The 57671-nt window shown below is 64.2% G+C and carries 50 protein-coding genes and 1 tRNA gene (1 of these 51 only partly in view); 25 read left to right on the top strand and 26 right to left on the bottom strand.

The genetic code is table 11. From position 1 onward, the window contains the following. Positions 1–142: 142 nt before the first annotated feature. Positions 143–607 (top strand): hypothetical protein, encoded by a 465-nt coding sequence (locus ABIB73_RS01445; RefSeq protein ID WP_354220709.1) that lies wholly within the window; start codon positions 143–145, stop codon positions 605–607. Positions 608–609: 2 nt separating this feature from the next. Here the strand turns inward: ABIB73_RS01445 and ABIB73_RS01450 are convergent, their stop codons facing one another. Next, the gene (locus tag ABIB73_RS01450; RefSeq protein WP_354222515.1) at positions 610–1107 is read right to left on the bottom strand and encodes a DUF1993 domain-containing protein; all 498 of its coding nucleotides are present in this window, start codon (positions 1105–1107) and stop codon (positions 610–612) included. 114 nt (positions 1108–1221) lie between these two features. On the opposite strand from ABIB73_RS01450, the gene ABIB73_RS01455 reads away from it, so the two are divergent. The 3 genes from ABIB73_RS01455 (at position 1222) to ABIB73_RS01465 (ending at position 3544) form a co-directional block, all read left to right on the top strand. Then, positions 1222–2004, top strand: a complete 783-nt coding sequence (locus ABIB73_RS01455) for a transporter substrate-binding domain-containing protein (protein WP_354220711.1) — start codon at positions 1222–1224, stop codon at positions 2002–2004. 168 nt (positions 2005–2172) lie between these two features. Then, positions 2173–3009 carry a DUF2147 domain-containing protein gene (locus tag ABIB73_RS01460; protein ID WP_354220713.1) on the top strand — a complete coding sequence of 279 codons (837 nt, stop codon included), beginning with the start codon at positions 2173–2175 and terminating at the stop codon, positions 3007–3009. A 226-nt stretch (positions 3010–3235) separates the two neighbouring features. Next, positions 3236–3544 (top strand): hypothetical protein, encoded by a 309-nt coding sequence (locus ABIB73_RS01465; protein WP_502918382.1) that lies wholly within the window; start codon positions 3236–3238, stop codon positions 3542–3544. 96 nt (positions 3545–3640) lie between these two features. Here ABIB73_RS01465 and ABIB73_RS01470 read toward each other — a convergent pair whose 3' ends face one another. Further along, positions 3641–4045 carry a (R)-mandelonitrile lyase gene (locus ABIB73_RS01470; protein WP_354220717.1) on the bottom strand — a complete coding sequence of 135 codons (405 nt, stop codon included), beginning with the start codon at positions 4043–4045 and terminating at the stop codon, positions 3641–3643. Positions 4046–4069: 24 nt separating this feature from the next. Then, positions 4070–4768: a ribonuclease activity regulator RraA gene (locus tag ABIB73_RS01475; protein WP_354220719.1), complete on the bottom strand. Its 699-nt coding sequence runs from the start codon at positions 4766–4768 to the stop codon at positions 4070–4072. Positions 4769–5026: 258 nt separating this feature from the next. On the opposite strand from ABIB73_RS01475, the gene pxpB reads away from it, so the two are divergent. Genes pxpB through ABIB73_RS01490 form a run of 3 tightly spaced genes read left to right on the top strand, consistent with a single transcriptional unit; the run spans position 5027 to position 7594 of the window. Further along, complete coding sequence (gene pxpB / locus ABIB73_RS01480; RefSeq protein ID WP_354220721.1) at positions 5027–5758, top strand: 5-oxoprolinase subunit PxpB; 732 nt, start codon at positions 5027–5029, stop codon at positions 5756–5758. Next, on the top strand, positions 5755–6792 hold the full coding sequence (locus ABIB73_RS01485) for a 5-oxoprolinase subunit C family protein (RefSeq protein ID WP_354220723.1): 1038 nt from the start codon (positions 5755–5757) through the stop codon (positions 6790–6792). The genes pxpB and ABIB73_RS01485 overlap by 4 nt, the downstream gene beginning before the upstream one ends. 31 nt (positions 6793–6823) lie before the next feature. Continuing rightward, the gene (locus ABIB73_RS01490; RefSeq protein ID WP_354220725.1) at positions 6824–7594 is read left to right on the top strand and encodes a LamB/YcsF family protein; all 771 of its coding nucleotides are present in this window, start codon (positions 6824–6826) and stop codon (positions 7592–7594) included. Here the strand turns inward: ABIB73_RS01490 and ABIB73_RS01495 are convergent, their stop codons facing one another. From ABIB73_RS01495 to ABIB73_RS01515, 5 genes are all read right to left on the bottom strand, one after another. Beyond that, positions 7595–7747, bottom strand: coding sequence for a hypothetical protein (locus tag ABIB73_RS01495; protein ID WP_354220727.1), 153 nt, complete (start codon positions 7745–7747; stop codon positions 7595–7597). It abuts the gene before it with no gap. A 329-nt stretch (positions 7748–8076) separates the two neighbouring features. Beyond that, positions 8077–9669, bottom strand: coding sequence for a sulfite reductase subunit alpha (locus ABIB73_RS01500; protein ID WP_354220729.1), 1593 nt, complete (start codon positions 9667–9669; stop codon positions 8077–8079). Next, positions 9666–11447, bottom strand: coding sequence for a NirA family protein (locus tag ABIB73_RS01505; protein ID WP_354220731.1), 1782 nt, complete (start codon positions 11445–11447; stop codon positions 9666–9668). Before ABIB73_RS01505 ends, ABIB73_RS01500 begins: the two co-directional genes overlap by 4 nt. 333 nt (positions 11448–11780) lie before the next feature. Next, positions 11781–12944 (bottom strand): CmpA/NrtA family ABC transporter substrate-binding protein, encoded by a 1164-nt coding sequence (locus ABIB73_RS01510; protein WP_354220733.1) that lies wholly within the window; start codon positions 12942–12944, stop codon positions 11781–11783. Then, a complete protein-coding gene (locus tag ABIB73_RS01515; RefSeq protein WP_354220735.1) occupies positions 12941–13531 on the bottom strand; it encodes an ANTAR domain-containing response regulator in 591 nt (196 codons plus the stop codon). The genes ABIB73_RS01510 and ABIB73_RS01515 overlap by 4 nt, the downstream gene beginning before the upstream one ends. Positions 13532–13644: 113 nt before the next feature. Here ABIB73_RS01515 and rimO point away from each other — a divergent pair, with 113 nt between their 5' ends. Then, complete coding sequence (rimO, locus tag ABIB73_RS01520; RefSeq protein WP_354220737.1) at positions 13645–14970, top strand: 30S ribosomal protein S12 methylthiotransferase RimO; 1326 nt, start codon at positions 13645–13647, stop codon at positions 14968–14970. A gap of 13 nt (positions 14971–14983) precedes the next feature. On the opposite strand, the gene ABIB73_RS01525 is transcribed toward rimO, so the two are convergent. Continuing rightward, complete coding sequence (locus ABIB73_RS01525; RefSeq protein ID WP_354220739.1) at positions 14984–15925, bottom strand: hypothetical protein; 942 nt, start codon at positions 15923–15925, stop codon at positions 14984–14986. Positions 15926–16412: 487 nt separating this feature from the next. On the opposite strand from ABIB73_RS01525, the gene ABIB73_RS01530 reads away from it, so the two are divergent. Then, a complete protein-coding gene (locus ABIB73_RS01530; protein WP_354220741.1) occupies positions 16413–17609 on the top strand; it encodes an acetylornithine transaminase in 1197 nt (398 codons plus the stop codon). Between the two features lie 165 nt (positions 17610–17774). Here ABIB73_RS01530 and ABIB73_RS01535 read toward each other — a convergent pair whose 3' ends face one another. From ABIB73_RS01535 to pcsA, 3 genes are all read right to left on the bottom strand, one after another. After that, positions 17775–18749 carry a quinone oxidoreductase family protein gene (locus tag ABIB73_RS01535; RefSeq protein ID WP_354220743.1) on the bottom strand — a complete coding sequence of 325 codons (975 nt, stop codon included), beginning with the start codon at positions 18747–18749 and terminating at the stop codon, positions 17775–17777. A gap of 76 nt (positions 18750–18825) precedes the next feature. After that, entirely contained in the window at positions 18826–19560 is a 735-nt protein-coding gene (locus ABIB73_RS01540; RefSeq protein ID WP_354220745.1) for a TerC family protein, read from the bottom strand. Further along, positions 19557–20282 carry a phosphatidylcholine synthase gene (pcsA, locus tag ABIB73_RS01545; RefSeq protein WP_354220747.1) on the bottom strand — a complete coding sequence of 242 codons (726 nt, stop codon included), beginning with the start codon at positions 20280–20282 and terminating at the stop codon, positions 19557–19559. The genes ABIB73_RS01540 and pcsA overlap by 4 nt, the downstream gene beginning before the upstream one ends. 128 nt (positions 20283–20410) lie before the next feature. Between pcsA and ABIB73_RS01550 the strand changes: the two genes are divergently transcribed. Further along, positions 20411–21595, top strand: a complete 1185-nt coding sequence (locus ABIB73_RS01550; RefSeq protein WP_354220749.1) for a UbiH/UbiF family hydroxylase — start codon at positions 20411–20413, stop codon at positions 21593–21595. Between the two features lie 4 nt (positions 21596–21599). Here ABIB73_RS01550 and ABIB73_RS01555 read toward each other — a convergent pair whose 3' ends face one another. Then, on the bottom strand, positions 21600–22553 hold the full coding sequence (locus ABIB73_RS01555) for an AEC family transporter (RefSeq protein ID WP_354220751.1): 954 nt from the start codon (positions 22551–22553) through the stop codon (positions 21600–21602). A 106-nt stretch (positions 22554–22659) separates the two neighbouring features. Between ABIB73_RS01555 and hspQ the strand changes: the two genes are divergently transcribed. After that, the gene (gene hspQ / locus ABIB73_RS01560; protein ID WP_354220753.1) at positions 22660–22992 is read left to right on the top strand and encodes a heat shock protein HspQ; all 333 of its coding nucleotides are present in this window, start codon (positions 22660–22662) and stop codon (positions 22990–22992) included. A gap of 81 nt (positions 22993–23073) precedes the next feature. Here hspQ and ABIB73_RS01565 read toward each other — a convergent pair whose 3' ends face one another. Continuing rightward, positions 23074–23892 (bottom strand): invasion associated locus B family protein, encoded by an 819-nt coding sequence (locus ABIB73_RS01565; protein ID WP_354220755.1) that lies wholly within the window; start codon positions 23890–23892, stop codon positions 23074–23076. A gap of 258 nt (positions 23893–24150) precedes the next feature. Here ABIB73_RS01565 and ABIB73_RS01570 point away from each other — a divergent pair, with 258 nt between their 5' ends. The 3 genes from ABIB73_RS01570 (at position 24151) to ABIB73_RS01580 (ending at position 28802) form a co-directional block, all read left to right on the top strand. Beyond that, a complete protein-coding gene (locus tag ABIB73_RS01570) occupies positions 24151–25986 on the top strand; it encodes an extracellular solute-binding protein (protein WP_354220757.1) in 1836 nt (611 codons plus the stop codon). Between the two features lie 4 nt (positions 25987–25990). Next, the gene (locus ABIB73_RS01575; RefSeq protein WP_354220759.1) at positions 25991–27493 is read left to right on the top strand and encodes an AMP-binding protein; all 1503 of its coding nucleotides are present in this window, start codon (positions 25991–25993) and stop codon (positions 27491–27493) included. A gap of 85 nt (positions 27494–27578) precedes the next feature. Further along, on the top strand, positions 27579–28802 hold the full coding sequence (locus ABIB73_RS01580; protein ID WP_354220761.1) for a GGDEF domain-containing protein: 1224 nt from the start codon (positions 27579–27581) through the stop codon (positions 28800–28802). Positions 28803–29089: 287 nt separating this feature from the next. Here ABIB73_RS01580 and ABIB73_RS01585 read toward each other — a convergent pair whose 3' ends face one another. The 4 genes from ABIB73_RS01585 to ABIB73_RS01600 form a co-directional block, all read right to left on the bottom strand. After that, positions 29090–30214: an acyl-CoA desaturase gene (locus ABIB73_RS01585; RefSeq protein WP_354222517.1), complete on the bottom strand. Its 1125-nt coding sequence runs from the start codon at positions 30212–30214 to the stop codon at positions 29090–29092. 201 nt (positions 30215–30415) lie between these two features. Next, positions 30416–30625, bottom strand: coding sequence for a cold-shock protein (locus ABIB73_RS01590; RefSeq protein ID WP_354220763.1), 210 nt, complete (start codon positions 30623–30625; stop codon positions 30416–30418). Positions 30626–30908: 283 nt separating this feature from the next. After that, complete coding sequence (gene mfd / locus ABIB73_RS01595) at positions 30909–34427, bottom strand: transcription-repair coupling factor (RefSeq protein WP_354220765.1); 3519 nt, start codon at positions 34425–34427, stop codon at positions 30909–30911. Further along, entirely contained in the window at positions 34424–34714 is a 291-nt protein-coding gene (locus ABIB73_RS01600; protein WP_354220767.1) for an FAD assembly factor SdhE, read from the bottom strand. Before ABIB73_RS01600 ends, mfd begins: the two co-directional genes overlap by 4 nt. A gap of 192 nt (positions 34715–34906) precedes the next feature. On the opposite strand from ABIB73_RS01600, the gene recG reads away from it, so the two are divergent. After that, positions 34907–37015: an ATP-dependent DNA helicase RecG gene (recG, locus tag ABIB73_RS01605; RefSeq protein WP_354220769.1), complete on the top strand. Its 2109-nt coding sequence runs from the start codon at positions 34907–34909 to the stop codon at positions 37013–37015. Here recG and panE read toward each other — a convergent pair. From panE to glmS, 4 genes are all read right to left on the bottom strand, one after another. After that, complete coding sequence (gene panE, locus ABIB73_RS01610) at positions 37012–37941, bottom strand: 2-dehydropantoate 2-reductase (RefSeq protein WP_354222519.1); 930 nt, start codon at positions 37939–37941, stop codon at positions 37012–37014. The genes recG and panE overlap by 4 nt on opposite strands. 247 nt (positions 37942–38188) lie before the next feature. Then, positions 38189–39058, bottom strand: a complete 870-nt coding sequence (locus ABIB73_RS01615; RefSeq protein WP_354220771.1) for an NAD(P)-dependent oxidoreductase — start codon at positions 39056–39058, stop codon at positions 38189–38191. Positions 39059–39164: 106 nt separating this feature from the next. Then, on the bottom strand, positions 39165–39938 hold the full coding sequence (locus ABIB73_RS01620) for a DUF502 domain-containing protein (protein WP_354220773.1): 774 nt from the start codon (positions 39936–39938) through the stop codon (positions 39165–39167). A gap of 79 nt (positions 39939–40017) precedes the next feature. Then, positions 40018–41844 (bottom strand): glutamine--fructose-6-phosphate transaminase (isomerizing), encoded by a 1827-nt coding sequence (glmS, locus tag ABIB73_RS01625; RefSeq protein ID WP_354220775.1) that lies wholly within the window; start codon positions 41842–41844, stop codon positions 40018–40020. A 221-nt stretch (positions 41845–42065) separates the two neighbouring features. On the opposite strand from glmS, the gene ABIB73_RS01630 reads away from it, so the two are divergent. After that, positions 42066–42284 (top strand): hypothetical protein, encoded by a 219-nt coding sequence (locus ABIB73_RS01630; RefSeq protein ID WP_354220777.1) that lies wholly within the window; start codon positions 42066–42068, stop codon positions 42282–42284. Between the two features lie 6 nt (positions 42285–42290). On the opposite strand, the gene glmU is transcribed toward ABIB73_RS01630, so the two are convergent. Beyond that, positions 42291–43646 (bottom strand): bifunctional UDP-N-acetylglucosamine diphosphorylase/glucosamine-1-phosphate N-acetyltransferase GlmU, encoded by a 1356-nt coding sequence (gene glmU, locus ABIB73_RS01635; RefSeq protein ID WP_354220779.1) that lies wholly within the window; start codon positions 43644–43646, stop codon positions 42291–42293. Between the two features lie 182 nt (positions 43647–43828). Between glmU and ABIB73_RS01640 the strand changes: the two genes are divergently transcribed. Further along, entirely contained in the window at positions 43829–45193 is a 1365-nt protein-coding gene (locus ABIB73_RS01640) for a hypothetical protein (protein ID WP_354220781.1), read from the top strand. 515 nt (positions 45194–45708) lie between these two features. Then, on the top strand, positions 45709–46089 hold the full coding sequence (locus tag ABIB73_RS01645; RefSeq protein WP_354220783.1) for a hypothetical protein: 381 nt from the start codon (positions 45709–45711) through the stop codon (positions 46087–46089). On the opposite strand, the gene ABIB73_RS01650 is transcribed toward ABIB73_RS01645, so the two are convergent. Continuing rightward, positions 46049–47608, bottom strand: coding sequence for a glycoside hydrolase family 17 protein (locus tag ABIB73_RS01650; protein ID WP_354220785.1), 1560 nt, complete (start codon positions 47606–47608; stop codon positions 46049–46051). The genes ABIB73_RS01645 and ABIB73_RS01650 overlap by 41 nt on opposite strands. Before the next feature lie 330 nt (positions 47609–47938). Here ABIB73_RS01650 and ABIB73_RS01655 point away from each other — a divergent pair, with 330 nt between their 5' ends. From ABIB73_RS01655 to ABIB73_RS01675, 5 genes are all read left to right on the top strand, one after another. Then, on the top strand, positions 47939–48529 hold the full coding sequence (locus ABIB73_RS01655; RefSeq protein ID WP_354220787.1) for a beta-1-3, beta-1-6-glucan biosynthesis protein: 591 nt from the start codon (positions 47939–47941) through the stop codon (positions 48527–48529). Positions 48530–48743: 214 nt separating this feature from the next. Continuing rightward, positions 48744–51407 carry a glycosyltransferase gene (locus tag ABIB73_RS01660; protein ID WP_354220789.1) on the top strand — a complete coding sequence of 888 codons (2664 nt, stop codon included), beginning with the start codon at positions 48744–48746 and terminating at the stop codon, positions 51405–51407. Positions 51408–51746: 339 nt separating this feature from the next. Continuing rightward, a tRNA-Lys gene (locus ABIB73_RS01665) sits at positions 51747–51822 on the top strand. 343 nt (positions 51823–52165) lie between these two features. After that, positions 52166–53731, top strand: a complete 1566-nt coding sequence (locus tag ABIB73_RS01670) for an anti-phage dCTP deaminase (protein WP_354220791.1) — start codon at positions 52166–52168, stop codon at positions 53729–53731. A 362-nt stretch (positions 53732–54093) separates the two neighbouring features. After that, on the top strand, positions 54094–54387 hold the full coding sequence (locus ABIB73_RS01675; protein ID WP_354220793.1) for a hypothetical protein: 294 nt from the start codon (positions 54094–54096) through the stop codon (positions 54385–54387). Positions 54388–55636: 1249 nt separating this feature from the next. Here ABIB73_RS01675 and ABIB73_RS01680 read toward each other — a convergent pair. Continuing rightward, positions 55637–55933, bottom strand: coding sequence for a hypothetical protein (locus ABIB73_RS01680; protein WP_354220795.1), 297 nt, complete (start codon positions 55931–55933; stop codon positions 55637–55639). A gap of 192 nt (positions 55934–56125) precedes the next feature. On the opposite strand from ABIB73_RS01680, the gene ABIB73_RS01685 reads away from it, so the two are divergent. Further along, complete coding sequence (locus ABIB73_RS01685) at positions 56126–57064, top strand: methyltransferase, TIGR04325 family (protein WP_354220797.1); 939 nt, start codon at positions 56126–56128, stop codon at positions 57062–57064. 82 nt (positions 57065–57146) lie between these two features. Beyond that, a complete protein-coding gene (locus ABIB73_RS01690) occupies positions 57147–57515 on the top strand; it encodes a VanZ family protein (protein WP_354220799.1) in 369 nt (122 codons plus the stop codon). 137 nt (positions 57516–57652) lie between these two features. Here ABIB73_RS01690 and ABIB73_RS01695 read toward each other — a convergent pair whose 3' ends face one another. Further along, positions 57653–57671, bottom strand: partial view of a hypothetical protein gene (locus ABIB73_RS01695; RefSeq protein ID WP_354220801.1) — the final stretch only. The gene runs 107 nt beyond the window's last position; only the last 19 of its 126 coding nucleotides appear in the window; the start codon falls outside the window, past its right edge; the stop codon is at positions 57653–57655.

The raw sequence follows: 57671 nt of genomic DNA on the forward strand, positions 1-57671 counted from the left end.
CCCGCCTTCGGAACGCCAGAATGCGTCCCATTTTGGTGCAGATCGAGCCCAAACTCAGCCTTAATCAAACCCGCGTAATAAGCACGGCCGCGCCCGGCAGTGGGACAAACTTGCTGGCCGCGTCGAGCTGGAGGATGGACCCTTGTCAGAAATCGATCCGACCGACCAAGCGCTGGCGACCATCGCCAGCATTTTCGAGAATCCCGAGCCCAGCTTTGTTATCCGGGACACCGAGACCACCGAGACCGAGGTGGCCGTTGCCGATGAGTATCCGGTCGTCGACGAGCACGAGCAACCCGTGGTCGAGGAACAGCCGCTGGTGCCGGAGCCGGCCGATGCCGACGGCTACAGCAAGGTCGGCCCCGGGCCGATGGTCGCGATCCGCCTCAAATGGACGGTCCATCGCGGCGACGACGGTCAGCACTACGTGCACGAGACCATCGGCGAACAATCCGCGCCCGTGATCAGCGGCCCGATGACGAGCGAAGCCGCGGTGCATTTCGTCGACGAGCACCAGGACGAAGCGCATCGACGCTTCGAGCTGCTGCGCAGCGAGATCGCCGGCCGCAGCTCGCTCGCCGATTACGAGCGCAAGGGCGAAGCCTAAGATTACTTCCGCCCGAGATAATCCTTCTTCACGAGCTCGACTCCTGCATGCCGCAAGAGGTCGTAGGCCGTCGTAACGTGAAAGAAGAATTGCGGAACGCTGAACGTCAGCAGCAGCGTCCGCCCGGTAAACGGCAGCTCGGTCCCGTTCTTCAGCTTGAAGAAGACATTCTGCTCCGCCGCAGCATCGATCGCGGCGCGCGGCAGGCTTTCGATGAATTCGATCGAGGTGGCGATGCGTGCCTGAAGCCCGGCCATGTCGTGCTCCAGCACCGGCAGCACCGCCGGCTCGCGCTGCGCCAGCAAGGCCGGGGCGACCGTGGCGTGGCGGCAGGCCTCGCCGACCTGCTGCGCCAGATCATACATGTTCGGCGATAGCCGCATCTCGAGCAGGACGGCGGGATTGAACTTGCGAACCTCGGCATAAGCGACGCCCTTGTCGAGCAGTCCGGACAGGTTGCGCAAATACGGCACGAAGAGGCCGACCGAGGCCTCGTACATCGAGATCGTCACCCCAAAATTCCTTTCAATTCCGCCTCGCCAGCGACTGGCATCTGGTCTAAATCCACAGCTCAACGGCTGCACAATGACAGCTTACGCGGGGGTGGAGAAGAGATGATCGTTCGAATCGTGGCGGCGTTGGCCGTGATGTTGCTGGCAAACCTTTCGGCCCACGCACAGCAGGCGGCGCCTTCGCGCCTCGACGAGATCATCAAGCGCGGCACATTGCGCGTCGGCATGACCGGCGACTACAAGCCCTTCACTTATCTCGACAAGGCCACGCAGCAATTCAGCGGCTTCGATGTCGACATGGCGGAGGCGCTGGGCAAGGCGCTCGGCGTCAAGGTCGAATATGTGCCGACGGCCTGGCCGAAGCTGATGAAGGACTTTGAGGCTGACCAGTTCGACATTGCTATGGGCGGCATCTCGGTCACGCTCGACCGGCAGAAGAGAGGCTTCTTCTCGATGCCGATCATGCGCGAGGGCAAGACGCCGATCGCGCGCTGCGCCGACGTCGGCAAGTACCAGACGCTTCCCGACATCGACAAGAAGGGCACCCGCGTCATCGTCAATCCCGGCGGCACCAATGAGCGTTTTGCGCGCGCCAACGTCAAGGATGCGGAGATCAACGTCTTCCCCGACAACACCGTGATCTTCGACGAGATCGCCAAGGGCAATGCCGACCTGATGATGACGGATGCGTCCGAAACCCGCTACCAGCAGAAGCAGCATGCCGGCGTGCTCTGCGCGGTGCATCCGGACAAGCCGTTCGACTTCTCGGAAAAGGCCTACTGGCTCCAGCGCGACATGGCGCTGAAGGCCTTCGTCGACCAGTGGCTGCACATCTCTATGGAGGACGGCAGCTACAGCAAGATCTACGCCGCCTGGTTCGACTGAGTCATCCAGCCTGCCCGGCACCCGGCCAAATTTTGGACTGGCTCCGTGTGTATTGAACCCGAACCGGCGGGAGGACGACTCATACCGAGAACAGTGATCTAGATCACTTTTTGCGATCGAGCCGGGGCGTAAGCGTCGGTGCTGGGATCACCCGCTCAGGAGACGGAAATGAGGAAGCTGTTGGCCACGGCCGCATTCCTATTGGCGAGCACCACTGCCCAGGCGCAGTACACCTTCGATTATGGCGGGCGCACCATCCGCATCGATCCCGATCGCGGCACGGTGTCGATCCCCGGTGTCTACGACAACACCGGCCAGGGTAAGGCCAAGAAGGCCAGGAAGAACGAGACCAAGCAGGACCAGCAGGCACCGCAACAGGCCAAGGTCGATCCGCAAACGCCGGCCGCAGCCGCGCCAGCCCCCGCTCCCGCGCCGGCTCCTGCAGCCGCGGCACCATCTCCGGCTCCACCGTCCCCGCCTCCGACGACCACCGCCAACAATGCGCCGGCCGACACGGCCGTGCTGCCGCTGCCCGCACCGCCTCCGGCCCTTGCCCCCGTCGAGCAGCAGGCGGCTCCCGTCGTGCCGCCGCCGGCCCCGACCGTGGCTGCTGCGCCCCCGGCGCCGCCTCCGCCACCCGCGCCTGCCCCCGTTCAGTCGGCAGCCATCAATCCGGCTCCCGCAGCCACGCCCGCGCGCGACCTCAATTCACCGCTCGGCGTCTGGCTCACCGAGGAGAAGGAAGGCAAGGTGCGCATCGAGCAGTGCGGAAACAATCTCTGCGGCTATTCGGTCGACACCAAATCGAACCAGAACGGCGAACAGGTTTTGATCAACATGAAGCCCGGCAAGGAGCAGAAATGGTCCGGCCGCATTCTCGATCCTAACACCGGTTCGACCTACGACTCCACGATCGCGCTGAAGGGCACGGACCGCCTGCGCGTGCAAGGCTGCGCCTTCGGCGGCATGTTCTGCGGCGGCCAGACCTGGACGCGCGTGAACTAGGACCGAGTTCGACATTCCGAGAGACAAAGGGGCCCGCGATCCGGGCCCCTTTGTTTTTGCTGCGCAAGCTCCATCGTCGCGAAGTGCGCCACCTCACAGAGCCGTCTCGGGGCGTGACCGCCCTCACATCGCTCGGCCCACGCCCATGCCACGATCCCCGCAGGTTCAACCACAGGGGCGTGTCATGACGTGTTTTCGCAAAGGGCTGTTCGTTACGGCGTTCGCCTTGGCTCTGCCGGTCGCGCAAGCGAGCGCCAGCACCTTCGACGGCGCATGGAATGTCCGCATTTCATCCTCGAGCGAGACCTGCGGCAACGGCGCCACCGTCGCGATCGGCATCAATAATGGTCAGATCGCCTCGAGCAGTGCAGCGGTGACGGCGTCCGGCCGCGTGGCCGACGCCGGCAGCATCAACGTCACCTTGAGCACCGGCATCAAGCGTGCCGTCGGCTTTGGCCGGCTCAGCGGCACCTCAGGTTCCGGAACATGGCGTGGGGCCATGTGCACGGGCACGTGGACCGCCGAGCGGATGTGAGGTCGCGTGTCCCGGACGCGGCGCGGTATGAAATGACGCGACGCTGAGCCGGGACCCAGGAGTCTTGATGCTGTCAGAAAGTCCGGGCCGCGCGCGTTAGCCGACCGCCGCGCCGTACTCCGCGTCGGTCACCGGCTCGAGCCAGGTCGAGAACACTCCGTCGAGCGCTTCCTGCATGGCGATGTGGGTCATGCCGTTGGTCGGCGTTGCTCCATGCCAGTGCAACTCGCCCGGCGGAATCCAGACGGTGTCGCCGGGACGGATCTCACGGATCGCACCGCCTTTGGCCTGGACCCGGCCGACACCCGAAATCACGTACAGCGTCTGCCCGAGCGGATGATGATGCCAGTTGGTGCGCGCGCCCGGCTCGAACGACACACGCGAGCAGTTCAGCCGTGCCGGCGCGGGCGCCATGATCACGGGGTCCTGCAACACGGTGCCGGTGAAGTTTTCCTTGGGCGCGCGGCGGGTCGGCCGCGTGCCTGCGACAGTGATCTCCATGGGGTAACCTCGCTTGTTGTCTCGTTACTTCTTGCTTGCGGCGTAGCGTGCCTTGGTCTCGGCGTTCATGGGATAGAGGCCCGGCAGCGCCGCGCCATTGTTCACCTCGTTGACGATCCAGGCTTCCATCCGTTCCTGCTCGACGCCCTCAGCGAGCACGTGGTCGAGCATCGCCTGCGGGATCAGCACGCAGCCGTCCTGGTCGGCGACCACGATGTCGTTCGGGAACACCGCGACGCCGCCGCAGCCGATCGGCTCGCCCCAGCCGACAAAGGTCAGGCCCGCCACGGAAGGCGGCGCGGAATAGCCATCGCACCACACCGGAAGATTGGTGCCGAGCACGCCCTCGACGTCACGCACGACGCCGTCGGTGACGAGCGCGGTGACGCCGCGCTTCATCATGCGCGCGCAGAGGATGTCGCCGAAGATGCCGGCATCGGTGATGCCCATGGCGTCGACCACGGCGATGCAGCCCTCCGGCATTGCCTCGATCGCGGTGCGGGTCGAGATCGGCGACGACCAGGATTCCGGCGTCGCCAGATCCTCGCGCGCCGGCACAAAGCGCAAGGTGAAGGCCGGTCCCACCAGGCGCGGCAGGCCGGGGCGCAGCGGACGCGCGCCGCGCATCCAGACGTTGCGCAGGCCCTTCTTCAGCAGGACCGTGGTGATGGTGGCAGTGGTGATGCCGGCGAGGGTCTTGCGGGCTTCGGGGGACAGCGACATGGAAACAGACGAGCTCCGGATGGGCGGGAAAGAATGCGCGCATCTTGCGAGCCGCAGGCCTTGCGTCAAGGGCCAAGACGGTGACAACAACGCAGGAGCGCAGGGCTGTTATGCGACGCGATAACAAGGCTTTATCGCGGACCCCTGCATTAATTTATTGGACTTGCGAGCGCATTTACGCGAAGCAGGGCGACGCGGAACTCAAGGATGAGCCCGCGTTTCTCCAGAAGCCCGATTTTGACAGCTCTTTGACAGCTCATGGCCGCGACGCTTGCCCCGCCCCGCCTCCTGCCCAGCGGCGACAGCGCCGTCACGGTCGAGTTCAGCCGCACCATCGACGATGCTGCCAATCAGCGCGTGCTGGCGCTCGACAAGACGCTCGCAGCAAGCCCCATCGACGGCATCATCGAGACGGTGCCAACCTATCGCTCGCTGCTGGTGCATTACGATCCCGGCAAGATCGGTTTCGACGCGCTCGGCGAAAAACTTCTGGTGCTTGCCAGCCAACCGCTGCCGCCCGCTACCAAGGCGCGCCGCTGGCGCATTCCGGTCGCCTATGGCGGTGAGCACGGCATCGACCTCGAGGATGTCGCCAAAGCGCTGAACACCACGCCCGACGACATCGTCGCCCGTCACGTCGCTGGCGACTATCGGGTTGCCATGATCGGCTTCACGCCGGGCTGGTCCTATCTCAGCGGCCTGGACAAATCCCTGCAGATGTCGCGGCGGCAGAATCCGCGGCTGCTGACGCCCGCCGGCACGATCTCGATCGGCGGCATCCAGGCTGGCATCCAATGCCTGGCTGCGCCGAGCGGCTGGCATCTGCTCGGCCGCACACCGGTGCGGACCTATCAGCTCCATCGAAATCCGACCTTTCTCACCGAACCCGGTGATCGCGTGACGTTTTTCGCCATCGACCACAAGACATTCGAAGAGCAGGACCGCGCCGCCGAGGTCGGTGAGATCATCGCCGAGCAGGTGGTCGCATGAGCCGGCTCGTGGTCGCCAGCATCGGGCCAGCAAGTTCCGTCCAGGATGGCGGGCGCCTGGGCGCGCAGCGCTATGGCCTGACGCCGAGCGGCGCGATGGACCGGCTGGCGCTGGCCGCCGCCAATTGCCTGGTCGGCAACGAGGTGTTCGCGGCCGCTATCGAGATCGGCCCGTTCGGCGCCACGTTCACCGCCCGTGATGGCGCGGTCCGCATCGCAATTGCAGGCGCGCCGCGCAATGCCGACATTGCCGGGCGACCGGTGGCCATGGACACATCCGTGACGCTGAAGGATGGCGAGACGCTGGCGCTTGGCTTCGCGCGCGGCGGCGCCTTCACCTATCTCGCGATCGAAGGTGGTATCAAAGGCGAGCCGGTGTTCGGCAGCCTCGCGGTGAATGCCCGTGCCGGCCTCGGCAGTCCCTACCCGCGCCCGCTCCAGGCCGGCGATGAATTCACTGTCGATGCCGCGAGCGGCGCACCCGAGCTGCGCATTGAATTGCCGAAGCCTGTCAGCGGCCCGATCCGCGTCGTGCTGGGACCGCAGGACGACGAGTTCGACGACGCCAACAAGGCGCTGTTCCTCGACAGCGAGTGGAAGATCTCGGCGACCTCCGACCGCATGGGCTACCGGCTCGAAGGCCCCGCCATCAAGCATCTGCACGGCCACAACATCGTCTCCGACGGAACCGTCAACGGCAGCATCCAGGTGCCCGGCAACGGCTCGCCGATTGCGCTGATGATGGATCGCGGCACCTCCGGCGGCTATCCGAAGATCGCAACGGTGATCACGGCCGATGTCGGTCGCCTCGCGCAGACCTCGGCGGGAACGGCGTTCCGCTTCAAGCAGGTCAGCATGGCCGAGGCGCAGGACGAGGCGAAGAAATTCGCGCAAGCCATCCGCACCCTGCCCGATCGCTTGCGCTCGTCGGACACCGTCGCGCTCAACATCGAGGCGCTCAGCGATGCCAACGTCGCGGGCTATGCGGTGAGCGCCATGGACGCCGGGACCTGGCAGGTCGCGGCGGAACCGTAAACGACAGGACGACCAGAGGCGGAGAGCAACCATGAAGACGATCGATCTCAATTGCGACCTCGGCGAAGGTTTTGGCGCGTGGGAGATGGGCAACGACGCCGCGATGATCGAGCTGGCGAGCTCGGTCAATATCGCCTGCGGCTTCCATGCCGGCGATCCCGACATCATGCGCCGGACGGTCGAGCTGGCGAAGGCGCGCGGCGTCTCGGTCGGCGCGCACCCTGGATATCGCGACCTGCACGGTTTTGGCCGGCATCCGATCGCGGGCCTGAAGGCGTCCGAGATCGAGAACCTGGTCGCCTACCAGATCGGCGCACTTCAGGCGATCGCCACTGCTGCGGGCCACAAGGTGACGCATGTGAAGGCGCACGGCGCGCTCTCCAACGTTGCCTGCGAGGACGACATGACGGCCAAGGCGATCGCCGCCGGCATCAAGGCGGTCGATCCCGGCCTGATCTTCGTCGTGCTCGCCAACTCGAAGCTGGTGAAGGCCGGCGAAGACGCCAATCTGCCAATGGTGCACGAGGTGTTCGCCGACCGTGCCTATGAGGACGACGGCAATCTGGTCTCGCGCAAGAAGCCCGGCGCGGTGCTGCACGACGCCAAGGCCATCGCCGATCGCGTGGTGCGCATGGTGCAGGACGGCGCGGTGGTCTCGGTCACTGGCAAGGTCATCAAGATGCGCACGGACACGGTCTGCATCCATGGCGACACGCACGGCGCCGTCGACATCGCGCGCGGTCTGCGTCAGGCGTTGAAGGATGCGGGAATCGAAGTGGCGCCGTTCAAGCGCGGGTCGTAATCAGAACGGGTGCACCGACAGTGTGCCGAACACGATGGCCGCGATGACCGCGAAGGCGCTGTAGAGCCCGATATGATGGGCACTCGCCCCGGTCCGCCGCGAGAGCGAGCGCGCGTAGAAGTGCAGCCTGGCTTCCGCCGATAGTTCGCGCATGGTCGATCTCCAACGCCCCATTTGCGGGATTATGAGGGATTAACCCGGGTCACGGGCAAGATGCTGGCGGAAATAGCGACGGCGGTTCTCTGAAGACACCATATCGCAGGCACAAATTCTCTCCACCTGAGGGTTCCGAGAATCTTATTCGTTAAAGTCCGAGACAGCCGGAACCGGTCCGGATGACGATGCGATGACAGTCGGAACGAGGCATCAGTACCCGTTCGACAAAAAAGTCGAAAACAACCCCGTGCAAAGTAGAAGACGGCAAGCGCCACGTCCCCCGGCGCTTGCGCCGCCGGGATGATTTGCGCTGACCCCATCGGGTCTTAGTAGACGTCAGCCTGGAAACGCCCCGTCTTCTTGAGGTCGGCGACGAAACTCACGGCTTCGTCGGTCGAGCGCGCCCCGAACTGGGCGACGATATCGACCAGCGCGCGCTCGACGTCCTTGGCCATGCGCTTGGCATCGCCGCAGATGTAGAGAACTGCGCCCTCGGCAAGCCACGTCCACACTTCGCGGCCGACCTCGCGCATGCGATCCTGCACGTAGAACTTCTTCTCGCCGTCGCGCGACCAGGCCAGCGACATGCGGGTCAGGAGCCCCGACGTCTTCATCGCGTTGAGCTCGTCCTGATAGAAGAAATCGCAATCGCTGCGCTGGTGGCCGAAGAACAGCCAATTCTTGCCGGGCGCGCCGGTCGCCTTGCGGTCGAGCAGGAAGGCGCGGAACGGCGCGATGCCGGTGCCGGGGCCGATCATGATCACCGGCGTCTTCGGGTCCTGCGGCAGGCCGAAGCCATGCGCCTTCTGGACATAGACCTTGAGCTTGTCGCCTTCATTGATGCGCTCGCCGAGGAAGGTCGAGGCCACGCCGATACGCTTGCGCTTGCCGATGACGTAGCGCACGGAATCGACCGTCAGCGACAGCTTTCCAGGCGTCGCATTGTGCGACGACGAGATCGAATAGAGCCGCGGTTGCAGCGGCTCCAGCGCCTCGACGAAGGCCTCGGGATGCGGCCGCGTGCCGGAAAACTTCTGGAGCGCCGCCATCACGTCCAGCGTCGCGGCATCGCCATCGGGATCCTCGCCCTGCGCCAGCGCCCGCGCCTTCTCGCGCTGCGCGCCACCGGTGATGAAGGAGATCAATTCGAACAGCGTGTCCGGCGCCGGCGACAGCGAGACGTCATCGATCAGCACCTCGCGCAAGGTCTTGCCGTTGACCTCTGTGGTGTGGGAGGCGCCGAGCAACGCGATGACCTGGTCGACGAGACCGATTTCGTTCCGGGCGAACACGCCAAAACTGTCGCCGACGACGTAGTCGAGCTTGCTCGCGGAGAGATCGAACTCGACGTGATAGGTTTCCTTCTCCGAGGCGCCTTTGTTGAGAAGACGCCGCGACAGGAAGGTCGCAGCGACCGGATTGTCTCGTGAGCGGCCGGGCTCAGCGATCGTCACCGTCACGGCTGGCGCCGCCACCGCGTCTTGCTTGCCAGGCGTTTTGTCCAGCTCTTCGTGCAGTGCCTTCAGCATCCGCGCGGTTTCCTTGCCGCCGGGGACACAAAGGTTGAGCCGTGCTTCGCTGCGGGTAGCAATCGCCTCCGAATAGTCGTGGCAATTGTAGCCGCACTGCCCGCAATCCTGCTGCGCCATCGCCGCCATCATCTTGCGGCGCACGGGGCGGCCTTCGGCGAGTTTCATCCGGTCGGCGATCGGCATGGTCTGGTCGTGCCATGGCGCTTCGCCGTCGTCGCCGTCACTGGCTTGCATGATTGCGGCGCCCTGCTCCGCCGACAGGGGCGCCGCGGCATCAGGCGACAGCAGCCCGGCAAAGAAGCCGTTCAACCAGGAGCGCTGCGCGTCGGAGAACGGCGCGCTGGCGGGAATGATATCGAGCTTGGGCGGAGGGCTGATCTGGTTCATGCGGACACCTCTGCATCGGCAAGCTGGCGCAGCGTCTCGGCATCGTGGCGGCGCGCAAAGGAGAGGAAGGTTTCGTCGGGTGACGAGCGGTTGGCGATATAGGCCTTGAGCAAGCCTTCGACCGTCTTCGGCGCGTCCTCGGCCTTGAGGTCGTGATAGACCTCCTGCCCAACATCGGCATCGGGACCGAACCCGCCGCCGGTGAAGAGGTGATAGCCCTCGACCGTGTCCTCCTCGCTGACCGGCACGCGTGCGCCGATCAGTCCGATGTCGCTGATGTAATGCTGCGCGCAGGAATGATGGCAGCCGGTGACGTGGATGTTGACCGGCTTGTCCATCGCGACGCGCGGCTCGCACCAATCGCCGATCTCGGCGGCGTGGCGCTTGGTATTCGAGGCGGCGAAACGGCAGCCGGCATTGCCGGTGCAGGCGATCAAGCCGGCACGGATGTGTGAAGCCTCCACAGCAAGCTCGATTTTTTTGATCGCTGCAATGGCGAGTTCGACATTCTCGTCGCGAACTCCCGGGATCAACAGGTTCTGCCAGACCGTCAGGCGGATTTCCCCGTCGCCGAGGTCCCGCGCGACCTTCGCCAAGCCGCGCATCTGATCGCAGGTGATCTTGCCGAGCGGCAGCGAGACGCCGATCCAGTTCAGGCCGTCCTGCTTCTGCTTGTGCACGCCGATATGCGCCATGCGGTCCGACGCGGGCCGCGGCGCAAACGCGTCTTCCGGCACGCGCGTAAACGGCGTCTTCAGCCGCTCCTCGACCAGCTTGAGGAATCCGTCATGGCCCATGGTGTCGAGCACATATTTCAGCCGCGCCTTGTTGCGGTTGGTGCGGTCGCCATGGTCGATGAACACGCGCACGATGGCGTCCGCGACGGCGGTCGCCTGTTCCGGCTTGACGATGATGCCGGAATATTTTGCAAAGTCCTTGTGTCCGGTGATGCCGCCGAGACCGAGGCGAAACCAGACTCCGGGCTCGACGCCGAATCCGTCCTTCACCTCGAACGCCGTGAAGGCGATGTCGTTGGTTTCCTCGAGCACGGCGATCCTGCCGGCGCCGTCGAAGGCGACATTGAACTTGCGCGGCAATCCGTACAGCGAACGGTCATTCAGGATGTGATAGTGCCACTCGCGCGCATAAGGCCGCGTGTCGATCAGTTCCTGCGGATCGATGCCGGCTGTCGGCGTTCCCGTCACGTTGCGAATGTTGTCGGCGCCGGAGCCGCGCGAGCACAGGCCGAGATCCTGGATGCCCTCGATCAGTTTTGTCGCGTTCTTCGGCGGGATCTCGCGAAGCTGGAGATTGGCGCGCGTCGTGACGTGGCTGAACGGTCCGCACAGGTCCTCGGCAAGATCGGCAAGGCCCGACAGCTGCCAGTGCTTCATGATGCCGTTCGGAATGCGTAGCCGGCACATGTAGGAGTCCTGCGCCGGTGCGACGTAGAAGATGCCGAAATAGCGCCAGCGGAAATTGTCAGCGGGACTCGGCGGCGCGTTGTCGAGCGCCTGCTGGCGCAGCCGCGGATAGGCATCGAAAGGATGCTCGTCGCGCTTGAACTTCTCCTGGTCGGCGAGCTTCTTGCCCGACGCGATGACCCTGTCCTGCGCCTTGATGTGCACGGCATCGGGACCGGTCGGCTCGGCATTCGCCTTGCCGGCACCACCACCGAAGCCGCGACCGACGCGGCTGATCTGGAGACCGGTCGTGAAGCCTTCGAGATAGCGTTTCTGCTCGTCGGTAAAGTCGACTGAGAGCGTGTCGATTTTCATGGTCGGTAACGAAGCTCCTGCGGCCACCTGGGTGGTATCGAGGGAAATGTGCACGACCCGCGAGGAACTCGGCTGGCTCGAGAGCCGGCTCTGCACCCAACGGTCCGGTCAGCTTCGTTGCTGCGGGACTTGGCTCAGCTGGCATCTGTGACACGCTGGCCGCACCGCAACATACAAGTTGCGTGCCAGCTTTGATCAAATGAAAATTGTTGTGATTTCAGCCGATTACGGACGATCCTGGAAAATCACAGCCCCGGAGCCCACCCGAAATTCGAGCAGTCGGCACAAAATTTGGTCGATGATCTCGCACGCCCAAAAACCATGCAGCCCGAATCAAGCCTTCCAGCGGCCTATCTCGAAAGCCTCAAGGTGCCCCCGAATGTTGTCGGGGTCGAAGGCGGGGCCGGCGAATGCACCGAACGCCGCGGGAGCTTCCTTGGGGGGCTGGCGGCCGAGAGCGGCGTCGTAGAGATCAGGTCTGAACACGGCCATCGCCGTCTTGACGCCGTCCGGCGTCAGCGCCGTCTGCCCCCAGCGCACCATCTGCGCGTAGAGCCAGGCGGCCTGGACCGGATCGGGACGTCCTGCCCCTTCGCGTCCGACCAGCAGGTAGCGGCCGCTTTCGCGGAACGTACCATCGGGCGAAATCTTCAGGCGCCCATCGAGCGTGCGCTGGATGACTTCTGCATCGACGCCGATCCGCTCCGGCTGCGCCAGAATCCGCGCTGCCTCGGTGCGGTTCGCAGGATTCTCGATGAACTCCGCGGCCTTCACGGCCGCCCGCACGAGGGCTGCGACCACATCCGGATTCTTGTCGGCCCAGACCTGGCGCACCGCCAGCACCTTCTCCGCCGCGTGCACCAGGATGTCGGAGACGAAATGCAGGATATGGCCGATGCCGAGATCGACCGCGATCGAATTCCAGGGCGCGCCGACACAGAACGCATCGACATGGCCATTGGCGAGGCTATCGACCATGTAGGGCGGCGGCAGCACGACGAGGCGCACGTCCTCGTCGGGATCAACGCCGGCTGCACCCATCCAGAACCGCAATTGGTAATTGTGGGTCGAGAACGGAAAGGTCATGCCGAAAGTCAGCGGCTCTGCGCCCGCCTTGCGACGCTTGGCGACCACCTGGGCCAACGCCTTCGCGGTGGCGAGCGGATCGAAGCGGTCGCCGTCGATCTCCTCCATCAACGCGGCATGGAGCGCCGGCGAGACGGTGATCGCGTTGCCGTTGATGCCAAGATTGAAGGGCGCCGCGATCGGCACCTTGACGTGACCGAGCCCGAGCGAGGACGCGATCGCCACCGGCGCGAGCAGATGCGCGGCGTCGAACAGACCGATATTGAGCTTGTCGCGGACGTTGGACCACGACACTTCGCGCACCAGCTCGACCTCGAGTCCCTCGGCGGCGGCAAAGCCCTTGTCCACCGCGACAATCAGGGCGGCGGCGTCGACCAGCGGGATGAACCCGATGCGGAGGGGAGCGGTCATTTCAGCATCTCCGACGCGGTGATGATCGACTGGGCGATCTCGCCGATTTTCTTCTTCTCGCGCATGGCGGTCGAGCGCAGCAGCACATAGGCCTCGTCCTCGGTGAGACCCTTGACCTTCATCAAGATACCCTTGGCCTTCTCGATGATCTTGCGGTCCTCGAGCTGCGACTTGGTGCGCTCCAATTCCTCCTGGAGTTTTGCGAAGGCATTGAAGCGGGACACGCAGAGGTCAAGGATCGGCTTGATGCGCTCCTTCTTCAGGCCGTCGACGATGTAGGCGGACACTCCGGCCTCCACGGAGGCCTGGATCGAAGCTGAATCGCTCTGGTCCACGAACATCGCGATCGGCCGCCGCACGGCACGGCTGACCTGGAACATCGCCTCGAGCACGTCACGGCTGGGGTTTTCGAGATCGATCAGGATGATGTCGGGATCGACCGCATAAATACGGGCCAGCAGGCTCTGCATTTCGCTGATGTGGACGACCTGCGTGAACCCCGCCTCCCGCAACCCCTCCTGGAGGATCGCGGCCCGGATCGGGCTTTCGTCGACAATCACGATTTTGGGCGACTGTTCGGCGCTCATTGCTCACTCACGTCCGGCGATTCATCCATAGCACGCCGGAACGCCCTGCAAAGGGTTGTAATTAGTGGCAATTAGGACTAGCTCCTGCCGATCAATCAGGCAGATTTTTGGATATGGAACAGACGGCTGCGCCCAAGGTCAGCTTCGTGTCGCTCGGGTGTCCCAAGGCATTGGTGGATTCCGAGCGCATCATCACGCGCCTGCGCGCCGAGGGCTATGAGCTCGCCCGCAAGCATGACGGGGCCGACATCGTCATCGTCAACACCTGCGGCTTCCTCGACAGCGCCAAGCAGGAATCGCTCTCGGCGATCGGCGAGGCCATGGCCGAGAACGGCAAGGTGATCGTGACCGGCTGCATGGGTGCCGAACCCGAGCAGATCGAGGAGGCCTATCCGGGCGTGCTCTCGATCACCGGCCCGCAGCAATATGAGAGCGTGCTGGACGCCGTGCATCGCGCGCTGCCGCCCGCCCACAATCCGCATCTCGATCTGGTGCCACCGCAGGGCATCAAGCTGACGCCGCGGCACTACGCATATTTGAAGATCTCCGAAGGCTGCAACAATCGCTGCACCTTCTGCATCATCCCGAAGCTGCGCGGCGATCTGGTCTCGCGTCCCGCCAATGACGTGCTGCGCGAGGCGGAGCGTCTGGTCGACGCCGGCGTCAAGGAACTGCTGGTGATCTCGCAGGACACCTCGGCCTACGGTGTCGATCTGAAATACGCCGAGAGCCCGTGGAAGGACCGCCAGGTCCGCGCCAGATTCCTCGATCTCGCGCGCGAGCTCGGCGAACTCGGGGCCTGGGTCCGGCTGCAATACGTCTACCCCTACCCGCATGTCGACGAGGTCATCGCGCTGATGAACGAGGGCAAGGTGCTGCCCTATCTCGACATCCCGTTCCAGCATGCGAGCCCCGAGGTGCTGAAGGCGATGAAGCGCCCGGCGGCGCAGGACAAGACGCTGGCGCGGATCAAGCGCTGGCGCGAGGAATGTCCCGATCTCGCTTTGCGCTCCACCTTCATCGTCGGCTTCCCCGGCGAGACCGATGCCGATTTCGCCTATCTGCTCGACTGGCTCGACGAAGCCGAGATCGATCGCCTCGGCTGCTTCAAATACGAGCCGGTCGCCGGTGCCACGTCGAATGCGATCGCAAATCCCGTCCCGGCCGAGATCAAGCAGGAACGCTACAACGCGCTGATGGCCCGCCAGCAGAAGATCTCGGCGCGGCGGCTGAAGCGCAAGGTCGGCACGCGCCAACAGATCATCATCGACGAGGTCGGCCCGACGGTGGCAAAGGGCCGCTCCAAGGCCGATGCCCCCGAGATCGACGGCGCGGTCTATCTCACCAGCCGCCGCCCATTGCGCGTCGGCGAGATCGTCACCGCGAAGATCGAGCGCGCCGACCAATACGATCTGCACGGCAGCGTCGCGGGGTTTTGAGCGGCGCCTCAATTCACGCCAGCCATTTCGGCACCCAGCGCTCCGGGCGTGGCGCGCGGGCGAGGTCAGCCTTGGCCTCGAACAGCAGCGCCGGCTCGCCATCGATGGTCGGCTGCACATCATAGTCGAAGCGCGGCATGACGCGGCCGTCGGCGTAGACGCCAAAACTCATCGCGTACCACAGACCGAGCTCGGGCTGCGCCCGTCGCATCTCCTCGCGCAATTCGCGCAGCAGGGATTCGATCGAGGCGGCTTCCTCGAATGGCTGCGGCCCGGACGTGAGGATACGCGCCTGGTATTGCTTGCCGACGATCGCGATCTCGAAGCGGGTCTTGTCCCAGACGTTCTTGCCCTTGGGCAGATGCGCCGCGAGCCGCCAGCCAAGCTCGGCCATCATCCGGTGATTGGCCCAATAGTCTTCGCGGTCCCGGCTCCATTTCTCGACGAAGCCACGGAAGTCGGGAAGGTCCGACGACGGATCCTCGGGCGCCATCTTCTCGTCGGTCGGCCGTCCGGCAAGCCATTGCGCCAACTCGACCGTCTGGCACTCGACCTCGTCATCCGGCAGCAGATCGTGCCAGGCCTTGTCAAATTGCTGCGACGTCAATTTCGCGAGCAGCCCATCGAGGGTTAGCGCGAGCAGCTCATAGTCACCCTCCGACCCGAGCCCCACGATCGGGGGATCATCGCGATCGAGACCGGCGCCATACCAGCCGCCAACGGCCGAGCCATCCGGCAAGCGCATGAACAGCGCGAAGCGGTCGCGCAACGGACTGCCGTCGAAGATCGGGGCCTGATCGGAGAACTGGCCTTGCAGCGAAAAGCAGCCAACGCTGCCCCAGGGGCGCCCGTTCAGCCAACCGGCGAAGTCGAGCAGCAGGGGTGGCGCCTCGATGCCCGGCGGAAACGCGCCGCGAATGCTGTCGAGGTCGATCGGGTAAGGCGTGTCGGACAAGGCTGAAAACTGTCTGGTTGGTCCCGCCCTTTTGGTCTCGCCGTTTGTGCGTCCGGTTCGAACCAGTTCGCGATGACTGATCACAAACGCGCTAGAGGCTTGATGGTTTCCATCGAGCATCGCGCAAACTGTTCAAAGTCCCAGCGCTTGCTCGCTTGCCGGCCGGCGCGCAGTGCTGACGCGACAAACCGCGTACTTTTTTCCTAAAGTCGTGCGCACGTGATGCACGCCAGGCGGGTGTTCGGCAAAACGCCCGCTTGACAAACCCCGCCATTCGCATGTATTGCCGCGCCCCATGATCTCTTCCCGGACCCACCTGTGCCAAGCCATGCGTCGTCGCTCCCGCGACGATGATGGGTTGCGCCATGTCCGACGACGCCGCTGAAGCACTGAATTCAGCAGAGTTTTCGAGAAGGCCGCACCCGCAAAGTGCGGCCTTCTTGCTTTTCGCGCGTCCTTTTTCACCCCGCCCCACCAGGAGTTCGACATGACCAACGCCACCCATCCGTATGATGCGCTGATGGACATCACCGCGCGGCCCAAGGCCGTGTTCGTCCGTGGCGCCGGCTCCTACCTCTGGGACGACAGCCGCAAGCGCTATCTCGATTTCGTGCAGGGCTGGGCCGTCAACTGCCTCGGCCACTCGCCGCCAGTGATCGCCGATGCGCTTGCCGCGCAGGCCAAGCGGTTGTTGACGCCGAGCCCGGCGTTCTACAACGAGCCGAGCCTCAAGCTCGCGCAGGCGCTGGTCGACAACAGCGCGTTCGACCAGGTGTTTTTTGCCAATTCCGGCGCGGAAGCCAATGAGGGCGCAATCAAGCTCGCCCGCAAATTCGGCAGCCTGCACAAAGGCGGCGCGTTCGAGATCATCACCTTCGAAGGCGGTTTTCACGGCCGAACGCTGGCAACGATGTCGGCGTCAGGCAAGAAGGCTTTCGAGCCGCTGTTCGAGCCGAAGGTCGCGGGCTTCAAGAAGGCAAAGCTCAACGACATCGCCTCGGTCGAAAAGCTGATCAACGCTAACACCGTCGCTGTGATGCTCGAGCCGATCCAGGGCGAGTCCGGTGTGTGGCCGGCGACGGATGAATTTTTGAAGGCGTTGCGCGCGCTCACCGCGGCGCATGGCCTGCTGCTTATTTTCGACGAGATCCAGACCGGCATGGGCCGGACCGGAAAGCTCTTCCACTACGAGCACGCCGGCATTGCGCCTGATATCATGACGCTCGGCAAGGGCATCGGCGGCGGCGTGCCGCTCGCGGCTTTGCTTGCGACCGAACGCGCGGCCTGTTTCGAGCACGGCGACCAGGGTGGCACGTTCAACGGCAACCCGATCATGTGTGCGGCCGGGTTTGCGGTGCTGGAACAAATCAGCCAGCCCGACTTCCTGAAGGCGGTCACCGAAACCGGCCTGCTGCTCGAAAGCGAGTTGCAGAAGGTCTCGGCCCGGCATGGTCTCGGCGAAGTCCGCGGCCGCGGCTTGCTTCTCGCGCTCGACCTCAAGCTGCCGATCGCACCCGGCATCGTCGCACAGGCGTTCGAGGCCGGCGTGCTCCTCAACGCGCCGCAGGTCGACGCGCTACGCTTCATGCCGGCGCTGAACGTCACGCGGGCGGAGATCGCCGAGATGATCGATTGTCTGGACGGGATCTTGACCAGGGCCGGCGCGGCGAGACGGGTAGCGTAAGCCTGTCTCGTGCCCCGGACGCAGCGCAGCGTCCCTTCGGCGGTGCGCTGCAGAGCCGGGGCCCATCTCTCCGCATCGTATGTCACATCTGGGTCCCGGCTCTGCGCCGCAACGCTTGCGCGTTGCGGCTTGTCCGGGACACGGGAGCGGATGATGATGGAAGAACTACGGCTTCAAGATCGACGCGCCCGTCGTGTGGCGGCTCTCGAGATCGATATGCGCCTTCGCGGCATCCTTCAGCGCGTAGGCGTGATTGATCGGCACGTGCAGCTTGCCGTTGATGACGGCGGCGAACAGCGTGTCGGCGCCCTCCAGGAGCTCCGAGCGCTTGCCGATGTAATCGTTGAGCTTCGGCCTCGTCGCAAACAGCGAGCCGTGATTGTTGAGCTCGGCGATCGAGAACGGCGGCACGGGACCTGACGCATTACCGAAAGAAACGAACATGCCGCGCGGCTTCAGGCAGGACAGCGAGCCCGGAAAGGTCGACTTGCCGACGCCGTCATAGACGACGTCGCAGCCTTCGTTGCGGCTGATCTGTTTGACGCGCGCGACGAAATCCTCCTCGTTGTAGAGGATGACGTGGTCGCAGCCATTGGCCTCGGCGAGCTCGGCCTTCTCGCGCGAGCCGACCGTGCCGATGACATGGGCGCCCATCGCCCGCGCCCATTGGCAGGCCAGCAGGCCGATGCCGCCGGCGGCGGCATGGATCAGCACACGATGATGCGGCTCGACCTTGAAGGTCTTGTGCAGGAGATACCAGACGGTCAGCCCCTTCAGCATCAGCACGGCGCCCTGCTCGTAGGTGATGTGGTCGGGCAGCTTGACCAGCTTCTCCCAGGGGATGTTGCGCTCGCCTGCGTAGGCGCCGAGATTGTGGTAATAGGCGACGCGGTCGCCGGGATGGAAATTCGTGACCCCAGGCCCGACCGCAACGACCTCGCCCGAGGCCTCGTTGCCGGCGATGAAGGGAAACCCCGGCGCCTTGTAGAGGCCGGTGCGATAATAGACGTCGATGAAATTCAGCCCGACCGCATGCTGGCGGATGCGCACCTCGCCGGGCCCCGGCGCCGGCACCTCGATGCTCTCATAGACCAGCGCTTCGGGGCCTCCGACCTTGTGCACACGGACGGCTTTGGTCATCACCTGACCTCCTCTTCTCGCCTTTCAAGCGAAAGACATCGCGCCCGCCTTGTCAACTCGGCGCTAGTTGGAGCGCCTAAACGGACGGCTTGCCAACCTTCTTGCGATTGCGCTTTGCCAGCACGTTGAAGAACTCGACCGCCGCCGAGAACGCAATTGCGAAATAGATGTAGCCGCGCGGAATGTGGAATTGGAATCCGTCCGCAACCAGCGCGACGCCGATCAGCACCAGAAACGCAAGCGCCAGCATCTTGGTGGTCGGATGCTCTGCGACGAATCGCGCCACCGGTCCCGACGAAATGTACATGATCAGGCAGGCGATCACGACGGCTGCGATCATGATCTCGATGTCCTGCGCCATGCCGATCGCGGTGATGATCGAATCCAGCGAAAACACGATGTCGATGACGACGATCTGGGCGATCACCCAGAAGAAGGCGTTGCGGCCGGAGGCGCCCTCGCCCCCCTCGTCGTCCGCGTCGACTTCGGCATGGATCTCGTGCGTCGCCTTCGCGATCAGGAACAGGCCGCCGCCGATCAGGATAAGGTCGCGCCAGGAGAAATCGTAACCCTTGAACGCAAACACCGGCGCGGTCAGGCCGATCAGCCAGACCAGCAGACTGAGCAGGATAATGCGGAAGACCAGCGCCAGCGCGAGCCCGATCTGGCGGGCGCGGTGGGCCTGCCTCTCGGGGATGCGCGAGACGATCACCGACAGGAAGATGACGTTGTCGATGCCGAGCACGATCTCGAGCGCAGTCAGCGTGAGCAGCGCGGCCCAAGCCTCGGGGCTGGTCAACAGATGCATCATGCGAAGGATCTTGCCAGCCGGATCAAGGCGTCGCTGAAGGCGATCCAGAGCGCGATCGCGCAGAGTGCAACCGTCACGCCGGTGCCGACATGAAAATCCATCTCCAGCGCATAGAGGCCGAGCAGTGCCCAGATCACGATCAGCGACATCGTCAGCCAGCGCAGCCGCACGACGCGGACCGGATGCAGCACGTGGAACGGCACGAATGTCAGCACGACCAGCGCCGCAACCAGCAGCGTCGACGACAGCGGCGGCCAGTGCAGCAGGAACAGGTAGAACGCCGCCGCATTCCACAGCGCCGGAAAGCCACGAAAGTGATTGTCGTCGGCCTTCATGCGCAAATCGGCGAAATAGAGCGCGCTGGTGACGATGATGGCGATGCCGAGCAATGGTGCCGCCACCGGCAGCAACAGGCCGCTGGCGACGATCGCATAGGCCGGCACGAAGACATAGGTGACGAAGTCGACCACCAGATCGAGCACGTCGCCGGACCAGTTCGGCTGCACATCCTTGACCTTGAGCCGGCGCGCGATCGGTCCGTCGATCGCGTCAATGATCAGGGCGACGCCCAGCCATCCAAACATCGCCGCCCAATGCTCGCGCACGGCCTCCAGCATCGCAAGCAGCGCGATCGCAGCCCCGAACGCGGTGAAGATGTGCACCGAGAAGGCCGCGGCGCGGATCGCGGGCTTAGGCTTCAGGGAATCCTCTTGGCTGTCCATGGCTTCTGCTATCAGAAGGAGACCGGTTTGCACATCCGCCGTCGCGGCGTTCCGCCGCGCAATTCGCCATAAAATCAGCGAAAATTGCAGGGGTTGAATTTGTCGCGGAGCATGTCAATTGTCGTTCCATGACAGAGGCATCGGCACTCTTTGACGCGGCCGTCATTGGCGGCGGACCGGCGGGACTGACGGCGGCCATCGCGCTGGCGCAGACGAGCGCGCGGACCGCGCTGGTGGCGCGGCGCCTGCCCTATGCCGACAATCGGACCACGGCGCTGTTAGGTGCCTCCGTCGAGCTGCTGGAGGGCCTCGACGTCTGGCCGCGCTGCAAGGACAAGGCGGCCGCGCTCGAAATCATGCGGCTCGTCGACGACACCGGCCGGCTGTTCCGCGCGCCGGAGGTCCGGTTCTCCTGTCACGAGATCGCCCTGGACGCTTTCGGCTACAACATCGACAACCGCTCGCTGATGCTGGCGCTGGAAGCGCGCGCGGCAGAGTTGCCCAATCTCGTCCGTTTCGATGACGAGGCCGAAAGCGTCGTCATCGAGGCCGAGGATGTCGCGATCCGCACGGCTTCCGGACAATTCTTGACGACGCGGCTCGTGGTCGGCGCCGATGGCCGGCACTCGCTGTGCCGGGAGGCTGCCGGCATTGCGGTGACGCGGCGCGACCTGACGCAGACGGCGCTGACCTTCAACGTCGGCCATGCCAGACCGCACCGCAATGTCTCGACCGAGTTCCACACGCCGCAGGGCCCCTGCGTGTTCGTGCCCCTGCCCGGCAACCGCTCCAGCATCGTCTGGGTCGCAGTCCCCGCGGAGGCTGAACGGCTTCGCGCCTTGAGCGACGAGGAGCTGTCCGCCGCGATCGAGAAGCGGTCGCATTCCATTCTGGGACGCATGACGGTCGAGCCCGGCCGCAGCCTGTTCCCGCTGGCGATCGAGCGGCCCAAGACCTTTGCCCGCGACCGCATTGCGCTGGTCGGCGAAGCCGCCCATGTGGTTCCTCCGATCGGCGCCCAGGGCCTCAACCTCGGCCTTCGCGATGCCGCGGACATCGCGAGGCTTGCGGGCAAAGCGATTGCGGCCGGCCACGATCCCGGCGCGGGTCAGGTGCTCAAGCGCTACGACCGGGCGCGGCGGCCGGACATTTTGAGCCGGACGTTTGCGATCGACATCGCCAACCGCTCTTTGCTCAACGATTTCCTGCCGCTCCAGCCGGTCCGTGCGGTCGGCCTGCATCTGCTCGGCGCCATCGGCCCGCTGCGGCGCTTCGCAATGCGCGAAGGCCTGACGCCGACCTGGCGAAAGTAGCGTTTTACGGAAACGCCAACCGTCCAGTCTGGAGCAACCACATCACGCTGGTCAGCGTGACCACCGACGCAAACGTCCCGAGCAGCACCGCAACGGAGGCGGATTCGATCCAGGCATCGTTCTGCCGCGCGATCACGAACACATTCAGTGCCGGTGGCAGCGAGGCCATCAGCACGGCTGTGGCGGCCCAGGGCTGCGCGAACGGGCCGAACGCCAGCATCAGGGCGAACGCCGTGAGCGGATGGATCAGCAGCTTGACCGCGATCACGCCCGGCACCTCCCAGGGCACGCGATCGAACGGCCGCAGCGCCACGGTCACCCCGAGCACGAACAGAGCGGTCGGAGCGGCTGCGTTCTGGAGGAAGGTGATGGTGCGGTCGAGCGCGACCGGCAGCTCGATATGCAGTGCTGCGACCGCCGCACCAAAACAGGCCGACATGATCAGCGGGTTGAGCACGATCTGCTTCAGCACGACGCCGAAGGCATGCACGATCGAGGGATGATCGCGGTCGGAGAGCTCGATCAGGAGCGGCACGATCGAGAACAGGAAGATGCTGTCGCAGCAGAAGATCAGCGCGGTCGGCGCCGACGCCTTCGGTCCGAGCACGGCAAGCGCCAGCCCCGGTCCCATGTAGCCGATATTGCCGTAGCCGCCGGAGAGGCCCGCAAGCGTCGCCTCGCGCAGCGTCAGCCGGCCGAGAACCTTGCCAACCACGAGCGCGATGGTGAACGCCGCGACCGTCGACAGCGTGGTCGCGACCAGGAACGGCGGGTTGTTCAGCTCCGAGAACGGCGTCTTCGACATGATCGCAAACAGCAGCGCCGGCAACGACACGTAGAGCAGGAAGAAGTTCATCCAAGCGAGGCCTGATTCCGGTAGCGATTTGGCCTTGCCGCAAGCGAAACCGACGAAGATCAAGCCGAAATAAGGTAGAGCCAGATTGAGGATATCGACCATTGATAAAGCGTTTTCTGAAGGCTTCGGGCCTATCTGCCCCTTAACGGCGGGTTAATTCCAAATCAGGCCACTAGCATCGGCCACAATCCTGGTCTATCGACGGGGAATGATTAAAGCGCGGACCGCCAAATTCCAGATCGGACAGGTCGTGCGCCACCGGATCTTCTCGTTCCGGGGCGTGATTTTCGACATCGATCCGGAATTCAACAACACCGAGGAGTGGTGGCTGTCGATCCCCGAAGAGGTGCGGCCCCACAAGGATCAGCCGTTCTATCACCTGCTCGCGGAGAACGCGGAGTCGGAATACGTCGCCTACGTCTCCGAGCAGAATCTCTTGCCCGACGAATCCGGTGAGCCGATCCGCCATTCCCAGGTCGCCGAGATCTTCGTCAAGGACAAGACCGGCGGCTATCGCCCGCGCAACCCCTCGCTGAACTGAAGTTTCGGCTCGCCAGCAAGCGGCCAGCAAAAAAGGCGCTCGAACCGAGCGCCTTTTTCGTGTCCGGGATTTGAGCCCCGATTATTTCTGACCGGTCGGAGCGGCGCCGGGTGCACCACCCTGCTGCTCGAGCTTCTTGCGCTGCTCGTCAGCCTTCTTCTGAAGCTCTTCCTGGAGCTTCTTCTGGGTTTCCTCGAACACCTTCGGATCGGTCGGCGGACCGTCATAGGCCTTCTGGAATTCGCCGGCGAGCGGCAGCGGCAGGGTCAGCGGCGCGCCGTTGGCATTGATCGCCTGAACCACGAGATTCTGGCCCTTCTTCATGTTGTTGATGAGCTCGGGCGTGGCCTCGTAGTCGGACATGCAGCCGTTCTGGAAGCAGATCACATAGGGGCTCTGCAGCGGCGCATTGTTGTCGACGATGATGCGGGTGCCGTGCACGAGCTGCATGCCGAGCGGCAGCGTCACGCGCAGGATCTTCTTCGGCTCGCCTTCCGGCTCGATGATCACGGCCGCGATGACTGGCTGGCCGGACTCGATGCGGCCGTCCTTGCCGGTGAAGCAGACCTGCTTGGCGTTGGCGTCTTGGCCCTTGAGGCAGAACTTGGTCCAGGGCGCGTAGATCAGCTGGATCTGCTGATCCGCCGGCTGGGCTGCGCCCTGCTGCACCGGAGCACCCTGCGCGGGAGCTGGCTGGGCGGGCGCCTGGGCCGCCGGCGCTGGAGCCTTGGGAGCAGCCTTCGGAGCGGCTTTCGGGGCTGCCTTGGGTGCGGGCGCGCCCGGGGCCGGCGCAGGAGCCTGGGCCTCAGCGGCAAACGGAACGGCCAACGCCGTCGCCGTCAACAGGGCGAGAAGTCGCCCGCGCGGCCGGACGGACGCGGCCAAGTAACGGAAATTCATTGCGGAAAACCCTTTCTGAACGGGAAGTGCCCGAACCGCTCCGAAGCGCCGAACCGAGCCGCCTGGCGCGGCTCTCTCCCCGTCAATTGAGGCGGATAAGTGACGGGCTCGGCGCTCTTGCGCGATTGCCCGCCTTCTTAACGTGGCCGACGAAAAGATCAATGCCGACAAGCGGGTTTGACCGCGCTGGCGCCAGCGTCCCACCAAATTCCCTGTGATAGGATTCAGGCCGGCCGGTCCTCGAATCAACGTGTCCTAATGTTCATGTTTCAGCGCCTGCTCGAGGGCTCCGGTGTCCGCCTCTCCATCGTCGCTTTTGCGCTGACCATCGGGCTCGCAACAAGCGGCGCGCGGGCTGAGGAAGCCCACGCCATTGCCATGCACGGCAAGCCGGCGCTACCGGCCGATTTCACCCACATGCCCTATGCCAATCCCGACGCGCCCAAGGGCGGTCGGCTGACCTGGGGCCTTCTCGGCACATTCGATAGCCTCAATCCCTTTATCGTCAGGGGATTGGCGGTGCAGCAGATGCGGAGCTACGTGGTCGAGAGCCTTCTGGCACGCGGCCAGGACGAGCCTTTCACGCTCTATGGGCTGCTGGCCAAAACCGTCGAGACCGACGACGAACGGAGCTATGTCACTTTCCGCCTCGACCCCCGCGCCCGCTTCTCCGACGGCAAGCCGGTGCTCGCCGAGGACGTGCTGTTTTCCTGGCAACTCCTGCGCGACCACGGCCGCCCGAACCTTCGGCAATACTATGCCAAGGTCGCCAAGGCAGACGCGCCCGATTCCCTCACCGTCCGCTTCGATCTCGCAGGCGCCAACGACCGCGAATTGCCGCTGATCCTCGGCCTGATGCCGATCCTGCCGAAGCACGCGGTCGACGTCGCGACCTTCGAGGAGACGACCCTGACCGGGCCGGTCGGCTCGGGCCCCTATCGGGTCACGGCGGTAAAGCCCGGCGCCAGCGTCACGCTGACCCGCAATCCCGACTATTGGGGCCGCGACCTGCCGGTCAATCGCGGGCTCTACAATTTCGACGAGATCAGGCTCGACTATTTTCGCGAAGCCAACGGCCAGTTTGAAGCCTTCAAGCGCGGCCTCTATGATTTCCGCGTCGAGAACGAGCCGCTGCGCTGGCACGACGGCTACGATTTCCCCGCGGCCAGAAGCGGCGACGTGATCCGCGACACCATCAAGCCCGGCGTGCCGCAACCCTCGGAATTTCTGGTGTTCAACACGAGGCGCCCGATCTTCGCCGACATCCGTGTGCGCCAGGCGCTGACGCTGCTGTTCGATTTCGAACTGGTCAACCGCAACTACTTCTTCGGGCTGTATTCGCGCGTCGCCGGCTATTTCGCCGGCTCGGACCTGTCGGCCTATGGCCAGCCTGCGGATGCGCGCGAGCGCGAGCTGCTCAAACCTTTTGCCGCACGGATCCCGCCCGACATCATGGACGGCAGCTACCGCGTGCCCGTGACCGACGGCTCGGGGCGTGACCGCACCACGCTGCGCGCCGCGCTGAAACTGTTGTCGGAGGCCGGCTACGATCTCGACGGCACCGTGCTGCGTAACCGCACGACCAAGGCGCCCCTCACCTTCGAGATCATGGTGACGACCCGCGACCAGGAGCGCATCGCGCTCGCCTTCCAGCGCGACCTCAAGCGCGCCGGCATCGAGCCGAGCGTGCGATCGGTCGATCCCGTGCAATTCGACCAGCGGCGGCTGTCCTACGAGTTCGACATGATCCAGAACCGCTGGGACCAGTCGCTCTCGCCCGGCAACGAGCAATATTTCTATTGGGGCAGCGCGGCCGCGGACAATCCGGGCACCCGCAACTACATGGGTGCCAAGGATCCCGCCGTCGATGCCATGATCGCTGCCCTTCTGGAAGCCCGTGATCATACGGACTTCGTCTCGGCGGTGCGGGCGCTCGACCGTGCCCTGATCGCAGGCTTCTACACAATCCCCCTGTTTAACGTATCCGAGCAATGGATCGCGCGCTGGAATCGGATAGAACGGCCAAAGGCTACCGCGCTATCCGGCTATCTGCCGGAGACATGGTGGTCGCAATGGCAGCCTCAAGCGAAGTGACGCCGTGAACCAGCCAGCCGTATCGCCGACGCTCGACACGCTGTTCCAGCGCACGCTGTCCCGGCAGCCGCACGCGCTCGCCTTGCTCGATCCCCTCAACAAAACGCGCATCACCGGGCACCAGCCGCGGCGGCTCACCTATACTGAGGCCGACACGGCCATCGAAGCTCTGTCGGCGCATTTCGTCGAATCGGGCCTGCCGGCCAATTCCGTCATCGCGATCCAACTGCCGAGCACGGTCGAATTCGTGTTGACGGTGCTCGCTGCCCATCGCGCCGGCCTCGTGGTCGCGGTGCTGCCGTTGCTCTGGCGGCATGCGGAACTGACGGCTGCGCTCAATCGCACCGCGGCGCGCGCCATCGTCACCATGAGCAAGATCGACGGCGTCAGCTATTGCGACCTCGCGATGCATGCCGCGGCGGAAGCCTTCTCGATTCGCCACGTCTTCGGTTTCGGCCCCGACCTGCCCGAAGGCATGGCCTCGCTCGACGAGGTGCTGGCGCGCCCGCCCGGCACCACGCGTGCCGTGATCCAGGACGGCCGCAAGGCGGCGATGATCTCGTTCGATGTCACGCCGGAGGGGTTTCGCCCGGTGCCGCGGCCGCACTTCAGCCTGATTGCCGGCGGGCTGGCGATGTCGCTGGAAGCCGATGTCAAGCAGGGCGCGACCGTGATGGCGGCGTTCATGCCGATGTCGTTCGCGGGCCTCGCCTCCTCGCTTGCGGTGTGGCTACTCTGCGGGGGCACTCTGGCGCTGCATCATCCGTTCGAAAGCGAGGTGCTGGAGCGGCAGATCAACGAGCACGAATGCGACGTGCTGATCGCCCCGGCCCAGCTCGCGCTTCGGCTCGGTGATTCCGACCTCGCAGCGCGGATGCCGACCTTGCGCAACGTGATCGGCCTGTGGCGCGCGCCGGAACAGGTGGCGGCGAGCGAAGCGTGGATCGCGCCGCATGCGCCGCTGACGGATGTTTATTTGTTCGGCGAGGCCGGGCTGTTCGGCGCGAGGCGCGGCGAGGACGGCATGCCGGTGGCGGTGATGCCGGGACCGCACGGCGCTCCGCGCGAGCAGTCGGGATCCTCGATCGCCGGCGATATCCTGCTGACCCCGAAGGGCACGCTCGGCCTGCGCGGACCGATGGTGCCGATCGCGGCCTACGCCCCGCCGCAGCCGGTCGGCGACACCCTGACGGCGCAGCTGCCGCGCGACTATGTCGACACCGGCTATGCCGCGCGGATCGACCGCGCCAGCGGCGCGATCTGCATCACCGCACCGCCCTCCGGCATCATGGCGGTCGGCGGCTACCGCTTCCTCTCCAACGATCTCCAGGAATGGGCGCGCCGGCTTGGCCAGGGCGCGCTTTTGACCGCGCTGCCCGATCGACTCAGCGGTCACCGGCTGGCGGGCCGAGCCCAGGACAATGCCCGCGCCCGCGAGGCGCTCAGCGAGCTCGGGCTTAACCCACTGATGGTCGAGGCTTTTCGCGACCGCTCCGGGCCCGTTTGAGGGCTTGTTTCGGCCCATTCGTTGACGCTGCATTAAGGCGACCAAACTAGATTGCGCAGCATCGAATGCGTGATCAGAGTTTGTGATGTCCCAGGCGGGCCCGATCCTGTTTGTGTCCAATGCCGAGCGGCCGCCCTTCATTGCGGCGCTGGACGAGGCTCGTCTGTTTCCTGTCGTCGACAGCGATTGGGCCAGCGCCGCGCGCGCTGTCGAGCAGGTGCAGCCGGCCGCCGTCCTCGCCGCGATGTACAGCGGACACGAACCGCATATGGCACTGCTTGCCCGGAAGATCGCCGACCAGCCGCTCTACCTTCCGTTTGTCGCGCTGGATGCGCAGGGCACGCTGCCTTACAACGCCCTGCCCTTCTCATCGCGCGGCGGCAATGCCGATCGCCTGATCGCGCGGCTGCGCGCCGCGCTGCGCATCCGCACGCTGCATGCCACGGTGCTGCGCAGGCTGCCGGAAGTGAAGGTCGCGCTGCCGGAGGCCGATCCCGTTCGCGATGCCACCGTGCTGCTGATCGGCCGCGGCGCGGCCTACCCCGCGCTCTCCGTCGCGCTCGGCGAACGCATGGGCGTCGTCGGCGCGCTCTCGATCGAGGCCGCCGCCAAGCACCTCAACACCCGCCACATCGACGGTGTCGTGCTCGCCGAAGGCTTTACCGCGCGCGTCACCGACGCCTTCCTTACGGTGCTCGCCGAGGACACCCGATTCCGCAACCTGCCCGTCGTCGTCACCGCGCACCAGCTGGTGCAAAGCTACGACCTGCCCAATCTCGAGCTCATCCCGGGCGAGCCGGCAAAGGTCGCCGCCAACGCGCTGCCCTTGATCCGCCAGCATGCGATGGAGGCGCAATTGAGCCGCACGCTACGCTCGATCGACGCCGGCGGCTGGCTCGATCCGCGTAGCGGCTTGCTCACAGTGGAAGCCTTCGCCCGCGATTTTTCCAAAGCGGTCGAGCAGACGCTCGCCCGCGGCGGCGGCCTGTCGGTGGCGCGCTTCGCCTTCGATCCCGGCAATCCCCGCGCGCAACTGGACGCCGCGCGGATCCTCAGCCGCCTGATGCGGCAGATGGATTTCGGCGCCGCGCAGAAGGACGGCTCGGTGATCGTCGTGTTCGCCGAGACCGACTTCCGCACCGCGCATATGATCGCCCGCCGCCTCTCCGCGGTGATGCGGCACACCGCGAACGGCAAGCACGAGATGCGCAGCGATCCCGTCGTCAGCGTGGACTCGCTGTCGTCGTCGGATACGGCCCGGTCGCTGCTGGCGCGTCTCTCCGCCGACGCGTCGCGCGCGGCGTCTTAATCGTCCGCCAGCGCTCCGCGATCCCATGCGCCTCTTTACGTGCGCCGTGGGACCTCCGCTGTTCAGGTCGGAGCTCAGCGAACCGGTGGGGTGACCCCGGACGTTCGATCGCGAGCCGTCCCGGCCGCGATCTTCCTGGCGTTCACGAGGCGCTTCGGCTCCAGGCCGGGCTGCGTGTTGCGGACAGCCTCGGTCAGCATCTGGCGGAGCTCAGCCTTGGTCTTGGGTGCTTGCCGCGTAGTCGACTTCTGCCAATGGGTCATACTCCCTATATGGGGATGCCCGCGCTAAACGCCACCGCTCGCTTTCGTGTTGGCCGATAGAGCGGGAGTAGCCAGGAGAAAGCCGACAGAGTCGTGCAGGAGTTCGTAGGCACGGTCGACAATGTCGTCCAGGGATATCGTCTTGGCGAACATGCGCTGCGCTTCAGCCACCAACTGGTCGCGCGTCGGCATGCTGGACAGATGCAGATCGGCACGCTGCTGCAACAGAATGAGCGCGTCCCGGACCGACAATTCGGTCTCATGGATCGACGTCTTGATCGCCAGCGCGATGTGTTCGGGGTTAAAACGAGCTGCGAGCTGCTCAGCCGCCTGCTTGACCGCGCGCGATCCCAACCGATGCTCATTGCGCAGAACCTGCCTGGGCGGCGTCTTCAGATCCCGGACAATCCCGAGCCAGGACAGGGCCACCAGGGCATAATAGGTCAGATCGATCTCATACCAGTAGAAGCCCTGCCGAGCGCTGGCCTGGTAGGCGTGGTGGTTGTTGTGCCATCCCTCGCCCATCGTCACCAGAGCGAGCAGCCAGTTGTTGCGGGAGTCATCACCGGTCACATACCGTTTGCGTCCGTGAACATGTGCCAGCGAGTTGATGCAGAACGTGGCGTGATACAGCAGCACGGTGCTCCAGAGGAAGCCGACCACGAGTCCTGACCAGCCGGCAATGAGGAAGCAGAGACCCGCAAGCACGACTGCCGGCAAAAGCTCCAGCCTGTGCAGCCACATCAATTCCGGATACGACGCCAGATCCGATACTTTCACCAGGTCGGTCGCATCGTGCTGCCGGTAGAAGATCCAGCCGAGATGACTGTACACGAAGCCTTTGTGCCGAGGTGAATGCACATCCTGCGCCGTATCCGAGTGAAGATGATGATGGCGATGTTTGGCAGCCCACCAAAGCACGCTTTTCTGAGCGCTGCTCTGGGCAAGGAAGGCAAGGATGAATTGAAACACCCGGCTTGTCGCGTAAGCCCGATGCGAGAAGTACCGATGATATCCGGCCGTGATCGCAAACATACGCAACCAATACAGAACGGCGCAGATTGCGACGGCCTGCCACGAGACGCCCGACCAGATCGCCGCGACGCATCCTGCGTGGATCAATACAAACGGCAGGACCTGCGGATACATGACGTCGTCGTGTTCGTCATGGTGTTCCTGGCCTGAATCGATATTGATCGACACGCTCGCGTCCTCAGCTGTTTCAATGGGCGGGCCATCCCGCATGTAGTGTAAAAAACCCGCGGCCGGTAAACCAGTCGCGGGTCAAGAGAACCAGAAGCTCTGCCAGTACATCCGTGGTCAAAGCAACATAGTACCGATTGCGGCAGCCTACTCGGCGCGCAGATTTTCCGCAGCAGACTTGCCGGTCCGGCGGTCTGCAACGACTTCGAAAGAAACCTTCTGCCCCTCGTTGAGGGTGCTCATGCCGGCGCGTTCGACTGCGCTGATATGAACGAAAACATCCTGGCTTCCCTGGTCCGGCTGAATGAAGCCGAAACCTTTTTGGCTGTTAAACCACTTCACAGTTCCCGTAGTCATAGGGGTCGTCCTTTAAGATAGATAAGGCTTTAGAACCGCACTCAAGAGCGCGGTCAGCGAATTCGAGATCTGGAGGGAGGGTCGTCAGTCAGGCACGCTATCAGCGGCGAGGCCAAGTCGTTCGGCCGAAACTCGATTCGGCATATATGGCCGTTGTTCGATCATTCCGCAAGTGGCCAATATGTCGCTGTTTTCAGGTTCTGGGGTCGTGTCGATGGCCTCGGGGGCAGCTTCTGGCCCCTTTTGCCGCGCGCGCCGAGTGCCGGAAATACAGTTCCTCCCCCTACGCCGCCTTCTTGCTCTGCGCGAGTTGCGCCAGTTGCCGCATGATCTCGGTGGTGCCGGCGAGCCGCTCTTCCGGCGTCTCCCAGTCCTGGAAGAACACCACCTTCATGTCGGGCCGCACCTTCGCCGCCTGGCCGTGGCTGCGGATGAAGGTCACCAGGCGGTCGGGGTGGGCAAAGGAATTGTCGCGGAAGGTGATGACGGCGCCCTTCGGACCGGCATCGATCTTCCCGACATTGGCCCGGCGGCAGAACGCCTTGATCGCGGCGACCTTGAACAGGTAGCGCACCTCGTCCGGCAGCACGCCAAAGCGGTCGCGCATCTCGGCGCCAAAGTTCTCGATCTCCTCCTCGCTGTCGAGGTCGGCCAGACGCCGGTAGAGCGACAGCCGCACCGAGAGGTCGCCGACATAGTCCTCCGGAATCAGCACGGGCATGCCGATCGTGATCGTCGGCGACCAGCGGTCGGCGGCCGGCTCGGACACGCCGGCCTTGAGGTTGACAATCGCCTCCTCCAGCATCGACTGGTAGAGCTCGAAGCCGACCTCCTTGATGTGGCCGGACTGCTGCTCGCCAAGGATATTGCCGGCGCCGCGGATGTCGAGGTCGTGGGAGGCGAGCTGGAAGCCCGCACCCAGCGTCTCCAGCGATTGCAGTACGGTGAGCCGGCGCTCGGCCTGCGCCGTGATCTTCTGCTGCGACGGCAGCGTGAACAGCGCGTAGGCGCGCAGCTTGGAGCGGCCGACGCGGCCGCGCAGCTGGTAGAGTTGAGCGAGGCCGAACATGTCGGCACGGTGCACGATCAGCGTGTTGGCGTTGGGGATGTCGAGGCCGGACTCCACGATGGTGGTCGACAGCAGGATGTCGAACTTGCCGTCGTAGAACGCGGTCATGATGTCCTCGATCACGGCGGGCGGCATCTGACCGTGTGCGACCGCGACCTTCATCTCCGACACGTTCTTGTCGAGGAAGTCCTTGACCTCGGCGAGGTCGTCGATGCGCGGCACCACGTAGAACGCCTGGCCGCCGCGATAGCGCTCGCGCAGCAGCGCCTCGCGGATCATCAGCGGATCGTGCGGGGCGACGAAGGTACGGACCGCGAGACGATCCACCGGAGGCGAGGCGATGATCGAGAGCTCGCGGACGCCGGTGAGCGCAAGCTGGAGCGTACGCGGGATCGGCGTCGCCGACAGCGTCAGCACATGCACCTCGGAGCGGAGTGCCTTCAGCCGCTCCTTGTGGGTGACGCCGAAATGCTGCTCCTCGTCGACGATGACGAGGCCGAGGTCACGGAACTTGATCGCCTTGCCGAGCAGCGCATGGGTGCCGACGACGATGTCGACGGAGCCGTCGGCGATGCCCTTCTTCACCAGGTTGAGCTCCTTGGCCGGCACCAGGCGCGAGGCCTGCGCCACGTTCACCGGAAAGCCCTTGAAGCGCTCAGTGAAGGTCCTGTGATGCTGGCGGGCAAGCAGCGTGGTCGGCACCACGACCGCGACCTGCTTGCCTTCGAGTGCGACGGCAAAGGCTGCGCGCAGCGCCACCTCGGTCTTGCCGAAGCCGACGTCGCCGCAGATCAGCCGGTCCATCGGACGGCCGAGCTCGAGGTCCTTCAGGGTCGATTCGATCGCGCCGAGCTGGTCCTCGGTCTCGTCATAAGGGAAGCGCGCGCAGAACTCGTCGTAGAGGCCCGGCTGCACCGGCAGCTTTGGCGCCTCGTGCAAATGACGCTCGGCGGCGATCTTGATCAATTCACCGGCGATCTCGCGGATGCGGTTCTTCAGTTTCGCCTTGCGGGTCTGCCAGCCCGAGCCGCCGAGGCGATCGAGCTCGACCGTGGTCTGGTCGGAGCCGTAGCGGGACAGCAGCTCGATATTCTCGACCGGCAGGAACAGTTTTGCCTCGGCGGCATAATGCAGCTCGAGGCAGTCATGGGGCGCGCCGGCGACGTCGAGCGTCTGGAGACCGATGAAGCGGCCGATGCCGTGATCGGCGTGGACGACGATGTCGCCGGCCGCAAGGCTCGTGATCTCCGAGATGAAATTGTCGAGCTTGCGGCTCGCCTTGCGCGGCCGCACCAGGCGGTCGCCGAGGATGTCCTGCTCGCTGATGATGGCGATCTCGTCGGTCTCGAAACCGCTTTCGAGGCCGAGGACTGCGAGCATGGTCTCATTGCGCGGGGTCGCCTGCACCGTCCGCCAGCTGTTGACGCTGGTGGTGTGGGTCAGCTTGTGGTCGCGCAGCATCGAGGTCATGCGGTCGCGCGAGCCTTCGGTCCAAAGCGTGATCACGACTTTCTTGCGCTGGGCGTGCAGGCCCATCACGTGCGCAACGACGGATTCGAATACGTTGACGGTGGTGTCGTTGCGCTCCGGCGCGAAGTCGCGGCCCTTGCGCGCGCCGGCATCGACGACCGTGGTGCCATCGGCCGGCACGGAAAACTGCGTCAACCGCGCCAGCGGAATGTCGCCGAGGCGCTTGGCCCATTCTTCCTCGGTCAGGTACAGCCGGTCCGGCGGCAGCGGCTTGTAGATGGCGCCGCCGCCCGGATGCTCCATCGCATCGCGGCGGGCCTGATAATAGTCGACGATCTGCTTGAAACGCTCGCGAACGGCGTCCTCGGCCTGCGGCTCGATCGCAACGGCTGCCCCTTGCAGATAGTCGAACAGCGTATCCATCCGGTCCTGGAACAGCGGCAGCCAGTGCTCCATGCCGGGATGGCGGCGGCCCTCGCTGACGGCCTCGTACAGCGCATCGTCGCGCTCGGGCGCGCCGAACTCGGCGACGTAGCCCATGCGAAAGCGGCGGATGGTGTCAGTGACGAGCTGGAATTCGGAAATCGGCACCAGGTCGAGCGAGCGCATGTCGAGCATGGTGCGCTGGGTCTCGGCGTCGAACGAGCGGATCGATTCCAGGCTGTCGCCGAAGAAATCGAAACGGACCGGCTGGTCGAGGCCTGCCGGGAACAGATCGAGGATGCCGCCGCGCACGGCATATTCGCCGGGCTCGCGCACGGTCGAGGAGCGATTGTAGCCGTTGTGCTCGAGCCAAGCGACGATGGTGTCCATCGGCACGACATTGCCCGGCGCGACCGATAGCGCCTGCGCCGCGACGAGGTCGCGCGAGGGTACGCGCTGCACGACCGCGTTCACCGTGGTCAGCACGATCAGCGGCTTGTCGCTGCCGGTGAGCGAGGCCAGCCGTGCCAGCGTGGTCAGGCGCTGCGCAAGGATGCCGCCATGCGGCGAGACGCGGTCATAGGGCTGGCAGTCCCAGGCCGGGAACGTCAGCAGCGGCAGGTCGGGCGCGAAGAATTGCAGCGCGCGTTCGAGCTGCTGCATCCGCGGACCGTCGCGGCAGACGACGGCAAGGCTGACGGCCGGCTTCTTCGGCCGCGCCGCGATGGCGCGCGCGAGATCCGAGATGACCAGGCCTTCGGCGCCTTCGGCGACATTGGCAAGCGTCAGCGCGCGGCCGGCTGTGAGCAGCTCGGCCGGCGATTTCATACCCTGCTTCATACGTCGCGGTCCGCGATCGGATACGCCTTGATGCGAGCAAACAGCGCGCCGGCGGCATCAGCTGGCAGCACCTTGTCGCCGATGATGGCGGCATAGAGATCGGGATCGTTGACCTCGAGCAACAGCTCAAGCTCGGTGAGCTCGGCGTCGGACAGGTTGCCGATCTCGGCGTCCGCGAAGCGGCCGAGAATCAGGTCCATCTCGCGCGTGCCGCGGTGCCAGCAGCGGAACAGAAGCCGCTTGCGGCGGTCGTCCAGGCCGCGGCTCGATCGTGTCGTTCCCGTCATGTCTCAATTCCAGTCAAACGCCAAAAGCCCGGACGTGCCGGGCCGGGGTGATATAGCCACTCGGGCGGCCGGTGTCAGCCCTTTAGTTGTTGCAATTGTTTAGGACCGTCATTGCCGGACTTGACCCGGCAATCCATCGTCATTGAAAGATGGATGCGCGGGTCAAGCCCGCGCATGACGAATGTTGCGAGAATGCGCCCCAGCCTGCTCAATCCGCTGTTTGCTCCCGTGACCAGCCTGCCCGGCGTCGGGCCGAAGCAGGACAAGCTGCTGCGCTATCTGCTCAGTCGCGATGAGACGCCGCGGCTGGTCGATCTGTTGTTGCACTTGCCGAGCCAGGTCATCGACCGCCGGGCGCGGCCGAAGATTCGCGATGCCGTGCAGGGAACCATGGTGACGCTGGAGGTCACCGTCGACCGCCACCGCCCGCCCCCGCCGCGCAACGCACGCGCGCCCTATCTGGTCTATGCCAGCGACGACACCGGCGACGTCGTGCTGACGTTCTTCCGCGCCAAGCCCGGCTATGTCGAAAAGCTGCTGCCGATGGGCGAGAAGCGTTTCGTCTCCGGCACGCTCCAGATGTATGACGGCATCCCCCAGATCGTGCATCCCGATCGCGTGCTCGACGAAGAGGCCGTTTCAAAGCTCTCCGGCATCGATCCCGTTTATCCCTTGACCGAAGGCCTGGCGCTCGGCTCGCTCCGTCGCGCGGTCGCGCAGGCGCTTCAGAAGCTGCCGGCCTTGCCGGAATGGATCAGCCCCGAGGTGCTGCGCCGCTGCAATTTCCCGCCGATCGCGGAAGCGCTCACCCGCGTGCATCAGCCGGTCGAGCTCACGGACATCCTGCCCGAAAAGCCGTTCTGGTCGCGCCTCGCCTTCGACGAGCTTCTGGCCGGCCAGCTCGCGCTCGCCTTGATCCGAGCCCAACTGCGCCGACCCGCCGGTGTGCGCAACGCCGGCGACGGGCACCTGCGCAACAAGATCATCGACGCCCTGCCCTATGCGTTGACATCTTCCCAGCGCAGCGCGACGGCCGCTATCGCCGACGATTTGCAACAACCGGTGCGCATGTTGCGCCTGCTCCAGGGCGATGTCGGCTCCGGCAAGACCGTGGTGGCGCTGTTGGCTGCCGCCGCCGTCGCAGAAGTCGGCAAGCAGGCCGCGCTGATGGCGCCGACCGAAATTCTGGCGCGACAGCACATCAAGACCATCGCGCCGCTGGCCGAGCGCGCCGGGATGCGGGTCGCGATCCTCACCGGCCGGGAAAAAGGCAAGGAGCGGCGCGAGATCATCACGCGGCTGGCCGAGGGCGAGATCGACCTGCTCGTGGGAACGCACGCCCTGATCCAGGACGACGTGGTCTTCCGAGATCTCGCGCTCGCCACCGTCGACGAGCAGCATCGTTTTGGCGTCCGCGAGCGTCTCGCGCTGACGTCGAAGGGCGAAGCTGTCGACGTGCTGGTGCTGAGCGCGACACCGATCCCGCGCACGCTGGTGCTGACCTATTTCGGCGACATGGACATCTCCGAGCTGCGCGAAAAACCCGCCGGCCGCCAACCGATTGAAACCCGCACCATATCGATGAGTCGCCTCGACGAGGTCACGGATAGCATCGGCCGCGCGCTCCAGTCCGGCAAGCTGGTCTACTGGATCTGTCCGCTGGTCGAGGAATCCGAGGCCGAGGGCATCGAACACCTGACCAATGCGACCAAGCGCTTCGAGAGCCTGCAGAAACGTTTCGGCGACCGCGTCGGCCTCGTCCACGGCCAGATGAAAGGCACCGAGAAGGATCGCGTGATGGGCCAGTTCGCTGCGCACGAGATCGGGCTATTGGTCGCGACCACCGTGGTCGAGGTCGGCGTCGACGTGCCGGCCGCGACCATCATGGTGATCGATAATGCGGAGCGCTTCGGTCTTGCGCAACTGCACCAGTTGCGCGGCCGGATCGGGCGCGGCTCGGAAGCCTCGACCTGCCTCCTGCTCTACAGCGAGCCGCTCGGCGAAATGTCGAAGGCGCGGCTCAAAGTGATCCGCGAGACCACCGACGGGTTTCGCATCGCCGAGGAAGACCTGAAGCTGCGCGGCGAAGGCGACGTGCTCGGTGTGCGCCAGAGCGGCCTTCCCGGCTACCGCATCGCCCGCTCGGAGGTGCACGGCCAGCTCATCACGCAGGCCCGCGACGAGGCGCTGCGCATCATGAAGGACGATCCGAAGCTGAAGGGCGAGCGCGGCGAGGCGCTGCGGTGTCTGCTGTATCTGTACGAGCGGGACGAAGCGATCCCGCTGATCGGGGCGGGCTAGCTCGCCGCTCTTTGACGTCCAACTTCATAAGCTGCCACATGGGCGCGGGCGAGATCCAGCGTCGGCGTATCGATGCCCAACGTACGGGCCCGATTGGCCATATCGCCGAGGATATGGTCTGCTTCGGTGATCGAACCACGTTCGATGTCCCGCAGCATCGAAGCCTTGAGCGGAGAGTTCGCGGTTGTGAAGAGCTTCCGGTCAAATTCGACAAACGGCGCTCTTGGTTCGAAGCCGGAGGCCGTCGCAACCGCGCAACATTCCGCAAACAGGCGGAAGATCGCCCGCTCACCGTTCGGCACAGTCAGGATGTCTCCGATACTTGCGCGCATCAGGCAGGTGATGCCGGCGAGCGTGCTCAACTGGACGAACTTCTCCCACATGTCGTGCATGACTGCCTCGCTGGCGCGTGCATCGATACCGGCGCCGCGGAGAAGTGACTCGAGCGCGAGCGCACGATCACTCGACGAGCCCTTGACCTCGCCGAATACGATCGCCTGATTGGGCATGAACTGAACGACACGGCCGTCTGCGTCGAGCCCGGCGCTGACGTTCGCCAACCCGCCCAGGACACGCGCCGTGCCGAACTGCGCAATCAGGACGTCGATGTGCCTCAACCCGTTCAGGATGGGCAGAATCATCGTGTTGGAGCCGACGGCCGGGGAAAATTGGGTGATCGCGTCGTCGAGTGAGTAGGCTTTCACGCCGACGAGCACGACGTCGAAGGGGTCCTTGAGATCGTTCGCGAGGACCAGCTTTGGCTGCACGGCAAAGTCGCCGTGCGGGCTCACCACCCTCAATCCATCCCGCCGCAATTGTTCCGCCCGCCTGGCCCGCACCAGAAAGGTCACGTCGCCGCCGGCTCGGACCAGGCAAGCTCCGTAATAGCCTCCGAGCGCTCCCGCGCCGACCACCAACACCCTCATTCGAACTCCCATGTCATACGCCGTCCATTCAGCCATCGCCCCCTTGGAACGGCAAGCAGATTTCGCTTCGGACCGTCATCGCGCACAGCGATGACACGCCCTGCTCGCCGCCTTTGACTCTCAACGAAACGCGCGATCTTTCATCGTGGCTGATTTCATGAAACCCTCCGGCCATACGCTGGATCATCGTGGCTGGCTCTCAGGGAAGCGGAAAGACAAGCCTTGCCCTGAAGCTCGGGCGTTGCCGCTAGGCCTTTTTCTTCGCGCTCTTCTCCGCGAACGCCTTCAGCAGCGTCGCATCTGCGGCCTCGCCCTTCGCATCTTCGGCGAGGTGCTCGAACCATTTCGCAAAACCTTCGTAGATCTGGCTGGCCGGATGATCCGGGCCGAGAAAGCCGGAAATCTCCCGCATCTCCGCGACCCAGCGATAGGCTTTCGGAATCATGTCCGGCAGCGCGACTTCGAGCCGCGCCAGGACCGCTGGCTGGCTCAGCGCGAGTTCGTCGCGCAGCGCATCCGCGGCACCAGCTTTCGTTGCCGCGACCACCATCGCCGAGCCAATCCCGGCGAGGCCCTTGACGATGCCGGCGTAGGACATCTTGAGCGCGGACGCCGCGCCGACCGGTCCCTCGACAATGCGCATGTCGAGGCCGAGGTCCTTCAGCACCGCGACATCCTTGGCGTGCTCGCCGGATATGTAGAAGGCCGGGCTTTTGCCACCGGGCTGCGGCGGGAAGCCGATGATGCCGGCGTCGACGAAGGGCGCCTGCGCCGAGCCGATGATCTCCTCGATCCGAAGCACGGTGTCGACATTGACGGCGTTGCAGTCGACCACGACCGGCTTCTTCTCGCGCCGGACGATCAGCGCGGCCAGCCGTTCAGCCAGTGCGACCGCCTCGCCCGGCGGCACGATCGAGAGGATGATGTCGGCGTCCGCGATCGCGTCATCCTCGGCGCCGACCATGCCGGCGTCCGCGGCGCGCTTCAGCGTCGCCTCGCTGCGTCCCTTCAACGAGGTCAGCACGTGCGCGCCGTTTTCGTTGAGGCGGCGGGCCACCGCGCTGCCCATGGCACCCGGAGCGAGGATCGCAATGGTCTTTGACGTCGTCTTGGACATCGTGCACTCCAGTTCGAATTCCGAGCGACGCGCTCAGTTCAACTGGAATAGTAGCAGAGGATGGAGGCGCCGGCGTGACCGACGGTCATCCCGCGCCGGAATGGCCCTACTCCGCCTTCGCAGGCTCGGGCTGGAGCGTGGACGCGTTCGCGATGCGCGCGGCATTCGCCATGCCGGCGAGCGCGGCCGCCCTCTTCGGGTCGGGCGCCGAGCCCGGCTGCACCACGCCGGCCGACATGATCAGTGTCGCGGCATCCTCGGTGCTCATGTCGACCTCGATGATCTTACTCTTGGGCACGTAGAAGAAGAATCCGGTGGTCGGATTCGGCGAGCACGGCAGGAACACCGAGACGTGATCCTCCTGCCCCGGCAGGCTGCGCGCGATGTCCTCGTTCGGTGACTGCGAGATCAGGACGATCGACCACATGCCGGGCGAGGGAAACTCGACCAGGCCTACTTTACGGAAGCTCGAACCCTTGCCCGAGAACAGCGTTTCAAACACCTGCTTCAGGCCACGGTAGATGGCGCGCACCGCCGGGATTCGGCCGACAAAAGTCTCGCCAAGATCGACCAGGGTGCGGCCGATCAGATTGGCGGTCAGGAAGCCCAGCAGCGTCAGCGCGAAAACTGCGACAATCAGTCCCCAGCCGGGAACGACGTACGGCATATAGGTTTCTGGCCGATAGGCCAGCGGCACGAACGGCCGGACCACGCCATCGACCCAGGTGACGAACCACCAGACCAGATACAGGGTGATTGCGATCGGCCCCGTCACGATGAGGCCGGTCAGGAAATAGTTGCGGAAGCGGCCAATCAGGCCGGTATGCGGCTCCGGGCCGGGATTAGGCAGAGGCGCAGGCGCGTCGTCGCGGGTGGTCATTCGGGTTCCAGGTCGGTCGCTTCGGTCAAGCTAGGGTCTTCTAGCAGGTTTTGGAAGACCGCGACCTGATCCCTTCTGCCTATTCCACCGTCACCGATTTGGCGAGGTTGCGCGGCTGATCGACGTCGGTGCCCATGACCACCGCCGTATGATAGGCGAGCAGCTGTACGGGAACGGCATACACTATCGGCGTGAAGGCTGCCGCCATGTCCGGCATGACGATGGTGACGAGGGACTCCACCGTCGCCTCCTCCGCGCCCTTGGCATCCGTCATCAGGATGATGTTGCCGCCGCGGGCGGCGACCTCCTGCATGTTCGACACCGTCTTTTCGAACACCCGGTCGTAAGGCGCGATGACGACGACCGGCATGGTCTCGTCAATCAGCGCGATCGGGCCGTGCTTGAGCTCGCCGGCGGCATAACCCTCGGCGTGGATGTAGGAGATTTCCTTCAGCTTCAGTGCGCCTTCGAGCGCGAGCGGATAGCTGGTGCCGCGGCCGAGATAGAGCACGTCGCGGGACTTGGCGATCCTGTGCGCAAGCTTTTCGATCTGGAGCTCGGTGGTCAGCGCATCCGCCATCAAGCGCGGGATCTCGACGAGGCCGTGAACCAGCTTGGTCTCGTCCTCATCGGACAATTCGCCGCGGGCCTTGCCGGCCGCAATGGCCAGGTTCGCGAGCACCATGAGCTGGCAGGTGAACGCTTTCGTCGAGGCGACGCCGATCTCGGGCCCGGCCAACGTTTGCAGCACGGTTTCGCTCTCGCGCGCGATCGTCGAGGTCGGTACGTTGACGACGGCAACCGTGTGCGCGCCCTCTGCCTTGGCGTAGCGCAGCGCGGCCAGCGTGTCGGCGGTCTCGCCGGATTGCGAGATGAAGATCGCGAGGTCGCCCTTGCGCAACGGCGCTTCGCGGTAGCGGAATTCGGAGGCGACATCGACCTCGACCGGCACGCGCGCAAACCGCTCGAACCAGTATTTTGCGACGATACCGGCGTAGCTCGCGGTGCCGCAGGCGGTGATGTTGATGCGCTGGATGTCCTTGAAGTCGAACGGCAGCTTGACCGGCAGCGAGACGCGCTCGGTCGCCATGTCGACATAGCGCGCCAGCGTATGACCGACCACTTCCGGCTGCTCGTGGATCTCCTTCGCCATGAAGTGGCGGTAATTGGCCTTGTCGACCAGCGAGGTCGAGGCGGCGTGCTTGATCTTGTCACGCTGGACGGCATGACCGTCCTTGTCGAAAATCGTAGCGCTGTTGTGGGTCAGCACGACCCAGTCGCCGTCCTCGAGATAGCTGATCGTGTCGGTGAAAGGGCCGAGCGCGATCGCGTCGGAGCCGAGATACATTTCGCCGTCACCATAGCCGATCGCCAGCGGAGGGCCGTTGCGGGCGCCGATCATGAGATCGTCGTCGCCGGCGAAGATGAAGCCGAGCGCGAAGGCGCCGCGCAGCCGTGCCAGCGTCAGCTTCACCGCTTCCACGGGCTTGTTGCCGCGCGTCAGCAGATCATCGACGAGGTGCAGCACGATCTCGGTGTCGGTCTCGGTGTGGAACACCGTGCCCTGCTTCTCGAGCTCCTCGCGCAGCTCGCGGAAATTCTCGATGATGCCGTTGTGGACGACGGCAACGCGCTCGGTCGCATGCGGGTGGGCATTGTTGACGGTCGGCTTGCCGTGGGTGGCCCAGCGGGTGTGGCCGATGCCGGTGGTGCCCTTCAGGGGCTCCGCTTCGAGCCGCTTCGCCAGATTCTTCAGCTTGCCCTCGGCGCGGCGGCGCTCGATATGCTTGCCTTCGAGCGTGGCGACGCCAGCGGAGTCATAGCCGCGATATTCAAGACGTTTGAGCGAATCCACCAATTGCTCTGCAACCGGCTCGCGCCCGAGAATGCCGACAATCCCGCACATGCGGATCAATATCCCCCAAATCGTCGAAAAATCGCCTAAACGACGCGCCCGGTTTTTAGCGAAGTTCCAAAGGAACCAGATACTCAATAATTATGACGGATTGCGACAGCATCGGATGACGGCGCGCCTTCGCCTGCGTCGAATTGGCCGGCCTTAAACCGCGCGCGTTAACCCATTGTCAACAACTTTGGCCAACGATTCCCGCCCAGGAGATCAAGGCCATGAAAGCCACGTCCGACCGCAAAGGTCTGTCATCGATGTATCTGCGCGCCAGCGAGACCAGTGGCACGCACCTCGCGCATTGGCCGCCGCCCCAGCGCGGCAAGGAAAGCAAGCCCGTCTTCGTCAAGCACGCCGCCGGCGAGCCGGCGAAGCGCGCAAAACCGCGCGGCTGGCGCCTGACGCGCGCGATCTTCTCGGAATTCGCCGACGACGAATAACGCCGCTCACTTCTCCGGCTTCTTGCCGCGCGTCTTCATCTCGCGATAGCGGGCGGCGCCGCCTTCGCGGATGGTCTGCGGGCTGCGCTCCAGCGCCATCGCGTCGTCGGGCACGTCGCGGGTGATGACCGAGCCCGAGCCGATATAGGCGCCGCTGCCGATCTTCACCGGTGCGACCAGGGACGAGTTGGTGCCGACGAAGGCGCCCCGCCCGATCACCGTCTTGTGCTTCTTGAAGCCATCGTAGTTGCAGGTGATGGTGCCGGCGCCGATGTTGGAATTGGCGCCGATGGTGGCGTCACCGATGTAGGAGAGATGGTTGACCTTGACGCCGGCCTCCAGCGTCGCCGCCTTGGTCTCGACGAAATTACCGATGCGCGCGCCGTCGCCGAGCGAGGTGCCGGGCCTGAGCCGCGCATAGGGACCGATCGAGACATTCTTGCCGAGCGTGGTCTGCACGATGTGCGAGAACGAGTGGATCACCGTGCCGTCGGCGATCGAGACGCCGGGGCCGATCACCACGAACGGCTCGATGGTCACGTCCTTGCCGAACACCGTGTCGGCGGCGAGATGGACGGTTTCAGGGGCGATCAGCGTGACGCCGGCCTCCATCGCGGCCTTGCGCAGCCGCGCCTGCATCACGGCTTCTGCTTCCGCAAGCTGCGCCTTGGTGTTGATGCCGCGCACTTCGTCCTCGCTGGTCTCGATCACCACGGCTTCCCATCCCTTGTCGTTGATGATGCCGACTGCATCCGTCAGATAATACTCGCCCTTGGAATTCGCATTGCCGATCCTGTCGAGGATTTCGAGCGCGCGGCGGCCGTCGATCGCCATCACGCCGGCATTGCACAGATTGATCTTGCGCTCTTCCGTGCTCGCGTCGGCCTGCTCTCGGATCGCGACCAAGCGGTCGCCCTCGACGATGAAGCGGCCATAGCCGGTAGGATCGGCGGCGCGAAAGCCGAGCGCGGCGATGGCAGCGCCCTTGGCGAGCGGCGCGCGCAGCCGCGCAAAGGTCTCGGCCGAGATCAGCGGCGTGTCGCCGAACGCGATCAGGAGGTCGTCCACGCCCCGCGCGATCGCCTCGCGCGCCGCCAGCACTGCATGCGCGGTGCCGAGCCGTTCAGTCTGCACGAAGGTGAGTGCGTCGGGACGGATACGCTTGGCTTCATTCGCGACCGCCTGGTGGTCGGGGCCGATCACGACCGCGAGCGAGGTGCCGGTTCCCTTTGGCGCGGCGGCGAGCACATGGGCGAGCAGGCTCTCGCTTGCGACGGGATGCAGCACCTTCGGCAGGTGTGAGCGCATGCGCGTGCCTTCACCGGCGGCGAGCACGATCGTGAGGCTGGTGCGGGCGGTCATCAAAATCCTGTCAGATACGGCCGAATCGATCATCACATCGGCGGGCGACAAGCCGACGTCGCCTGAGCTTATCGCCTTGCTACCCCCGCAAACGCCCGGAATTCAAGTGCGGCACACTTTTCCTGTTAATGTTCCCTGATTGATTCGGGGAAGCCGGGCAGGGGCTGGGCACTTAAACGTTCATGGCAAAGGATTCCGACCCACTGGCGGATGCCTTCGGCGCCAAGGAGACCGGCGGGCTGTTCTCCGGACTTTTGGCCGAGGAGAGCACGTTCGACCGCCGCATGATGTGGCGGCTGGGCTCGTGGGGCGCGGCGGCCGTCGGCGCCGTCGTTGTGGCCGTGCTGGCCAACCAGGCCCAGTTCGGCTGGCGGCGCGACCAGGTCGCCTCCCTCGATCTCTCGCGCCAGGCCGACCGGCTTCAGGTGCTGACCAAGGACAGCCAGAACGAAGCACGTCGCCTGGCCGCCGCCATCGAGACGCTGAACACCGATCGCGACCGGCTCTATTCGCGCGTCACCGTGCTGGAGCAGGGACTCGATTCCGTCACCGGCGCCATCGCCAAGCAGAACGCTGCGACACCGCAGGCGTCCGCTGCGAAGCCGCAGGACACGCCGGCACCTGAGGCGCAGCCTGTGCCCACAGCGCCCAGCGTTGCGCCGGTGGCCTCGATGCCGGCCCCCTCAAGCGACAAGCCGCGCGCGGCTGCAGCCAAGGAGCCCGCAAAAGATACTGCGAAGGAAGCGGCCAAGGAAGCCGCTAAGGAGCAGCCGAGCCCGCCGCCGCAGACCGCGGCTGCTGCCTCGCTCGTATCGCAGTCGCCGGCAACGACGTCGGCGCTGCCGATGCTTCCGCTGGTGCCATCCAAGTCGATCATGGCGCCGCCTGATCCGGCCGCGTCAAAACTGGTTCAGCCGGAGACAACCGAGAAGACGCCCGAGGCAGCGCCCGCTCCGACCGAAGTCGCCGCCGCGTCAGCCAAGCCGCCAGAGGCGGCCGCCGAGAGCGAACAGCCTGCGATCGCGGTTCAGCAGACGCGCTTCGCCATCGATCTCGGCGGCGCGAACTCGATCGACGGCCTGCGCACGCTCTGGCGCGGCCTGACCAAATCCAATCCGGAGATCGCAGGCCTGCGGCCGATCATCATGATCAAGGAAGGCAACACCGGCCTCGGCATGCAGCTTCGCCTCGGCGCAGGTCCCCTGGTCAATGCCGCCGCCGCGGCAAAACTCTGCGCGGGGCTGAGCGAAAGCGACCGCCACTGCGAGACCACCGTGTTCGACGGCCAGCGGCTGTCGATGCGCGGCCAGGACAAGGGACAGGACAAGGGTTCGGAGAAAAACTCCGAGAAGAGCCAGGACGCCGTGCCGCAAGCCGAGACTGCGCCTGCCCCCACCGCCAAGCCCGAGAAGCACCGCCGCAGCTACTCCTCCAAGCGTTCGTCGAAGCGCGAGGAGCCCGCGCCTGCGCCGCAGCCGGCCGCGCCAGCGGCGAAGCCGGAGACGGCGTCAGCGGGATCGACGCTGTCGTCGTTCTTCAGGCGGTAAGGCATTCCCGCCGCTTGGGATCGATTTGATCGCGGATCTCTTTGCATGTCTGTGTCGTCTACTTGTGAGATTGGACGCCAATGCGCGGATTGAGAGCTCCTGACCTCGACGGCGGCGTCCGGACGCGCCACGGGGTCGAAGGACCGTGTCGGCAACGGAGGAAGCGATTCCGACGGAGCCGGCGCTGTCAGTTTCCAAGGCAATACGCTGGTCTCGACCACCAACAATCGCGGACTCGGCCGCAGGATCCGCATCACATTCGACGGCGGCTCGTCATGCAGTGCCGAAGTGCTGACGGGTAAGGCCGGAGGCGGCGTGACAACGGTTCGCAGCAACGCGACCGGCAAAATGCTCGAGTTCGAATCTGTTTCGGCCGGGCCAGCCTCCTGTTCGGTTCAAGAGGGCAACGCGTTCGCCAATTAGCGTCGAGCTTTGCATCTTCAAAAGAATTTCCGGCGCAGAAAACTCTCCCACACCCGTTGCTCCCCCGCGCCTTCCCGACCATATTGCCCCCTATGAAGAAAAAGCCCTTCCGCCTCACGCCCTATCAGGTGCAGTTCCTGCTCGTCGTCGGTTTCGTCACCGTCGGCTGGGCGCTTTATGTGCGCTATCTCGCGGTCGAGTTCTCGCAAGTTGCGCTCGCCTGCGACGCCGGCCTGCAGACCATGATCTGCAAGGCGCGCTCGGTCTCGACGTCGCTGTTCAAGAATTCGGTGTTCGGCATCGTCGCACTTATCATCGCGACGCTGAACCTGATGCGGCCTTCTATCGTGCTGTTGACCCTCGGCGTGATCGCCGCCGGCCTCGGCATCGTGCTCTACAACATCGTGCTGGCCGGGCTGGCGATCGGCCTGCTCATCCTTGGCTTTGCGCGGCCCGCGCCCGCCACAGCGTGAGCGCGAACAACAGATAGATCGTGCAGGTCCACAGCGACTGCCAGTTCTCGCGGCCTTCGCTCAGAAGCGTATAGGCCGCACACAGCGCCAGCAGCCCGGCGAACGCCGCCTCCGCGATTGGACGCACGCCGATCTGCGGGCGGTTCAGCATCAGCAGCGCGAACGGCACCACCGCCATGGTCAGCGAGGCATAGGGGAAGTCGCGGTAGCGAGGATCGAACACGAAGCCGAGCGCGGTCTCGGTGGCGATCACCGCCGTCACCGCCAGCGTCAGGCCGAGCACGGCGGTCAGCTTCGACCACTTCCGCTCCTCGCGCGGACCGAGAATATCGAGGAAGGACGGAAGACTGCGGCCGATCACCAGCGCCTGCGCGCACAGGATCGGCGACAGGATGCCGGCCAACAGCAGCGTGCCCCATTGCAGCCAGCCGCCCCAGCCGTAGCTCTCATAAAACATCTTGTCGGCGGCGATTCCGAGCAGGATGCCTGCGGTCGTCGCCGAGATCCCGACGCCGAGCCAGGCCGAGAAGCGCGGCGTCCAGGGCCTGCGCCGCAGCGTGAGGCCGGCGACCGCGAACACCAGCACGCTTAAGCCCATGCCAGCGCCCATGTACCATTTCCAGAACGGGAAATTGCTGATTGGCTCGCCCGGCGGGTATTTGAGCTGCCGCCGCACGGAATCGATCAGGCCCCAAAAGCCGCCGACGGTGCCTTCCAGGCGGCGCTTCCACGGCTGGTCATAGGCTTCGATCAGGTTGACGCGGAATTTTTGCGCCTTTGCAAGGCCGAGGATCTCCGAGACCACGCGCGCCTGGTTGGTGCGTGAAGGCAGCGCGCCGTCGCGCATGCGGCCTTCGCTCGGCCAGCCGGTCTCGCCGATCAGGATCTCCTTGCCGGGAAACGCGACCGCCATGCGCTCGCGGATCGACTCAACATGGGCGGCGGCGAATTTCGCCCGCACCGGCATGTCTTCCCAATAGGGCAGGATGTGGATCGTGACGAAGTCGACGGCGTCATAGACGTCGCGGTTCTTCAGCCAGTATTCCCAGACGTCGGCATAGGTCACGGGCACGCTGACCTGCGCCTTCACCGAGCGGATGATCGCGGTGAGGTCGGACGTCGTCATCTCCCCGCGGAGCAACACCTCGTTGCCGACGACGAGTGCGGAGATGGTGCCGGGGAAGTCCTTGGTGAGACGGACTGCGGTCGCAACCTGCGCAAAATTCTTGGCGCGATTGCTGCCGAGCCAGATGCCCTGGATCACCTTCAGCCCGCCGATTTTGGCCGCGACCGCCGGCACCTGATCGAGCCCGTTCTCGATCGAATAGGTGCGGACGCAGTCGGTGATCTGCTTGAGCTGACGCAAATCCTGCTCGAGCTGGTCGGCCTCGATATGGGTCCATTCGTTCAGCGGCGTCTGGTCGCCGCGGAACGGCGCATAGGAGACGCATTGGACCTTGTCATTGGGATCGATTGGCGCGCGCGCGAGCGTGATCGGCGTGGCCAGCCACCACCACACGGCAGCAATCGCACAGAGGGAGACGAGCAGGAGCGCCAGTGGCGTACGAAGTGAAATCGGTTCCGTCCTCCGCGAAGGGCCCGTCGATTACCTGCTCGCACGCCATCTGCCAAGGGGGGGACGCGGGCGGCCGCGGCGCTCTCCCCGGCGAATTGGCCTGCGGCCGTTCGAGCAAGCCATAGGATCGTGACTTTGCTGGACAAAATTCCAAATACAGGCCATGGGATTTTGCGGGACTTTTCCGCCGCATTGGAGACCCATTTGGACGCCATCACCGACGCGTCCGCGAGGTCGTCCCACGCGGCGGTCAGCTGAGAAATTGGGGAATTCATGCGGCGACGGGTGTTCGAGTTACGAAATGGGGTCCTGCGGCAGTTCGCCGCCACCCTGGCCGTGTCCTCCCTTGTCCTCCTGGCCGGCCTCAGCGGCGCCTCCGCCCAGAGCGGAACTCCCGCTCCGGATCAGGGCAAGGCGGCAACCCAGCCCGCCGACGCCGCCAAGGACGCGGCCCAGAACCAGCGCCGCACCGATGAGTTTGCGGAAGCGGCGCAAGTCATCAACGGCCCGGCCGGCAACCCGGAATGTGTCTGGCTCGGCCGGCGCGTGGTCCGCCTGATGTGGCGGGATGACCTCGATACCGCGTTCCGCCATCTCGACCTCTACGACCGCTTCGGCTGCCCCGGCGGTCACATCCAGGCAGCGTTCCGCTGCCTGACCCGCTTCGGCGCCCAGATCGATCCCAAGGTCGCCGAGACCCTGGACAGCCGCGTCCACGCTTGCTGGATCAACCCGGCCTCCCAGCCGCAGCAGGCAACTGCCGCTGCTTCGCAGCCCGCCGCACCGACCACCGGCAATTCGCAACCGCAGCCGGCCGCGAGCCCCTCGCCTGCGACAAGTCCGGCGCCGGCGCCCCAGAAATAGCCGCGATCGTTTCAGCCTCCGTTCAGGAACGATCGGCGATATCTGCGGTTGGCACTGCCGCGCTCTTACGAAGGGCCATGCCCTCATAAGGTCATGAGGCCATGACAGTTGTGAAACCGCGCGGCGGAGGTATGCTCCATTTGCCGCGGACTCGGTCGGATCTCGGGGTCGGATCCGCTTCCCTGCCACCTCAGCCCCTTTTGGTTTAGCCGCGATGCGTGTTGTCGCCGCCGTTCTGTTGCTTGTGTCCGTGCTCCACGCCGGCATCTGGGGAGTCTTGCGCGACAAAGAACCCGCGCCCGACTTCAGGGGCCTGTTGCCCAGCCTGTCCTATACGCCGTTCGAGCCGGGACATGTTGTCGACGACAACGTCGACCCCGACAGGATTCGTGCCGATCTGAAAAAGCTCTCGACCCTCACGCGTGCCATCCGATCTTACTCCGCGACGGAAGGCAACGAACTGGTGCCGCCGATCGCCGCCGAGTTCGGGCTCAAGGTCACGGTCGGCGCCTGGATCGGCAAGGATCCGGACCGCAACGAGCGGGAGATCAAGGCTGCTATCGCGCTCGCGCGCAAGAACAGCAACGTCAACGGCGTCGTCGTCGGCAACGAGGTGATCTACCGCGGCGAGCAGAAGGTCGAAGACCTCATCGAGATGATCAAGCGGGTGAAGAGCGCGGTCCGCGTTCCCGTCACCACCGGCGAAATCTGGAATATCTGGCGCGACAACCCCGATCTCGCCTCCAATGTCGACTTCATCGCCGCGCACGTGCTGCCCTACTGGGAGAACTTCCATTCGGACCAGGCCGTCGACCAGGCCGTCGACCGCTATAATTTGTTGCGCAACCTGTTCCCCGGCAAGCGCATCGTGATTGCCGAGTTCGGCTGGCCGAGCGCGGGCTACAACTTGCGCAACGCCGACCCCGGTCCGTTCCAGCAGGCGCTGACGCTGCGCAACTTCGTCAGCCGCGCCGAAGCCCTCGGCATGGAATATAATATCGTCGAGGCGATCGATCAGCCCTGGAAATACTTCGAAGGCGGAGTCGGTCCGTATTGGGGCATCCTCGACGCCAGCCGCGAGCCGAAATTCGCCTGGACCGGCCCGGTCGAAAATCCCGACTACTGGAAGCTGATGGCGATCGCGCTGCTGGTCGGCATCCTCCTATCGCTGCCGATCCTGCGGCTGGAGCAGCCGACCGCGCGGCAGGCATTCCTGCTGTCGGCGACCGCCAACGGCGTCGGTGCCTGGGCCGCGACCGTGTTCGCGTTTTGGAACGGGCACTATTTCATCTTCGGCTCGGCCTTCGCGCTGACGCTCGGCATGATACTCCTTGTTCCTCTCGTCCTCATCGCGATGGCGCGGATCGACGAGATCGCAGCCGTCGCCTTCGGACGGCCGCCGCAGCGGCTTTTGACCAAGGGCAAGCCGGTCGAAAACGTGCCGGAGAATTACTACCCAAAAGTCTCGATCCACATCCCGGCGTATTTCGAGCCGGTCGAGATGCTCAAGCAGACGCTCGATGCGCTGTCGCGGCTCGACTATCCCAACTATGAATGCGTCGTCATCATCAACAACACGCCGGATCCCGCTTTCTGGCAGCCGATCCAGGACCATTGCCGCGCGCTCGGTGAACGCTTCAAGTTCATCAATGCCGAGAAGGTGCAGGGTTTCAAGGCCGGTGCGTTGCGCATCGCGATGGACCGCACTGCTGTTGATGCCGAGATCATCGGCATCCTCGATGCGGACTATGTCGTCGAGCCCGACTGGCTGAAGGACCTCGTGCCGGCCTTCGCCGATCCGCGCGTCGGCCTGGTCCAGGCGCCGCAGGAACATCGCGACAGCGATCTGTCGATCATGCACTACATCATGAACGGCGAGTACGCCGGCTTCTTCGACATCGGCATGGTCCAGCGCAACGAGACCAACGCCATCATCGTGCACGGCACGATGTGCCTGATCCGCCGCGCCGCGATGGACATGGCCGGCGGCTGGTCGTCCGATACGATCTGCGAGGACAGCGATCTCGGCCTTGCGATCCAGGAGCTCGGCTGGACCACCCATTACACCAACCACCGCTATGGCCAGGGCCTGCTCCCGGACACCTATGAGGCTTTCAAGAAGCAGCGCCACCGCTGGGCCTATGGCGGCCTCCAGATCGTGAAGAAGCACTGGCAGCACTTCCTGCCCGGCCGGAGCCGGCTGACGCCCGACCAGAAGCGCGAATATGGCCTCGGCTGGCTGAACTGGCTGGGGGCCGAAAGCCTCGGCGTGGTCGTAGCGCTGCTCAATCTCGTCTGGGTGCCGATCGTGGCCTTTGCCGACATCGCCATCCCCGACAAGATTTTGACGCTGCCGATCATCGGCGCCTTCATCGTCTCGCTCGTGCACTTCCTGTCGATGTACCGCGCGCGCGTCGCGATAAAACCCGGGCAGATGCTGGGCGCCATGATTGCGGCGATGAGCGTGCAGTGGACGGTGTCGCGCGCAGTCGCGCAAGGACTGATCACCGAGCACATTGCGTTCGCGCGCACCTCCAAGGGCGGCCTGTCGCGGATGTCGATCGAGTTCCAGGCGTTCTGGGAGGCCGTGATCGGCGCCCTGCTCCTGATCGGCTCCGGCGTCCTGATCGCCTCCAACAGCTACCGGCAGATCACCGAGATCTACATCTTCGCCGGCGTGCTGGTGCTCCAGAGCCTGCCGTTCCTCGCGGCGGTCGCAATCGCGATCCTCGAGCTCAGCCGCATCAACTCGTTCCAGTTCTGGCGCGACAGCGCGATCCGCACCGCCGAGCTGATCGGGCTCCGCCCAGTCGCGCTGCCGACGCCGGCCGGCACGCCGCAACCGGTGCCAAGCGAGGTGCGGCGCGAGGCGAACTGATCCCGGTGCCTTGAGGGCTTGCCCGCAAGGTCCACGGGCCCGCGCTTTCAAGGCGCGTTCGCTCTCCGGCGTGGATGACGGGCGCCCAATCGGGTTGAAAATCCCGGGCTAAGCACCGGAAACGTCGTGCAAATCCCCGCCTCTGCCGCGATCTTCGGCAGCCGCGTGCGCTATTGACCTCAGCGCCCCATCCCCCTACACAGCGCGGGCCGAAAGCATGATCCGGAAACAGCCTTACCGGTTTTCCCCGCAACGCTTAAGTCAAACGTGGCGGCAAGACATGCTTTTCGAAATGACCGAAGACGATGGCAATCTCGAGAAAGCCATCAGCGGCCATGGGAGCGCGTAGCTCAGCCGGTAGAGCACGTGACTTTTAATCACGGGGTCCTGGGTTCGAGCCCCAGCGCGCTCACCAAACAAAATCAATAACTTACGGGCAAAGCTGAACGGACTGAAAAAGCCGTGTGTGGGCGCTGTGTTGGCAAACACGTTGCCGGCCTGGGCGTAGAGGATCGCGGCGCGATAGTTGTCGGCCATTTTCTCCAGCCCTGCCCGCTCGAGCGGCATGGCCGCGCCGGCCGCCAAATCCAGGCAGATGCGCTCCATGCGCGCGAGCTCGTCGATGTCGTCTGAGCCTGGCACAGGCGCTGGTTCAGCCTCCGAGCCCGGTGGCCGGCAATCGACGCCTTCGAAATTCATTAACCAATGCTCGATGCCGAATCGGTATGATGCCTAACTTGTCGTTGGGACCGACCGACATGACTGAAGACGTCGACGACGAAGACAAATCGCGACCAGAGCTTGTGCTTTGCCTCTGTGTGGCGGCGGGCACAGATACGCGGCTAGTAACAGACGCTTTTTCGGAAGCACTTCTCGCGGTGAACTATAAGCCAGTTTCTTTGCGTCTCAGCCAGTTGATGGCGCAAATTCCTGGTCTCGAAGCTCTGACAGAAATCCGCGAAGAGGACGTCCGAATTCGTCGCAGCATGACGGCCGGCAATGAAATCCGCCGGGTGATCGGACATGCTGATGCAATGGCAAGAATCACGCTGTCCGAAATTCACAACGTTAGAGAGACGCTCAACAAGGATAACGATGCGAGCGTACCAGCGGAGGGACACTGCTTCATTGTCTCCTCTCTGAAGCGGGCGGAGGAATTGAAAACGTTACGCCGAATTTTCGGTCAACGCGTGCTTCTCGCATCAGTGTACGAGCCGAAGGTGGCACGCATCGACAATCTCTGCCGCGGCATCGCCCGCAGTCGTAACTCACCTAATCCGGAATCGTTTTGTGATGTTGCGGAAGACATTATCGCGACCGACCAGAAAGAGCATTCGAACCGCTTCGGCCAACGCCTCGAGGATGTATTTCAAAGCGCTGACGTTTTTTTATCTGCAGGCAAGTCGCTTCGTGAGGACGTTCGGCGGTTTGTTCAGCTGCTCTTTAGAGCGCCCTACATCACGCCCAGCGTAGATGAGTCATTGATGGTGCAGGCAAGATCCGCCGCACAGAGATCGGCCGATTTGTCTCGGCAAGTTGGCGCAGTAATTGCGACAACCAAGGGGGAAATACTTGCGACTGGCTGCAACGAGGTCCCACGCGCAGGCGGGGGCGTGCTCTGGGATGATGTTGCTGGAACTGAGCGCGACTATCGAGACTACAAAATCGGGCAAGATCCCGCTGCTGGGACCCGGAAAGATATAGTTGCAGAGGTCTTAGAAGCCCTCGCAGATGATGGCTGGCTGATAAAAGACCGTAAGGATCAAAGTAAGGACGCTCGTGCGCAGAGCGCCCTGTTCCTGGACACAAAGCCTCTTGCAAAGACGGCTGTGGCCAATCTTCTGGAATTTGGGCGGATCGTCCACGCCGAGATGGCTGCGATTTGCGATGCCGCCGCGCGTGGAGTGTCAATCAGGGAAAGCACCCTATATTGCACGACATTCCCCTGCCACTTGTGCGCTCGGCTGATTATAGCGAGCGGCATTACACGTGTGGTTTATATCGAGCCATACGCCAAAAGCCGTGCAAAACAGCTGTACAAGCGCGCGATCCGGGTAGACCATGACGAAGAGTTTGATACTGATGCTGTCAAGTTTGAGTCCTTTGTTGGTGTATCACCATCGCGCTTTTTCGACCTGTTCCAAATGGTCGACCGCAAAGACGATCAAGGTTACGCGTTGACAGTCGACGTGCATGGGGAACGGGGACCCAAGGGCGTGGAAGCGGGTTCCTTAGCCGCTGAACTCGAATCGAGTTATGTCGCCTCAATCAATCGAGCCGACTGGTCAAAATTGCAGATTGACGGACCGGGAGAGGGAAAATGAAAGACCAAGGAAATTCTTCGGAATCTGGGATCATGAGGGCGGCGGCTAGCGCTGCTACTAAGGTGTCTAGCTGGTCTGCATCCAAGCAGGAATTTGCGAGCCGGGTGACGAACAGCGGCTCTTTCTCATCTCCGAATTCCAGCAGCAACTCGAACGGCAGCTCCGCTAAAACGGAATAGGAATTACTCCGAACTACGCGCTGACCGTGGACGGTAAGCTTAGGGCGGCTTTTCCACCCGCGACGCGCAGTAGCAGATCTGGCGCGCGCATCGTCCGATCATCGTCATACCCAACTCACGCTCGGCTGATTGCTACCGCAATCGGCGCGATGTTATGCTCGGCGCAGAACCGGGAGTTTCTCGATGCGCAAAATCGCCGTCGCCCTCTTGCTTGCCCTGATCGCCGCCCCCGCGCTGGCGCAGGACCATGTTCAGCAGTATGGCGAACAGCCCAAGGAGAAGACGGCGACGGAGAAGGCGGGCGACGATCGAGCTGAGCGCGCCTATCAACGCTCCCTCAACAATGTTCCGGACCAGAAGCCGGTCGATCCGTGGGGAACTGCCCGCGGCGATGATGCGTCGAAGAAGTCGGCCGCGCCCGCCAAGCCGGCTGTGAAGCAGTCGTCCAAGGCCAAGAGCGGCAGCACCGCCAATTAGCAAAGATGCGTGAAACGGCGGGCTCGCTTCGTCCGCACCACGACGCGCAGTAGCCCGAGCGCGTTCTGGACCCCGAGGGATTGATAATTTGCGAGGCGCTTCGGTGCCGCTTTGATGGCGGCATGCCTTCTCCTGTCCGCCGCAACAGTCCCACGCACGCCGACGGTCGGCCGATCAAGATCACCTTCGGCGGTTCGCGGCGTGCTGATCTATTGCCATTGCGGCCATCACATTGCTCTGGACGCCGACCGCTGGCCTGACAGTGCAAGGCTCTCCGATCTTGAGCCGCGGTTCGTCTGCCGGGGTTGCGGTGGTCGCGGCGCCGACGTCCACATGGGTGTCCTCCATGTCCGCCCCACGAATAGACTCTGGCGATCCAGTCGCGGTTCCCAAAAGCAAATCAGGCCACTGTGAAAATCAAACTAGGCCGCAGTCGGAAACAGGCGAGCGCCAAAACGGTGTGCTCGCTGTCCATGTCAGATGCACTGTCATCCATTTTGCAACAGTCGGCCCAGTTCCGTTAGCGGAAACAACGATTTATGTTGCGGCGGAAACACCACGGAGTAGCTTTTTGGATGCCGGGGCTGGTCCATATTTCACCTATTTTTTTAACCCGGCGGGGCCGCGGCGTCGAAAGGTGCTGCGGCCCTTTGCGTGCAAATCCAGCGCTTAGTCCGTGGGTCACGTTACCAGCATCATCGCCCGTTCCAGGGCCCGGCTTCATCGTCGCAGCCTTCCAGCATGCCAACACCAAGGCGCTTCCGGTTGGGATGGGCGCCGGCGCATGGCTGAGGACCTTTGGAGCCCCCTCCGCGTTAAGGCAACGAACCCGGGGGCGAGAAGGATTTTCCGATGTCCGCCGTTCCTCTGGACGTCCAACGAAGGTTCGAGCAGCGGTGGTCCGCGAGGTTTCTCTGCCCGACGCAACCAACCAGAGCACAAGAACAGCGGCCTGAAAGCAGGCCCCAGATTGCCGCGCCCGCAAAAGCCAAAAGAAAAGCCCGCCGGGCTAAAGCGACAGGCCCGATATCTGCATCGGCCGCTTGAGCGCGGGACCGAAGCCCCGCGGCACGGGCTCTGCTGATGCTTCGCTGCTGGGGATTTCACAGGTCCAGATTGAAACAGGGCGCCGCCGAGACGGCGTATTTCGAGCTCGGCGGCGTATCTTTTAGGGACTAGCGGCACAACCGCCGGCGGTGCGTCATCAGCCGCTGCCGGTCGCGCTTCCTGCGCATTCGGCGCCGGCGCTTCATGATGGCCCCCGCTTTCCGTACTTCGCAATCTCACGAAGCGACAAGCGAACGGTTTGAAGGAGGCTGAACGCGAGCGACTGGCCGTTGCTGACGCCACAGGCGATATCTGGCGGCAGCAGGGAGAAGTTCTTCTCCAGGTACAGCAGCAAGTCGACTAGCGCTTTCAGGTCAGTCGGCATGACGACGAGCAGCATGCGAGCCGCCTCTGTCATTTCGGCGTACGCTTCATAGGCCTTCAAGTGAGCGTCCGCGATCTGCGCCGCCGGCAGATCTCCCTCCTCGATTGCTGTCACCTTGGCGAGAGCCTGTCCGTAAGCCCGACGTGCAGCGACGTGCCGGTCTATGTCGCGTTGAACCGCCGCTTGATCGAGTTCGGGTTAAAGGGGGGCGCCAAATGAGTCGGTTGCAGGATTGCCGAAATTGCTCTATGACGAAGCAATATTAGTGCGACAATTTGCCATAATGACTTTTCGGAGATCCCTGCCATGGCGCAGAGTGACTCGACCGAGGGACACTGGCTGTCAAAGTCCGGCATGCGGAAGGGACTGCGCGATACGGTTTTCGCCGTTCCATTGGTGTCCGATGTTGTTCGCAAGCATTGGAATTTTCTGTCCCGCGTCGGCGCATGCCGTGGCGTTTTTTCAACCTACCAGGAAACCGAGGACGCCGCCGCCACAGTCGGGCCCTTGGGCTACAACGACCACCTCGTCTTCGGTCCGGAAATCAGGGGCGATCCCGCCGACATGCGCAAGCGGGACTATCCGGTCCTGTTTTGGCTATCCAGGGCCCTGGCCGAAAGCAGCAAGATTCTGAACCTCGGCGGTAGCGCCGGGATGGAGTATTTTACTTACCGGCAATTTCTCGGGCTTCCTCGGCATGTGATCTGGATGGTCTGCGAATTGCCACATGCTGTCGAGTTCGGAAGCAATCTCGCCAGGAGCGTAAACGCACCCGAGCTCGCCTTCACGACGCGGATCGAAGATGGCGCGGGTGCCGACATCTTTCTCTGCTGCGGCGCATTGCAATATCTCGAGCAGGACTTGGCGGCGTGCCTCGCGCGGCTGCAGCCCCTGCCGACCAGGGTACTGATCAACCGGGTGCCGGTCTACGAGGGCGAAACGTTCTTTACCCTTCAGAGCTCATTCGGGTCGGTCGTTCCTTACCGCATTCAGAACCGACAAGAGCTCGTCGATTCCATGATCGATCTGGGCTACCAGCTTGTTGATTGCTGGTACGAGAAGCGTGAGATCGTTATACCTTTCCACCCTGCACGAAGCATTCACGAATTTTATGGGTTCTACTTCGCGTCAAATGAGTTGGCTGCGAAAGACTGGGATGACGAAGCGGTCGCAACGGCGCACGAAGTACGCGCGCGTATCACTCATCCCTGGATGGCCAGGACATCTGCTCCAGGAACAGCCTGAGAAGCCGGCGGGCGATCATACTCCGTTCGTCGGCTTTGTTGATTAGATGTTCAGGTTCCATATGCATCTAACGACAGTCGTTTTGCGCGTCGCCGCCGTCGGGTGGCTGGCCTTTATCGTTTTCGCAACGCTGTCTGGCCTTTCTTCGCGGCCGGTGCTCGTCGATAGCGAGACGGTCCTGATCACAGCAGTCGAGCGGTTTTGCGCTTACGGAGTTCTCGGTTTTCTTTGCGGATTATCATTCCCAGATCGCCCCCGGCTTGTCCTTAGCGCGATCATAGGACTTGCTGCTGGTCTTGAGCTTGCACAGTTTCTCGTTCCCGATCGTGATCCGCGTCTGATCGACGCGCTGGAAAAGGTGCTGGGAGGCTTGGCAGGGTTTGTAGCCGCGCCCGTTGCCACTAGCCTGATCCGCAGCGTCTCGCATCTGCGCTTCTGGTCATCCCCTTGACCTCCCGCGCAAGTTGAGGAAGGCTGACGCCTTTCCAGATCACAGGTTGTTGAGTCATGAGTATTGAGAATTTGAGCGACGAAAGCGTCCTTCGTCTTTACGAAAACATTCGGATCCAAGCGGCCGCCGATCGCGCTTTAGGAGGCCGGTACCATC

The sequence above is a fragment of the Bradyrhizobium sp. F1.4.3 genome, from assembly GCF_040548375.1.
GTDB lineage: Bacteria > Pseudomonadota > Alphaproteobacteria > Rhizobiales > Xanthobacteraceae > Bradyrhizobium.

Bases quoted from the DNA above. Each gene is read 5' to 3' on its own strand.
- ABIB73_RS01450 (WP_354222515.1), bottom strand. From the start codon at position 1,107: ATGTACGAGGCCTCGGTCGGCCTCTTCGTGCCGTATTTGCGCAACCTG.
- ABIB73_RS01515 (WP_354220735.1), bottom strand. From the start codon at position 13,531: ATGAGCGCCGAACAGTCGCCCAAAATCGTGATTGTCGACGAAAGCCCG.
- ABIB73_RS01455 (WP_354220711.1), top strand. From the start codon at position 1,222: ATGATCGTTCGAATCGTGGCGGCGTTGGCCGTGATGTTGCTGGCAAAC.
- hspQ (WP_354220753.1), top strand. From the start codon at position 22,660: ATGATTAAAGCGCGGACCGCCAAATTCCAGATCGGACAGGTCGTGCGC.
- ABIB73_RS01615 (WP_354220771.1), bottom strand. From the start codon at position 39,058: ATGTCCAAGACGACGTCAAAGACCATTGCGATCCTCGCTCCGGGTGCC.
- ABIB73_RS01530 (WP_354220741.1), top strand. From the start codon at position 16,413: ATGACCAACGCCACCCATCCGTATGATGCGCTGATGGACATCACCGCG.
- mfd (WP_354220765.1), bottom strand. From the start codon at position 34,427: ATGAAGCAGGGTATGAAATCGCCGGCCGAGCTGCTCACAGCCGGCCGC.
- ABIB73_RS01500 (WP_354220729.1), bottom strand. From the start codon at position 9,669: ATGAACCAGATCAGCCCTCCGCCCAAGCTCGATATCATTCCCGCCAGC.
- ABIB73_RS01495 (WP_354220727.1), bottom strand. From the start codon at position 7,747: ATGCGCGAACTATCGGCGGAAGCCAGGCTGCACTTCTACGCGCGCTCG.
- ABIB73_RS01645 (WP_354220783.1), top strand. From the start codon at position 45,709: ATGAAGAAAAAGCCCTTCCGCCTCACGCCCTATCAGGTGCAGTTCCTG.
- ABIB73_RS01580 (WP_354220761.1), top strand. From the start codon at position 27,579: ATGTCCCAGGCGGGCCCGATCCTGTTTGTGTCCAATGCCGAGCGGCCG.
- glmS (WP_354220775.1), bottom strand. From the start codon at position 41,844: ATGTGCGGGATTGTCGGCATTCTCGGGCGCGAGCCGGTTGCAGAGCAA.
- ABIB73_RS01590 (WP_354220763.1), bottom strand. From the start codon at position 30,625: ATGACTACGGGAACTGTGAAGTGGTTTAACAGCCAAAAAGGTTTCGGC.
- recG (WP_354220769.1), top strand. From the start codon at position 34,907: ATGCGCCCCAGCCTGCTCAATCCGCTGTTTGCTCCCGTGACCAGCCTG.
- rimO (WP_354220737.1), top strand. From the start codon at position 13,645: ATGGAACAGACGGCTGCGCCCAAGGTCAGCTTCGTGTCGCTCGGGTGT.
- ABIB73_RS01685 (WP_354220797.1), top strand. From the start codon at position 56,126: ATGGCGCAGAGTGACTCGACCGAGGGACACTGGCTGTCAAAGTCCGGC.
- ABIB73_RS01540 (WP_354220745.1), bottom strand. From the start codon at position 19,560: ATGATGCATCTGTTGACCAGCCCCGAGGCTTGGGCCGCGCTGCTCACG.
- ABIB73_RS01490 (WP_354220725.1), top strand. From the start codon at position 6,824: ATGAAGACGATCGATCTCAATTGCGACCTCGGCGAAGGTTTTGGCGCG.
- ABIB73_RS01675 (WP_354220793.1), top strand. From the start codon at position 54,094: ATGCGCAAAATCGCCGTCGCCCTCTTGCTTGCCCTGATCGCCGCCCCC.
- ABIB73_RS01655 (WP_354220787.1), top strand. From the start codon at position 47,939: ATGCGGCGACGGGTGTTCGAGTTACGAAATGGGGTCCTGCGGCAGTTC.
- ABIB73_RS01510 (WP_354220733.1), bottom strand. From the start codon at position 12,944: ATGACCGCTCCCCTCCGCATCGGGTTCATCCCGCTGGTCGACGCCGCC.
- ABIB73_RS01460 (WP_354220713.1), top strand. From the start codon at position 2,173: ATGAGGAAGCTGTTGGCCACGGCCGCATTCCTATTGGCGAGCACCACT.
- ABIB73_RS01630 (WP_354220777.1), top strand. From the start codon at position 42,066: ATGAAAGCCACGTCCGACCGCAAAGGTCTGTCATCGATGTATCTGCGC.
- ABIB73_RS01550 (WP_354220749.1), top strand. From the start codon at position 20,411: ATGACAGAGGCATCGGCACTCTTTGACGCGGCCGTCATTGGCGGCGGA.
- ABIB73_RS01485 (WP_354220723.1), top strand. From the start codon at position 5,755: ATGAGCCGGCTCGTGGTCGCCAGCATCGGGCCAGCAAGTTCCGTCCAG.
- pxpB (WP_354220721.1), top strand. From the start codon at position 5,027: ATGGCCGCGACGCTTGCCCCGCCCCGCCTCCTGCCCAGCGGCGACAGC.
- glmU (WP_354220779.1), bottom strand. From the start codon at position 43,646: ATGACCGCCCGCACCAGCCTCACGATCGTGCTCGCCGCCGGTGAAGGC.
- ABIB73_RS01640 (WP_354220781.1), top strand. From the start codon at position 43,829: ATGGCAAAGGATTCCGACCCACTGGCGGATGCCTTCGGCGCCAAGGAG.
- panE (WP_354222519.1), bottom strand. From the start codon at position 37,941: ATGAGGGTGTTGGTGGTCGGCGCGGGAGCGCTCGGAGGCTATTACGGA.
- ABIB73_RS01620 (WP_354220773.1), bottom strand. From the start codon at position 39,938: ATGACCACCCGCGACGACGCGCCTGCGCCTCTGCCTAATCCCGGCCCG.
- ABIB73_RS01660 (WP_354220789.1), top strand. From the start codon at position 48,744: ATGCGTGTTGTCGCCGCCGTTCTGTTGCTTGTGTCCGTGCTCCACGCC.
- ABIB73_RS01670 (WP_354220791.1), top strand. From the start codon at position 52,166: ATGACTGAAGACGTCGACGACGAAGACAAATCGCGACCAGAGCTTGTG.
- ABIB73_RS01470 (WP_354220717.1), bottom strand. From the start codon at position 4,045: ATGGAGATCACTGTCGCAGGCACGCGGCCGACCCGCCGCGCGCCCAAG.
- ABIB73_RS01505 (WP_354220731.1), bottom strand. From the start codon at position 11,447: ATGAAAATCGACACGCTCTCAGTCGACTTTACCGACGAGCAGAAACGC.
- ABIB73_RS01475 (WP_354220719.1), bottom strand. From the start codon at position 4,768: ATGTCGCTGTCCCCCGAAGCCCGCAAGACCCTCGCCGGCATCACCACT.
- ABIB73_RS01585 (WP_354222517.1), bottom strand. From the start codon at position 30,214: ATGTATCCGCAGGTCCTGCCGTTTGTATTGATCCACGCAGGATGCGTC.
- ABIB73_RS01600 (WP_354220767.1), bottom strand. From the start codon at position 34,714: ATGACGGGAACGACACGATCGAGCCGCGGCCTGGACGACCGCCGCAAG.
- ABIB73_RS01565 (WP_354220755.1), bottom strand. From the start codon at position 23,892: ATGAATTTCCGTTACTTGGCCGCGTCCGTCCGGCCGCGCGGGCGACTT.
- ABIB73_RS01535 (WP_354220743.1), bottom strand. From the start codon at position 18,749: ATGACCAAAGCCGTCCGTGTGCACAAGGTCGGAGGCCCCGAAGCGCTG.
- ABIB73_RS01570 (WP_354220757.1), top strand. From the start codon at position 24,151: ATGTTCATGTTTCAGCGCCTGCTCGAGGGCTCCGGTGTCCGCCTCTCC.
- pcsA (WP_354220747.1), bottom strand. From the start codon at position 20,282: ATGGACAGCCAAGAGGATTCCCTGAAGCCTAAGCCCGCGATCCGCGCC.
- ABIB73_RS01555 (WP_354220751.1), bottom strand. From the start codon at position 22,553: ATGGTCGATATCCTCAATCTGGCTCTACCTTATTTCGGCTTGATCTTC.